The organism is Roseicyclus sediminis, from assembly GCF_025515305.1.
In the GTDB taxonomy this organism is placed as follows: domain Bacteria; phylum Pseudomonadota; class Alphaproteobacteria; order Rhodobacterales; family Rhodobacteraceae; genus Roseibacterium; species Roseibacterium sediminis.
On sequence record NZ_JAOPHT010000020.1, the window covers coordinates 1 to 53,990 of the forward strand.

General features: G+C 67.4%; 59 protein-coding genes and 1 tRNA gene (1 of these 60 running past the window's edge). 27 read left to right on the forward strand and 33 right to left on the reverse strand.

Annotated features, from left to right (window positions below; all coding sequences use genetic code 11):
• The coding region (locus tag N8I71_RS18230; protein WP_262879459.1) for a hypothetical protein at positions 1 to 213 on the forward strand (213 nt) is incomplete at its 5' end.
• On the opposite strand, the gene N8I71_RS18235 is transcribed toward N8I71_RS18230, so the two are convergent.
• The 3 genes from N8I71_RS18235 to N8I71_RS18250 are packed head-to-tail and all read right to left on the reverse strand — an operon-like array spanning position 195 to position 2,590.
• Positions 195 to 1,451, reverse strand: a complete 1,257-nt coding sequence (locus tag N8I71_RS18235; RefSeq protein ID WP_262879460.1) for an MFS transporter — start codon at positions 1,449 to 1,451, stop codon at positions 195 to 197. The genes N8I71_RS18230 and N8I71_RS18235 overlap by 19 nt on opposite strands.
• Before the next feature lie 21 nt (positions 1,452 to 1,472).
• Complete coding sequence (locus N8I71_RS20595) at positions 1,473 to 2,036, reverse strand: YidH family protein (protein ID WP_316249266.1); 564 nt, start codon at positions 2,034 to 2,036, stop codon at positions 1,473 to 1,475.
• Positions 2,033 to 2,590 (reverse strand): HdeD family acid-resistance protein, encoded by a 558-nt coding sequence (locus N8I71_RS18250; protein WP_262879461.1) that lies wholly within the window; start codon positions 2,588 to 2,590, stop codon positions 2,033 to 2,035. Before N8I71_RS18250 ends, N8I71_RS20595 begins: the two co-directional genes overlap by 4 nt.
• Before the next feature lie 156 nt (positions 2,591 to 2,746).
• Between N8I71_RS18250 and N8I71_RS18255 the strand changes: the two genes are divergently transcribed.
• The 3 genes from N8I71_RS18255 to N8I71_RS18265 all read left to right on the forward strand — a co-directional run bounded on the left by N8I71_RS18255 (position 2,747) and on the right by N8I71_RS18265 (position 5,510).
• A complete protein-coding gene (locus N8I71_RS18255; RefSeq protein ID WP_262879462.1) occupies positions 2,747 to 3,424 on the forward strand; it encodes a response regulator transcription factor in 678 nt (225 codons plus the stop codon).
• A complete protein-coding gene (locus tag N8I71_RS18260) occupies positions 3,411 to 4,790 on the forward strand; it encodes a sensor histidine kinase (RefSeq protein WP_262879463.1) in 1,380 nt (459 codons plus the stop codon). Before N8I71_RS18255 ends, N8I71_RS18260 begins: the two co-directional genes overlap by 14 nt.
• 75 nt (positions 4,791 to 4,865) lie before the next feature.
• Complete coding sequence (locus N8I71_RS18265) at positions 4,866 to 5,510, forward strand: YfdX family protein (protein ID WP_262879464.1); 645 nt, start codon at positions 4,866 to 4,868, stop codon at positions 5,508 to 5,510.
• Positions 5,511 to 5,769: 259 nt separating this feature from the next.
• On the opposite strand, the gene N8I71_RS18270 is transcribed toward N8I71_RS18265, so the two are convergent.
• The 14 genes from N8I71_RS18270 to N8I71_RS18335 form a co-directional block, all read right to left on the reverse strand.
• Positions 5,770 to 7,290 carry a DHA2 family efflux MFS transporter permease subunit gene (locus N8I71_RS18270; RefSeq protein ID WP_262879465.1) on the reverse strand — a complete coding sequence of 507 codons (1,521 nt, stop codon included), beginning with the start codon at positions 7,288 to 7,290 and terminating at the stop codon, positions 5,770 to 5,772.
• A gap of 17 nt (positions 7,291 to 7,307) precedes the next feature.
• Entirely contained in the window at positions 7,308 to 8,312 is a 1,005-nt protein-coding gene (locus N8I71_RS18275; RefSeq protein WP_262879466.1) for an HlyD family secretion protein, read from the reverse strand.
• A 188-nt stretch (positions 8,313 to 8,500) separates the two neighbouring features.
• Positions 8,501 to 9,001, reverse strand: a complete 501-nt coding sequence (locus tag N8I71_RS18280; RefSeq protein WP_262879467.1) for a DUF1269 domain-containing protein — start codon at positions 8,999 to 9,001, stop codon at positions 8,501 to 8,503.
• 51 nt (positions 9,002 to 9,052) lie between these two features.
• Positions 9,053 to 9,310, reverse strand: coding sequence for a 3-ketoacyl-ACP reductase (locus N8I71_RS18285; protein ID WP_262879468.1), 258 nt, complete (start codon positions 9,308 to 9,310; stop codon positions 9,053 to 9,055).
• A gap of 176 nt (positions 9,311 to 9,486) precedes the next feature.
• Positions 9,487 to 10,098 carry a cytochrome b/b6 domain-containing protein gene (locus N8I71_RS18290; RefSeq protein WP_262879469.1) on the reverse strand — a complete coding sequence of 204 codons (612 nt, stop codon included), beginning with the start codon at positions 10,096 to 10,098 and terminating at the stop codon, positions 9,487 to 9,489.
• 100 nt (positions 10,099 to 10,198) lie between these two features.
• Positions 10,199 to 10,867, reverse strand: coding sequence for a DUF1344 domain-containing protein (locus tag N8I71_RS18295; protein WP_262879470.1), 669 nt, complete (start codon positions 10,865 to 10,867; stop codon positions 10,199 to 10,201).
• A 290-nt stretch (positions 10,868 to 11,157) separates the two neighbouring features.
• The gene (locus N8I71_RS18300; protein WP_262879471.1) at positions 11,158 to 12,057 is read right to left on the reverse strand and encodes a DMT family transporter; all 900 of its coding nucleotides are present in this window, start codon (positions 12,055 to 12,057) and stop codon (positions 11,158 to 11,160) included.
• A 74-nt stretch (positions 12,058 to 12,131) separates the two neighbouring features.
• Positions 12,132 to 12,629, reverse strand: coding sequence for an AAA family ATPase (locus N8I71_RS18305; protein ID WP_262879472.1), 498 nt, complete (start codon positions 12,627 to 12,629; stop codon positions 12,132 to 12,134).
• A gap of 22 nt (positions 12,630 to 12,651) precedes the next feature.
• The gene (locus tag N8I71_RS18310) at positions 12,652 to 12,801 is read right to left on the reverse strand and encodes a hypothetical protein (RefSeq protein ID WP_262879473.1); all 150 of its coding nucleotides are present in this window, start codon (positions 12,799 to 12,801) and stop codon (positions 12,652 to 12,654) included.
• An 11-nt stretch (positions 12,802 to 12,812) separates the two neighbouring features.
• Positions 12,813 to 13,451 carry a DsbA family oxidoreductase gene (locus N8I71_RS18315; RefSeq protein ID WP_262879474.1) on the reverse strand — a complete coding sequence of 213 codons (639 nt, stop codon included), beginning with the start codon at positions 13,449 to 13,451 and terminating at the stop codon, positions 12,813 to 12,815.
• On the reverse strand, positions 13,451 to 14,074 hold the full coding sequence (gene wrbA, locus N8I71_RS18320; RefSeq protein ID WP_262879475.1) for an NAD(P)H:quinone oxidoreductase: 624 nt from the start codon (positions 14,072 to 14,074) through the stop codon (positions 13,451 to 13,453). The genes N8I71_RS18315 and wrbA overlap by 1 nt, the downstream gene beginning before the upstream one ends.
• 106 nt (positions 14,075 to 14,180) lie before the next feature.
• On the reverse strand, positions 14,181 to 15,068 hold the full coding sequence (locus N8I71_RS18325; protein ID WP_262879476.1) for a LysR family transcriptional regulator: 888 nt from the start codon (positions 15,066 to 15,068) through the stop codon (positions 14,181 to 14,183).
• 242 nt (positions 15,069 to 15,310) lie between these two features.
• Entirely contained in the window at positions 15,311 to 15,571 is a 261-nt protein-coding gene (locus tag N8I71_RS18330; protein WP_262879477.1) for a hypothetical protein, read from the reverse strand.
• A gap of 280 nt (positions 15,572 to 15,851) precedes the next feature.
• Complete coding sequence (locus tag N8I71_RS18335) at positions 15,852 to 16,607, reverse strand: VPLPA-CTERM sorting domain-containing protein (protein WP_262879478.1); 756 nt, start codon at positions 16,605 to 16,607, stop codon at positions 15,852 to 15,854.
• A gap of 335 nt (positions 16,608 to 16,942) precedes the next feature.
• Here N8I71_RS18335 and N8I71_RS18340 point away from each other — a divergent pair, with 335 nt between their 5' ends.
• The 9 genes from N8I71_RS18340 to N8I71_RS18380 all read left to right on the forward strand — a co-directional run bounded on the left by N8I71_RS18340 (position 16,943) and on the right by N8I71_RS18380 (position 26,911).
• Positions 16,943 to 17,761 (forward strand): LytTR family DNA-binding domain-containing protein, encoded by an 819-nt coding sequence (locus N8I71_RS18340; protein ID WP_262879479.1) that lies wholly within the window; start codon positions 16,943 to 16,945, stop codon positions 17,759 to 17,761.
• Between the two features lie 394 nt (positions 17,762 to 18,155).
• Entirely contained in the window at positions 18,156 to 19,064 is a 909-nt protein-coding gene (locus N8I71_RS18345) for a LysR family transcriptional regulator (protein ID WP_262879480.1), read from the forward strand.
• A gap of 102 nt (positions 19,065 to 19,166) precedes the next feature.
• The gene (locus N8I71_RS18350; protein WP_262879481.1) at positions 19,167 to 20,330 is read left to right on the forward strand and encodes an ABC transporter substrate-binding protein; all 1,164 of its coding nucleotides are present in this window, start codon (positions 19,167 to 19,169) and stop codon (positions 20,328 to 20,330) included.
• A gap of 58 nt (positions 20,331 to 20,388) precedes the next feature.
• Positions 20,389 to 21,381, forward strand: coding sequence for an ABC transporter ATP-binding protein (locus N8I71_RS18355; RefSeq protein ID WP_262879482.1), 993 nt, complete (start codon positions 20,389 to 20,391; stop codon positions 21,379 to 21,381).
• A complete protein-coding gene (locus tag N8I71_RS18360) occupies positions 21,374 to 22,300 on the forward strand; it encodes an ABC transporter permease (RefSeq protein WP_262879483.1) in 927 nt (308 codons plus the stop codon). Before N8I71_RS18355 ends, N8I71_RS18360 begins: the two co-directional genes overlap by 8 nt.
• Positions 22,290 to 23,096, forward strand: coding sequence for an ABC transporter permease (locus tag N8I71_RS18365; protein ID WP_262879484.1), 807 nt, complete (start codon positions 22,290 to 22,292; stop codon positions 23,094 to 23,096). Before N8I71_RS18360 ends, N8I71_RS18365 begins: the two co-directional genes overlap by 11 nt.
• 93 nt (positions 23,097 to 23,189) lie before the next feature.
• A complete protein-coding gene (locus N8I71_RS18370) occupies positions 23,190 to 24,614 on the forward strand; it encodes a gamma-aminobutyraldehyde dehydrogenase (protein WP_262879485.1) in 1,425 nt (474 codons plus the stop codon).
• Between the two features lie 420 nt (positions 24,615 to 25,034).
• Positions 25,035 to 26,093, forward strand: a complete 1,059-nt coding sequence (locus N8I71_RS18375; RefSeq protein ID WP_262879486.1) for a flavin monoamine oxidase family protein — start codon at positions 25,035 to 25,037, stop codon at positions 26,091 to 26,093.
• Positions 26,094 to 26,299: 206 nt separating this feature from the next.
• Positions 26,300 to 26,911: an HdeD family acid-resistance protein gene (locus N8I71_RS18380; RefSeq protein WP_262879487.1), complete on the forward strand. Its 612-nt coding sequence runs from the start codon at positions 26,300 to 26,302 to the stop codon at positions 26,909 to 26,911.
• A gap of 304 nt (positions 26,912 to 27,215) precedes the next feature.
• On the opposite strand, the gene N8I71_RS18385 is transcribed toward N8I71_RS18380, so the two are convergent.
• Genes N8I71_RS18385 through N8I71_RS18395 form a run of 3 tightly spaced genes read right to left on the reverse strand, consistent with a single transcriptional unit; the run spans position 27,216 to position 29,756 of the window.
• A complete protein-coding gene (locus N8I71_RS18385) occupies positions 27,216 to 27,605 on the reverse strand; it encodes a VOC family protein (RefSeq protein WP_262879488.1) in 390 nt (129 codons plus the stop codon).
• The gene (locus tag N8I71_RS18390; RefSeq protein WP_262879489.1) at positions 27,605 to 28,927 is read right to left on the reverse strand and encodes an NAD(P)H-dependent oxidoreductase; all 1,323 of its coding nucleotides are present in this window, start codon (positions 28,925 to 28,927) and stop codon (positions 27,605 to 27,607) included. Before N8I71_RS18390 ends, N8I71_RS18385 begins: the two co-directional genes overlap by 1 nt.
• A 16-nt stretch (positions 28,928 to 28,943) precedes the next feature.
• Positions 28,944 to 29,756 (reverse strand): class II aldolase/adducin family protein, encoded by an 813-nt coding sequence (locus tag N8I71_RS18395; RefSeq protein ID WP_262879490.1) that lies wholly within the window; start codon positions 29,754 to 29,756, stop codon positions 28,944 to 28,946.
• A gap of 140 nt (positions 29,757 to 29,896) precedes the next feature.
• Between N8I71_RS18395 and N8I71_RS18400 the strand changes: the two genes are divergently transcribed.
• From N8I71_RS18400 to N8I71_RS18430, 7 genes are all read left to right on the forward strand, one after another.
• The gene (locus N8I71_RS18400; RefSeq protein ID WP_262879491.1) at positions 29,897 to 30,808 is read left to right on the forward strand and encodes a LysR family transcriptional regulator; all 912 of its coding nucleotides are present in this window, start codon (positions 29,897 to 29,899) and stop codon (positions 30,806 to 30,808) included.
• A gap of 65 nt (positions 30,809 to 30,873) precedes the next feature.
• A complete protein-coding gene (locus tag N8I71_RS18405; RefSeq protein WP_262879492.1) occupies positions 30,874 to 31,575 on the forward strand; it encodes a GntR family transcriptional regulator in 702 nt (233 codons plus the stop codon).
• Positions 31,572 to 33,128, forward strand: coding sequence for a class I adenylate-forming enzyme family protein (locus N8I71_RS18410; protein ID WP_262879493.1), 1,557 nt, complete (start codon positions 31,572 to 31,574; stop codon positions 33,126 to 33,128). The genes N8I71_RS18405 and N8I71_RS18410 overlap by 4 nt, the downstream gene beginning before the upstream one ends.
• A gap of 33 nt (positions 33,129 to 33,161) precedes the next feature.
• Positions 33,162 to 34,892, forward strand: coding sequence for a thiamine pyrophosphate-binding protein (locus N8I71_RS18415; protein WP_262879494.1), 1,731 nt, complete (start codon positions 33,162 to 33,164; stop codon positions 34,890 to 34,892).
• Entirely contained in the window at positions 34,892 to 35,638 is a 747-nt protein-coding gene (locus N8I71_RS18420; RefSeq protein ID WP_262879521.1) for an SDR family NAD(P)-dependent oxidoreductase, read from the forward strand. The genes N8I71_RS18415 and N8I71_RS18420 overlap by 1 nt, the downstream gene beginning before the upstream one ends.
• An 8-nt stretch (positions 35,639 to 35,646) precedes the next feature.
• Positions 35,647 to 36,852 (forward strand): acyl-CoA dehydrogenase family protein, encoded by a 1,206-nt coding sequence (locus N8I71_RS18425; RefSeq protein ID WP_262879495.1) that lies wholly within the window; start codon positions 35,647 to 35,649, stop codon positions 36,850 to 36,852.
• The gene (locus N8I71_RS18430) at positions 36,849 to 37,889 is read left to right on the forward strand and encodes a phosphotransferase family protein (RefSeq protein ID WP_262879496.1); all 1,041 of its coding nucleotides are present in this window, start codon (positions 36,849 to 36,851) and stop codon (positions 37,887 to 37,889) included. Before N8I71_RS18425 ends, N8I71_RS18430 begins: the two co-directional genes overlap by 4 nt.
• A 606-nt stretch (positions 37,890 to 38,495) precedes the next feature.
• On the opposite strand, the gene N8I71_RS18435 is transcribed toward N8I71_RS18430, so the two are convergent.
• From N8I71_RS18435 to ychF, 3 genes are all read right to left on the reverse strand, one after another.
• A tRNA-Ser gene (locus N8I71_RS18435) sits at positions 38,496 to 38,585 on the reverse strand.
• 83 nt (positions 38,586 to 38,668) lie between these two features.
• A complete protein-coding gene (locus N8I71_RS18440) occupies positions 38,669 to 39,031 on the reverse strand; it encodes a hypothetical protein (RefSeq protein ID WP_262879497.1) in 363 nt (120 codons plus the stop codon).
• 79 nt (positions 39,032 to 39,110) lie between these two features.
• Positions 39,111 to 40,208: a redox-regulated ATPase YchF gene (gene ychF, locus N8I71_RS18445; protein WP_262879498.1), complete on the reverse strand. Its 1,098-nt coding sequence runs from the start codon at positions 40,206 to 40,208 to the stop codon at positions 39,111 to 39,113.
• A gap of 104 nt (positions 40,209 to 40,312) precedes the next feature.
• Between ychF and N8I71_RS18450 the strand changes: the two genes are divergently transcribed.
• Together N8I71_RS18450 and trpA are read left to right on the forward strand one after the other, a co-directional pair.
• Positions 40,313 to 40,732: a VOC family protein gene (locus N8I71_RS18450; protein ID WP_262879499.1), complete on the forward strand. Its 420-nt coding sequence runs from the start codon at positions 40,313 to 40,315 to the stop codon at positions 40,730 to 40,732.
• Between the two features lie 90 nt (positions 40,733 to 40,822).
• Positions 40,823 to 41,614 (forward strand): tryptophan synthase subunit alpha, encoded by a 792-nt coding sequence (gene trpA, locus N8I71_RS18455; RefSeq protein ID WP_262879500.1) that lies wholly within the window; start codon positions 40,823 to 40,825, stop codon positions 41,612 to 41,614.
• A gap of 10 nt (positions 41,615 to 41,624) precedes the next feature.
• Here trpA and N8I71_RS18460 read toward each other — a convergent pair whose 3' ends face one another.
• Positions 41,625 to 42,083 (reverse strand): MarR family winged helix-turn-helix transcriptional regulator, encoded by a 459-nt coding sequence (locus tag N8I71_RS18460; protein WP_262879501.1) that lies wholly within the window; start codon positions 42,081 to 42,083, stop codon positions 41,625 to 41,627.
• Positions 42,064 to 43,212 carry an Acg family FMN-binding oxidoreductase gene (locus N8I71_RS18465; protein WP_262879502.1) on the reverse strand — a complete coding sequence of 383 codons (1,149 nt, stop codon included), beginning with the start codon at positions 43,210 to 43,212 and terminating at the stop codon, positions 42,064 to 42,066. Before N8I71_RS18465 ends, N8I71_RS18460 begins: the two co-directional genes overlap by 20 nt.
• A gap of 139 nt (positions 43,213 to 43,351) precedes the next feature.
• Between N8I71_RS18465 and N8I71_RS18470 the strand changes: the two genes are divergently transcribed.
• Entirely contained in the window at positions 43,352 to 44,515 is a 1,164-nt protein-coding gene (locus tag N8I71_RS18470) for an alpha-hydroxy acid oxidase (protein WP_262879503.1), read from the forward strand.
• 6 nt (positions 44,516 to 44,521) lie between these two features.
• Here N8I71_RS18470 and N8I71_RS18475 read toward each other — a convergent pair whose 3' ends face one another.
• On the reverse strand, positions 44,522 to 45,670 hold the full coding sequence (locus N8I71_RS18475) for an MFS transporter (RefSeq protein WP_262879504.1): 1,149 nt from the start codon (positions 45,668 to 45,670) through the stop codon (positions 44,522 to 44,524).
• A 165-nt stretch (positions 45,671 to 45,835) separates the two neighbouring features.
• Between N8I71_RS18475 and N8I71_RS18480 the strand changes: the two genes are divergently transcribed.
• A complete protein-coding gene (locus N8I71_RS18480) occupies positions 45,836 to 46,459 on the forward strand; it encodes a 50S ribosomal protein L25/general stress protein Ctc (RefSeq protein ID WP_262879505.1) in 624 nt (207 codons plus the stop codon).
• A 90-nt stretch (positions 46,460 to 46,549) separates the two neighbouring features.
• Here the strand turns inward: N8I71_RS18480 and N8I71_RS18485 are convergent, their stop codons facing one another.
• Both N8I71_RS18485 and N8I71_RS18490 read right to left on the reverse strand, forming a co-directional pair.
• Positions 46,550 to 47,239, reverse strand: a complete 690-nt coding sequence (locus N8I71_RS18485) for an FkbM family methyltransferase (RefSeq protein ID WP_262879506.1) — start codon at positions 47,237 to 47,239, stop codon at positions 46,550 to 46,552.
• Positions 47,236 to 48,303 carry a zinc-binding dehydrogenase gene (locus tag N8I71_RS18490; RefSeq protein WP_262879507.1) on the reverse strand — a complete coding sequence of 356 codons (1,068 nt, stop codon included), beginning with the start codon at positions 48,301 to 48,303 and terminating at the stop codon, positions 47,236 to 47,238. Before N8I71_RS18490 ends, N8I71_RS18485 begins: the two co-directional genes overlap by 4 nt.
• 78 nt (positions 48,304 to 48,381) lie before the next feature.
• Between N8I71_RS18490 and pth the strand changes: the two genes are divergently transcribed.
• The 3 genes from pth to N8I71_RS18505 all read left to right on the forward strand — a co-directional run bounded on the left by pth (position 48,382) and on the right by N8I71_RS18505 (position 50,557).
• Positions 48,382 to 49,056 carry an aminoacyl-tRNA hydrolase gene (gene pth / locus N8I71_RS18495; RefSeq protein WP_262879508.1) on the forward strand — a complete coding sequence of 225 codons (675 nt, stop codon included), beginning with the start codon at positions 48,382 to 48,384 and terminating at the stop codon, positions 49,054 to 49,056.
• Positions 49,053 to 50,102: a DUF2332 domain-containing protein gene (locus N8I71_RS18500; RefSeq protein ID WP_262879509.1), complete on the forward strand. Its 1,050-nt coding sequence runs from the start codon at positions 49,053 to 49,055 to the stop codon at positions 50,100 to 50,102. The genes pth and N8I71_RS18500 overlap by 4 nt, the downstream gene beginning before the upstream one ends.
• Before the next feature lie 83 nt (positions 50,103 to 50,185).
• Positions 50,186 to 50,557 carry a DUF2237 family protein gene (locus N8I71_RS18505; RefSeq protein ID WP_262879510.1) on the forward strand — a complete coding sequence of 124 codons (372 nt, stop codon included), beginning with the start codon at positions 50,186 to 50,188 and terminating at the stop codon, positions 50,555 to 50,557.
• Here the strand turns inward: N8I71_RS18505 and N8I71_RS18510 are convergent.
• The 5 genes from N8I71_RS18510 to N8I71_RS18530 form a co-directional block, all read right to left on the reverse strand.
• Positions 50,536 to 51,081 (reverse strand): helix-turn-helix transcriptional regulator, encoded by a 546-nt coding sequence (locus N8I71_RS18510; protein ID WP_262879511.1) that lies wholly within the window; start codon positions 51,079 to 51,081, stop codon positions 50,536 to 50,538. The two genes, N8I71_RS18505 and N8I71_RS18510, sit on opposite strands and share 22 nt — an antisense overlap.
• 33 nt (positions 51,082 to 51,114) lie before the next feature.
• Entirely contained in the window at positions 51,115 to 51,543 is a 429-nt protein-coding gene (locus tag N8I71_RS18515; protein ID WP_262879512.1) for a PepSY domain-containing protein, read from the reverse strand.
• An 88-nt stretch (positions 51,544 to 51,631) separates the two neighbouring features.
• Complete coding sequence (locus N8I71_RS18520; protein ID WP_262879513.1) at positions 51,632 to 52,126, reverse strand: PepSY domain-containing protein; 495 nt, start codon at positions 52,124 to 52,126, stop codon at positions 51,632 to 51,634.
• A gap of 177 nt (positions 52,127 to 52,303) precedes the next feature.
• Complete coding sequence (trpB, locus tag N8I71_RS18525) at positions 52,304 to 53,524, reverse strand: tryptophan synthase subunit beta (RefSeq protein WP_262879514.1); 1,221 nt, start codon at positions 53,522 to 53,524, stop codon at positions 52,304 to 52,306.
• A 116-nt stretch (positions 53,525 to 53,640) separates the two neighbouring features.
• Positions 53,641 to 53,990: the 3' portion of a phosphoribosylanthranilate isomerase gene (locus tag N8I71_RS18530; protein WP_262879515.1), read on the reverse strand. 301 nt of this gene lie beyond the right edge of the window; the window shows 350 of its 651 coding nt (coding positions 302-651); its start codon lies beyond the right edge, outside the window — the gene reads right to left on this strand; it ends in the stop codon at positions 53,641 to 53,643.

The window sequence follows — 53,990 nt, forward strand, 5'->3', positions numbered from 1 at the left end:
CGGGCGGCGGGCCCCGGCGCGGACGCCGCCGCGCGCCGCTTCCCGGCTGTCGACCGCGAGATTGGGCGCGTCGAGGCGGCGCTGTTCGGACCGGGGGGCGCCACACCCGATCTCGCGGCCCTTCTCGGGGCCATCGAGGCGGCCGACGCCGCCCTGGTCCGGCCCGACAGGCGCGAGGGCGCTCTGCCGCCCCTTTACCCCGCGTCCGCCTGACCGCCCCCGGCCCCGGCGCGGCCCCGCCCGCCCCGGCCGGGCAGGCGCCAGAGGCCAAGGAGCGCCAGCGACGCGAAGGCCGCCCCGCCGAGGAAAGTGAAAGAAGGGCCGACCCCGTCCCAGAGTGCGCCCGCGATCACGCTGGAGCACAAGAGCGCCGCGCCGGTGACGAGGTTGAACACGCCGAAGGCCGTCCCGCGCAGTTCGGCGGGAACCGCCTCGGCCACCAGCGTGGACAGAAGCCCCTGCGTGAACCCCATGTGGAGCCCCCAGAGGAGAACCCCAGCCGCGACTCCCGCCAGCCCGCCGCTGAAGGCGAGGAAAAGATCGGCGAGGATCAGGAAGACCAGTCCGATGGCCATGAGGCCAGTGCGGCCCACCCGGTCGGAGACGATCCCGACAGGCCAGACCGACCCGGCATAAACGGCGTTCATGCCGACCAGCACCAGCGGCGCCAGCGCGATGGGAAGGCCCGCGTCCCCGGCCCGCAGGATCAGGAAAGCCTCGCTGAACCGCGCCAGCGTGAACACCGCCGCGACGGCGACGACCCACCAGAACCCGGCGCCCAGGAGCCGGAGCTCCTCCCGCGACAACGGGTTGCGGACGCGGCGCAAGCCTGCCGGGCGCACCGGTTCCCGCACGGCGAAGAGGATCAGCGCGAAGGCGAGGAAGGCGGGCAGGACCGCGACCCAGAAGACGCTCTGGAAATCGTTCGCGAAGAGCCACATCAGGCCGATCGCGGCGAGCGGCCCGAGGAACGCGCCCACGGTGTCGAGCGACTGGCGCAGCCCGAAGGCCGCCCCGCGCAGCTCCGCGGGCGCGAGGTCGGCCACCAGCGCGTCGCGCGGCGCACCGCGGATGCCCTTGCCCACGCGGTCGACGAAGCGCGCCGCGACCAGCCAGCCGATGGAGGGCGCGAGCGGGAAGACGGGTTTCGTGATCGCGGCCAGGCCGTAGCCCAGGGCGGCAAGCTCCTTGCGCCGCCCGATCCGGTCGGACAGCGCCCCGGAAAAGACTTTGGTGATGGAGGCCGTCGCCTCGGCGATCCCCTCGATCACCCCGACGGCGAGCGCGGTCGCGCCGAGACCCACTGTCAGGTAGACCGGCAGAAGCGCGTGGATCATCTCAGAGGAGATGTCCATCAGCATCGAAACGAACCCCAGCACCCAGATGGCCGCCGGCAGGCGCGGACGTCCCGCCCCCGTGCTGTTCACGCCTGGTTCGGGCTGCTCTGGCACGCGATCCCCCTGCCCCACCGTTCAGCCGACATGCAACGCGAAGACGCCGATGAGGCCGAAGAGCGCGAGGATGAGCAACAACAGCAGAGCGTCGGCCGAGACCGCGTCATCCTCCACCGTTTCGGAGGCGTTGATGCGGGCGCGAATGGTCCGCATCCGGGTGAAGGCGAGGCCGATCACCAGCGCCCCCGCTGCCAGCAGGGCCGGTTCGGTCCATGCGGCGCCGGACCTGTCCCCGATCCGCGCGGCGGCAATGCCAAAACCCTCGATGGCGATCACCGTCCGCACCCAGGCGAGGAACGTGCGCTCGTTCGCCGAATGGTCCGCGTAGCGTTCGATCATGTCCGCGCTCCCCTCGTTATCAGGCCCTTCATGCCCCGAAACCAGCCGATCGGCGTCGATGAAGGCGCGGGCGACACCGGGGCCGCGCGCGCAGGCGACATCGTTGGGCGTCCAGACCGGGCGGAACTTTCCCTTGAAGATCCGGAGCCCTTCGAAGTGATAGACGTGCTCGTGATGTTCGTAAACGAACCCGCCGAGACGCTGCCGGGGCGAGGCCTGCGCGGACGACGCCGTCGTCGTCATCGGACCTCGGTCCGGATCGTGCCGCGCACCGCCAAAAGCGCCGCCCCGGTCGTGAGGAAGTTCATTCCGAGCATCAGGCCGAGAAGCCAGGTCGCCGTGCCCGGCCAGCCGATGAGCAAGATCAGTCCGACGGCTAGTGCCGCCACGCCGCTGGCCACCATCCAGCCCCAGCCCGAGGCCTCGGGACTGAGCCTGAGGCCGAAGAGGATCGAGAACACGCCCTCGATCAGGAATCCGGCGACGACGAGGAGCGTCATCGCCTCGATGCCGAGGCGGGGGAAGACGAGGAACACGACGCCGAGGCCCGCGACGAGACCGAAGCCGGAGGCGGCGAGCTTCCATTCGGGATAGGCGCGCAGCGACAGCGACATCCACAGGCCGAGCCCACCCCAGAACAGCATCGCCAGGCCCACGAGCACCGTCGCCGCCAGCGTCGCCGCCGCCGGGGCGAGGATGGACAGAACCCCGAGAAGGATGAACCCGCCCGCGAGCCAACCGAGGCTCGAGCGGATGCCGAAGCCGGGATGTGCCGCCGCCGGGGACCAGGGTGTCATGGCGATCTATCCTTTGCGTTCCGCATTTGACATGATCGCGAAGGTGGACGCCCTGTGCCAAGCCAGCCTTGGGCAAAGCTTACACATTCGTAAGTGGCGCAGGTCGATCCGGCGTGCAATTGACGGGGTGTCACTTTCGGACGAGCGGATGTCCTTGTGAAGATCATGCTGGCAGAAGACGACCGCAAGTTGGCGGATTACGTCCGGTCGGGCCTCGAGGAGGAGGGCCACAGCGTCGAGCATTTCACCGACGGGCGCGACGCGCTCACCTACTGCCTCTACAGCCCCTGCGACCTCGCGATCGTCGACCGGATGATGCCGGGCATGGACGGCCTCTCGGTGGTCAAGGCGCTGCGTGCGTCCGGTTCGGAGATCCCGGTGATCTTCCTCACGGGCCTCGGAGACGTCGATCACCGCGTCGAGGGACTTTCGGCCGGCGGCGACGACTACCTGGCCAAACCGTTCCACTTCTCCGAATTGAAGGCGAGGATCGCCGCGGTGACCCGGCGGAGATCGAACCGGGCCGAGGTGACGAAGCTGACGGTGCACGATCTCGACCTCGACCTCCTGACCCGAACGGCGCACCGGCAGGGACGGACCATTGAGCTGCAGACGAAGGAGTACCAGCTGCTCGAGGCGCTGATGCGCAATGCGGGCCGGGTGATGACCCGGACCATGCTGCTTGAACAGATCTGGAATTTCACGTTCGATCCCAACACGACCGTACTCGAAACCCATATGAGCCGGCTTCGCGCCAAGATCGACAAGCCCTTCGACGTGCCCCTCATCCACACGATCCGCAACACCGGCTACTCGATCCATGGACCGCGCTGACGTTCTTTCGGGCGCGGCGTTCAAGGCGGTGCTGCGGGCGGCGCTGGTGTTCGTGCTCGTGCTGGCCGCGATGACGGTTTTCAGCATCCGCCTCATCGACAAGGCCATGACCGAGCAGGTCCGCGCCCGTGTCGTGGAGATGGAGCGCTCGATCAGCGGCATCAGCGACGATCAGACGCCGTCAAACATCGCCGAGCTTGTCGCCCAGGTAACGCGCGGCTCGGCCGGTCAGACGCTGGCCTACGCCGTTTTCGACGCGAGCGGTTTGCGGCTGGCCGGGAACACCAGCATCCGGCCCGAGCATGGCACCTGGGTCGAGGTGCCCTACACGCTCGAACTGCCCGCCCACCTCGGGGACGATGCCACCGAGCGTGTCTTCCTGATGCACGCCGTGACAATCAACGGCATGACGCTCGTGGTCGGCCGAAGCACCGAGCACATCGTCGCGGCCAAGCGCGAGGCCCTGCGCGGCTTCGCGCTGACCGGATTCGTGGTCGTCCTTGCGACCCTCGGCATCGGCTACGCGCTCAGCAGCCGGAGCCAGCGGGCACTCGAAGACATGGAAGCCGTGCTCGACCGGGTATCCCGCGGCGAGACAACCGCCCGCATCGCCGCCGCGGGCGGCAATGACCAGATCGACCGCATCGCGCGGCGGATGAACGAACACCTCGACCAGCTCGACGCCCTGTTCCAGCAGACCCGGCGGACCTCGGCCTCGGTGGCGCACGATCTGCGCAGGCCGCTCGCGCGGGCGACGATCGGCATGGAACGGGCGCTGGCGCGCGCCGAGGCCGGAGAGGATGCCAGCACGGAGATCGGGAAAGCGCTCGCCGACCTGTCGCACCTGCAATCCGTGATCGCCTCGATCCTGCGCATCGCACGGATCGAAAGCGGTGACGTCGCGGAGATGCAGCCACTGGACCTCCGCGACGTCCTGGACGAGGTCGCCGAGACCTTCGTGCCGGTGGCGGAGGATGCCGGACAGCGCCTCGTCTATGGCCGCGCGGACGGGCCGCTGAGCGTGATGGGCGATGCCGAGATGCTTGCCCAACTCGTCGTTAACCTCGTGCAGAACGCGATCACGCATGCGGGCGCCGGTGCGACGATCACGCTGGCCGGGCGGGACGTCCCGGAGGGCATCGAGATTGCCGTGTCCGACACCGGCCAAGGCATCCCCGCCGAGATGCGCGCGAAGGTGCTCGAGCCGTTCTTTCAGGCCGATGCGGCACGCACCGGCGAAGGCAGCGGCCTCGGCCTGCCGCTGGTGAAGGCCATCGCTGACCGGCACGGCGGGACGCTGAGTTTGGAAGACGCCGCACCTGGCCTGCGCGTGCGGGCGGTTCTTCCCCGGCTTACAGCTTCGTAAATCGCGCGACAGGGCCGCAACGGTGTTGTGACGGATGATGCCCCATCACGTTCCACAATGTTGGAGGCCACTCCCATGAAACGTTTCGCAAAACCGCTCCTTCTGACGACGGCAATCGTCGTGGCGATGTCGCCCGGGCTCAGGGCCCTCGCGGCCACGACGGACAACGCCCCGCTCGGCTATACCGTGCAGGACGAGATGCTGCGCACCTCTCCCGAGGCGCTTGCCACGGTCGCGCATGTGCAGGCCGCGCGCCTCGCCCTCATGAACGAGGACTACGAGGCCGCGCGCACGCATGTCTCCGACGCCATCGCGGCCCTCGATGCGGAGGAAATCCGGTTCCAGGACCTGATGCTGCCCGACACCGCGGCGGCATCGGACGACCCGGTCTACCTGCCCTACACGGTCGCCGTCGTCGCCATCGACAGGGAAGGCCTGTCGCGTGTCAACGAGCTCGCGCTGCAGCGGGCCTACGGTGCGCCCGAGTCCGCGGAACCGGGCGACACCCTGCTGGTGCCGCATCTCGAACATCTGGCCATCGCCGTGACGGCGTCGCTTCTGCCGGCTGACGAGAGCATGACGCACCTGGTGGAGGCCCGGCAGCACCTCGACGCCGGCGAATATGCCGAGGCCAACAGATCGCTCCTGTCGCTGGAACGGTCGATCATTTTCCGGAGCTACGAACTGGACGCGCTGCCGGCGCAATATGACATCCAGTAATCCTTTTCCGTCGGCCGACGGGTAAGGCCGCGCGATGACCGGACGCCGCCGCAACGGCACGGCGGCGTCCGTGCCCTCGAAGGCCCGTTGATACCGTCCGCGGGGGCGGTCGCCGCGGACGGCACTCTCACGAACCGGCGCGGCCAGAACCCCGCCCGAACATCGCCCGGCGCATTCTTCGAAACCTCGCGCAGCTGGGTGTCCGGCCTCGATTTGAGACGCGGAGCAACGGACATGCGGGCAATCCCGGGGGGCGGAGCTAATGCGCCATCGCGGGCGGCCCGGCGCCCCGGGGCGGTGATTTCATGGCGAGGGCCAGAGGGATCATCGCCCACGCCGCGATCCCCGAAAGCAGGAAGGCGTCCTGGAAGGCAAGCATTGTCGCCTGCCGCATCACCTCGGCGGAGACATAAGCGGCGGCCTCGGCGCTCGTCGGCGCAAGCCCGAGCGGCGCGAGCCAGTCCGACAAGCTGCGGTCGAAGGGTGTCAGGCCGCCGGCCAGCGTGGCGTAGTGGAAGCGCGTGCGCTGCACCACCTGCCAGCCGATGATCGCGACGCCGATCGAGGATCCGATCGAGCGGGTCACGCCGTAGAGGCCCGACGCCTCGTCCTGCTTCGCCGGCGTCACGTTCTGGAACGCAAGCGTCGACAGCGGCACGAAGACGAGGCCCATGCCGAGGCCCGAAACCACGCCGGGCCAGGCGAGGTCCCAGAACCCCGCGTCGAGGTTGACCTGCGCCAGCAGCACGTTGCCGCCACCGGTCAGCAGGAAGCCCACGACCATCAGGAGGCGCGGGTCGATGCGCTTGGACAGGATGGCGCCGGTGATGACCATCGAGAAACCGGCCGCCACGCCCCTCGGCATGAAGAGGAGCCCCGCGTCCACGATCGGATACCCGAGAAGTCCCTGCACAAAGAGCGGCAGGATGGCGATTGCGCCGAACATCGACACCCCGAAACCCATGATCGCGACGTTCGCGGCGGCGAAGCTGCGGTCGCGCAGGATGTCAAAGTCGATGATGTTCTCCCGCAGGCTCCACCCGCGCCAGACGAAGACCACGCCCATCACGAGTGAAGTCAGCGCCGTCAGCTGGATGAGGTGGGAGGCGAACCATTCCCGGCTTTCCCCTAGGTCGAGCGTCATCTGAAGCGCGCCGATGGCCGTGACCATGAGGCCGAGACCGATCCAGTCCACGCGCACCTCGCGCAGGTCCTCCTTGGGCAACTCGCCCATCATCATCGCCAGCGCGAAGGCGGCGATGGGCAGGTTCACGTAGAACACCGCCCGCCACGAAAAATGCTCGGTCAGAAGCGCGCCGATGGTCGGGCCCAGCACCGGGGCGACGACGACGCCAAGGCCGAAGAGCGCCATGGCCTGACCCCGGTTGTTCTTCGAGAAGGCGGAGAACAGGATCGACTGCGACAGCGGGATCAGGAATGCGCCGAAGAAGCCCTGCCCGAGGCGGCAGGCCACCATCATCTCGATCGATGTCGACAGCCCGCCCAGCATGGAAAAGGCGGCGAAGCCCGTGATCGCCGTTGTGATCAGCCGCCGTCGGCCGAAGCGTCGCGACAGGAGCCCCGTCAGCGGCATGACCGCGACCGAGGCCACGATATAGCTCGTCACGATCCAGACCGTCTGGTCGCTGGTGATCCCGAAGGCCGCCTTGATGTGCGGCAGGGCGACGTTGACGATGGTGCTGTCGAGCACCTCCAGCACCGCTGTCAGGACGACGGCCAGAACAACCGTCCAGCGCACCTCCGGGGCGGCCTCCGGCACAATGTCCGACGTCGCGCTCACCGGCCGCCCGCGTCGAGAGCGGTGGTATCGACCCGCGCGGTCACGCTGGCGCCCACGCGGAGCCGAAAGGCCGGGTCCTCGGGCGGGGTCAGCGCGATGCGGACCGGAAAGCGCTGGGTGACCTTGACCCAGTTGCCGCTCGCGTTCTGAGGCGGCAGGAGCGAGAAGACCGCGCCCGAGCCCGCACCGATGACCGCCACCTCACCCGCGAGGTCGAGGCCGGGATACATGTCGACGGCAATCCGCACCGGCTGGCCCGGGCGGATGCGGTCGAGGTCGGTCTCGCGGAAGTTGGCGTCAACCCACCAGTCGCCGTCCTCGACCAGCGAGAACAGCGGCTGACCGGGCGCGACCACGTCGCCGGGGCGCAGGGAGAGGTTCGCCACCCAGCCCGCGACGGGCGCCGTTATGGTAGCATGGTCGAGCGCAAGCTCGGCCTGTGTCAGCGCCGCCGCGGCCGCCCGCACCGCGGCATTGTCGGCGCCGGGCTCACCCGAGCGTTCACGCGCGGCGGCCAGCGCCGCCTCGGCTTGCGCCACGCGGGCCAGGGCCTGGTCGCGCGCCGATTGCGCGGTGTCGAGCGCGGCCTGCGCCATGTCGCCCCGTTCGAAGAGCTGCCGGACACGGGCGAGCCCCGCCTCGGCATCGGCCAGCCCGGCGCGCGCGGCGTCCACATCGGCCGAGGCTGCCGCGACATTGGACCCCGCGGCGCCGGCCGATTGCCGGGCAAGATCGAGCTGCGCCGCGGCCGCATCAACCGCCGCTCGCAGGGCCCGGTCATCAAGCGCGACCATGACCGCCCCGGCCTCGACCCGGTCGCCCTCTGCCACACGCACCTCGGTGACGCGGGCCGCCACCAGCGGCGAGATCGTCAGGATGTTCGCCTGCACATAGGCGTCTTCGGTCGAGGGATAGACGCTCTGGCGGTGCCAGTACCATGCAAGTCCCGCAGCCGCCGCGGCGAGTACGGCGACGAGGAGCAGGGGTTTGAGAAATCTCATCTTGTCGTCTTTTCGTCAGTGCATCGGTGGAACCGACAGTATCGGTAGCAATTCGGAAAGTCCGATCAGATTCAGCCGGGCCGCGACAATGACGCCGCCGAGCCGCGAACCGATCAGGTTCGAGATACCTGCCGCAGGCGCGACCGGCGGAGCGGGGCCGATCCAGCATGATGGTGCAAGTCCCCCTTTCACCCCGCGGCGTGGCCCTGCGCCGCCAGGAAAGCCGCGCGCAACTTGTCCTCGTCGGCGTGCCTCGGCTTTCTGCGCGGGAGCCCGCCGTGCCCGGCCAGGGGCTCGACGATCCGGCCGGAACCGACGCTGCGCGCGAGAATGAAAGGGGCGGCACGACCCGGCGACACGACCTGCGCCCCTTCCTTCGCGAAATCGTCGCGGATGCCGAAATCGCCGAGCGCGCCCGTGATGAAACCCGCCGTCGCCCCTGCGGCAAGCCCAGGCAGCGGATGCAGGAACAAAACCCCGATCAGCAGCCCCCAGAACGACCCCGCGGCGGACCCCACGACCCAGGGTTTCACCAACCCGTTCAGGCGGATGCGACCATGCTGATCCGCGGTGGCGACGACGGCATCGCCGATGTCGGCGTATTCGTCCCGCGACACCTGGAAGAGGTCGGCACGGGCGGCCTCCGCCGGGTCGACATTGTCGCAGCCAATGAGGCGAAGTTCGGGCATGTCAGAGGTCTCCGGACGGGGGAACCGCGAACGCGTCGAAGGCGCGGATCGTCAGGTTCCCGCGTCCAGCGCGTCGAACCATTCGCGGATGCTTCGTTCCAGCGCGCCGACGCACCTCCCATGGGCCTCGGCGTCGGCGATCTCGTCAGCGACCTCGGCGCGCAGCATCTCGTAGCGGCGCTCGATGTCATCGGCGCTCAACGCCTGGTCGGGGTGGAAGAGGTGGTGCTTCGCCTCCAGCCGGGCCTTCATCGCGTCGATGAGGTGCCCCAGCCGGTCCAGGCGCTCCCGGTCCTGTGTGTCGCTCATGTGTGTCTCCTTTCGCGGTCCGCCCCCAGGGCGGGGAAACATCAAATCAAGGGGGCCGGCCACGGACGGTGCATCCGCTACCGGTTCCCGAGCCTGCCCGAACGGGTGAAATGGCCAGCGCGCGGCGCTGGAGTGCGGGTCTCGGCGATCGGCGGGATAAAGCTCTGCCCCGGAGGTCATTCGGACAACTCGACGGTCAGGGGTTTGCGTCTGAACGACCACATCTCGCCGAGCCTCAGGCCGCCGGTGAAATGATGCACGAGAGCCAGGCCGGCATGACCGAACAGGTATGCCCAGACCACATTGCCGAGCAGGCAGTGGACATCCATCAACACCGCGAGAACGCCGCTCTCCGCGTAGCCCACCTGTGGCGCGACAAGGTACATCGTACCGCTGAGCGCCATGTAGCTTACGAGGAGCAGGCCAAGCCCGTGCACCGCAGCCGAAAGCGAGCCCTCGGGCTCGTAGGGCGGCAGTCGCAGCCGGCGCAGGGCCCGCCAGTGGGCGACGATATCGGCGCGCAGTGCGGCCAGCCGAACGCCGGAAACCCAGGGAAACAGACGCCCCGCATCGGTGCCGGCGATGCGCAGGATGACCACGGCCCAGAAAACCAATGCGAGGGCGAGCGCCAGGGCGCCGACGGTTTCGTGCATCTCGAAGGCGAGGTTCGCCGGGCGGTCCGCGCGCGGCACCTGCATGAACAGGCTGGAGCCGACCTGCAGGATGACGGCGGCGGCAAGGGCGCCATGGGCGAGCCGCGTGCCGAGGCCATGGGGAGGAGTCTTCATGCTTTTTTTCTCCTGAGGGGCAGACTTTGATGACAGCGCCGGGACGCGCTGCCGGGCCGGGCGGGTGCGGGAGGTCGCCCTCCCGCACCCGGGTCGGCGGTCACATGGCGGCCATCGGGCTGATGTGTTCGATCATGCGGCCCGCGCCGTTGGGTTGCAGGATCAGGGCGACCTGGTCGCCCGCACGGAAGCCGCCGAGGATCGCGCCGGCCTTGGCCGTCGCGTCAACATGGTAGACCGCACCGCCCGCAAGCGTGACGGTCCCGGCGCCCATGTCGATGCTCTCGATCACGCCGGTGACCTCTTCGGAAGCCGTGCCACCGATCGCACGTCCGAGATGCCGGCCCTGCTGTACGTCATAGGCGATGCGCACCATGTCGCCGGGACGGAAGCTCTCCATCGCGATGTTGGTCATTCCGTCGTCCGGGAAAGTGTAGGTCCTTCCGCCGGCCAGGGTGACGGTACGGGCCGCGGCGTTGATCGCCTCGACCCTCCCCACGTCATGGAAGACGCTGGTTGAGCCGATGGCCTCGCCTCTGCGCATGCTGCCGGCCTGCGACCACTCGATATGGACGCTGTCGCCCGGCACGAATGCCGAGAGCCAGTTTGCGAACTCGCTGTCCCGGAAGTCATATGCGCTGCCGTCGCGGAGCGTGACGACATGGTTGCCCTGGTCGATCGTGAGGATTCGGCCAATGGCTGTATCGGCATTGGCGCCGCCTGCCGCGAGGACTGCGAACAGCGGCACGAAGAGGAGTTTCCGTTTCATTTCAAAGGTTCCTTGTGGCTTGTTGGCTTGTGCGCCGTCCCGCCCCGATCCGGGACCGGGGACCGCGCTGCCACGTCCACACCTTCCTGCGATCAGCTGACCCCGGCATGGCCATGCATTTACAATTCCGTAAGGCCGCAGCGGACGTCGTGTCCCCGAGGGCGATCAACGCCCCCCGAGACCAATCACGATGATGACAAGGTAGAGCAACCCGGCAAGCCGCGCCTTGCGCGCGAGGTCATGGGTCCATGTCCGCGGTGTCATTCGGAAACGCCTTTCTGGAATGGCGATCAGGCGGTCCTGGCCGGGCTCGCGACCCTGTGCACAGTGGCGAGTTCGGCGGCAGGGCGGTTCGCCCGCTGCCCTGCCCAGACGGATCCGAGGACGACGGCGGCCCCGAGGCTTTGCAGAGGCGACAGGGCCTGTCCGAGCACTGCCCAGCCAAGCAGCACGGCGGTCACGGGGCTCATCATGCCGAGCATCGAGACGGCGCCTGGCTCGATCCGTGCAATACCCCGGAACCAGACCACGTAGCTGGCTGCAGCGCCGATAACGCCGAGCCATACCAGCCCGGCAAGGTTTGTCGCCGTCAGCGGCGGCAGCGCGGGTTCCATGATAAGAGCCAGCGGCAAGAGGATCAAACCTCCGGCCGTCAGCTGCCAGGCAGTGAAGCTGAGGGCCGAGACAGGCGGCTGCCATTTCCGGCTGAGGACCGTCCCCGCCGCCATGGACGCAGCGCCGCCCAATCCGGCGGCGATACCCACGGGGTCCAGTGCGGCGTCGGGTCCGATCAGCAGCAGCGCCACGCCCAGAACGCCGGTCGCGGCCGCGGCGACCGCGCCCGCCCGGATCGGCGTGCCGAGCCAACCGCGCGCCATCAGGATCACCATCATCGCCTGGAGCGAGCCCAGCGTGGCCGCGACCCCGCCGGGAAGCCTGTAGGCGGCCACGAACAGGAGTGCCCAGAACAGCGCGAAGTTTAGACCGCCGAGCAGGAAGGTGCGCCCGAGCCAGGCACGCGGGGGCAGGCACCGCGTGAGGGCAAGCAACAGCAGCCCGGCCGGCAAGGCGCGCAGCGCCGCCATCGTGATTGGGTAGCCCGCGGGCAGCGCCTCTGTCGTGACGAGATAGGTGCTGCCCCAGACCGCCGGGGCGAGCGCGGTGAGAACGATATCGGTGGTGCGTGACATGGCCTGTCTCGTTTTGGGAGGATGGGAGAAGGAAGGCGCGCATTGCGGGCCCGGCATCGGCGGGTCAGGCCGCGTCAGCCGCTGGCCTCATGCCTGACGACGTTGAAGCCCTCGTCCCGTGTCGGTGCTACGAAGTGACTTGAGAACTGGCGAAACTGCGCCTCTGTCACTGCGAATGGGTGGTCGCCCTGGCTGTTGCGTGCGCGCAGCCTTGCGAGGCAGACCTCGTCCGGCGCGTCCAGCTGATGAAGCTGATCCGCGGCAGTCGTATTTGCCAGGATGCCGCGCATCCACCGCCGCTGTTCGACGGTGTTCGCCGGAAAATCGAGGACGATCGACGCTCCCGCGTTCAACACGGCGGCGACATGGGGTGCCATGATCCGCCGCAGTTTGGAGGAACACCGGACATAGTCGGGCAAGGATACCAGCTCGTCGGCGAAGAGCGCGTTCAGCCAGTCGTCCTCGGCGATCAGGACGGTCCCGGGCGCGCTGGCAAGGCTGGCCGCGAGTGTCGATTTTCCCGCGGCAATCTTTCCGCACAACATGTGAAGGGTCGGCGCCGTGTCGAGCATGATGGACCTCGGATGCTTTGGCTCACCAGAGCGGGTGGATGGGCAAACGCGGGCGGTCCGGCCAGGGATCGAGGCCGATGTCGCGCATCAGGTGCGGGGACAGGTCGCGGGGCACGCCGCGCGGAATGCGGTGGCGGTGCCGGGCACCTGTGCGGAGGAACGGGAGGGTCATGGCGTTTCCTTTCAGGCGACGAGGCGGAGGGCGGCGCGCAGCTGCGCGGCCAGATCCTCGCGCGGTCCGTTGACGAGGCGGGCGCCGGTCTCGCGGACGATGAGGGTCGGGATGGAACGGACCTGGAGCGTGCGGGCGTGTTGCCGGTCGGCCTCGACGGCGCGCAGGGTGGCGGGATCGTCGAAGGCCTCGGCGAAGGCCGCGGCCTCGAAGCCCAGTTCCCGCGCGGCGTGCAGCACGACCTGCGCGTCCGCGATGTTCCGCGCCTCCGTCAGATGCGCCTGCTGCAGGCGGTCGAACATGTCCCAGTGGGCGGCCTGCCCGCCGAGCCGCTCCGCAGCCTTGCAGCCCAGCGCGGCGGTCATGCCGTGGGGGTAGTCGAAGGGCGCTACCCGCATGGCGTCGATGTCGACCCGTTCGGGCCGGTCGCTGACCTGCCGGCAAACGGCCCAGTGGCCCAGGATGGTCTCGCGGGCGTCCTCGGGCGTGCCCCAGCGGTCGGCCATCTCCGCTGGGCTGGCCTGCAGCACGAAGGTGCGGTGCCGGATGTCGAGGTCGAACTCCGCCGCCAGATCGCGCATCCGCGACGAGATGTTGAAGCACCAGCAGCAGACGACGTCGTGGAAGAAGTCGATGGTGAGGGAGGCCATCACGCGGCCTCCTCTTGCAGCGACGCGCCGGCCAGCCGCGCGGCGATCCGCGCCACATGCGCGCCCTGGAACCGCGCGCCGGCGAGGTCGGTCTCGGTCGGCGCGCGGGATCCGTCGGCGCCGGCGATCGTGCCCGCGCCATAGGGTGCGCCGCCGACGATGCCCTCGGCGGTCGTCTGGCCGGCAAAGGTGTACGGCATTCCGGCAATGAGCATCCCGAAGTGCTGGAGCGGGATCTGGGTGGACAGCAGCGTTGCCTCGTGGCCACCATGCTGCGAACCGGTCGAGGCGAAGACGGCGGCGACCTTGCCGACCAGCGCATTCCGCGCCCAGAGGCCCCCTGCCTGGTCGAGGAAGGACTTCATCTGCCCGGCCATCATGCCGAAGAGCGTGGGCGTGCCGAAGATGATCGCGTCGTAGTCTTCCAGGTTGACCGGGGACGCGACGGGCGTGTCGTCGGCAAGGAAGCCGGCCTTCTGACGGATTTCCTCGGGCACGGTTTCGGGCACGCGCCGCAGGTCGACGTGGGTGCCGGGGACGCTGCGGGCGCCTTCGGCCTCGGCCTCGGCAAGCGCGCGGACATGGCCATAGCTGGAATAGTAGAGAACGAGAACGCGGGTCATGGGATCCTCTCGGGGCTTTGGTTTCCTTGCCTGAGAGGATGGGGGATGCGGCGCCGGCGAATAACCGGCCCACTGTCACTTCATTCTTTACGTGGGTTGAAGAATGTCAGGGCTGAAGGGCGGCGCGCAGGTGGTCGAGAAAGGCAGTCACCTTTGCGTCCATGCCCAACCGCGAGGCCGTCACAGCGAAGATTTCCGGCGCTGGAAGCTCCCAGTCGGGCAGAACCCGGACAAGCGCCCCCCGCGCCTCGGCCTCGTTCGAGACGAAGTCCGGCAGGGTGCCGATGCCTTGTCCTGCGATAAGCAGGTCGCGCAGCACGAGACTGTTGCCGACGCGCACGGTCGTATCGAGGTCGATAGTCGTGCTGCCCAAGGGACCGTGCAGCGCCCAGGAGGCCAGGTGATCCGCGAGCAGGAAGCCGATGACCTTGTGTTTGGAGATGTCCTCGGGGCTTTGCGGGACACCCGCACGCGCCAGGTACGCGGGAGCTGCAAACACCCGTTGCCGCATGGTGCCGATCTTGCTGGCGACCAGAGCCGAGTCCGGCATCGCGGCCCGGATACGGATCGAGACGTCGAACCCGCCCTCGACCATGTCCACGACGCGATCGTCCATAGAAAGCGTCAGGCGAAGATCGGGATAGGCTTCAAGAAACCCCGGCAACATCGGCGCGATGACCGTTTGCCCGAAGGAACTCGATGCGTTGACCTTCAGGTGTCCCCGCACCGCGCCGGCGCCGTCGCGGATGCGCGTCTCGACCTGCGCCACCGCGTCGAGGATTCCCGCCGCTTCGTCATAATAGAGCCGCCCGGCATCGGTCAGCGACATAGAGCGCGTCGTGCGCGTGAGCAGGGTGGTCCCGAGGCTTTGCTCGAGCAGCTTGATCTCGCGGCTCAGCAGCGCAGGCGACACACCGAGATCGTCGGCCGCAGCGGCAAAGCTGCCGCGTTCGACGATGCGGCGGAAGGCTTGCATGACAGAGAGCTTGTCCATTCTTCTGGTTCGCCCCTCGTGGGACCGGTCCTTGTGCGCCTCGAGCGCCTCAAACCTAGCACAGGCACGAGACGGTGCGAACGGATGGTCGACCTGGACCCGGCGCGCGACGACGTCCGCGACTACCGTATGGACCGGATCAGCCGACCCGAAGTCTTCGACGGCGCGGCATTCCGATCGGGGAATGTCCGGGTTTCGTGCAGGATCAGACGCTCCAACGCGCCCTCAGGCCTTTCCAGGTATCAGGTCCAGGCAATGGCGGTTCCGATCACGACAAGGCCGATACCTACCAGTTCTCGTCGTGAATAGGTTTCATCGAAGTGGAGAAGAGACAGAGCCCCGAGAAAGACCACTTCGGCCCCCAGAATGCCGACATATATCAGTCCGAGCCGCTCCTGCCTGAGTGCGAAGACCTCGAACGCCCCCGCAGTAAGCAGGGCGGCTGCGATGATTAGTGCAAGCCCCACGCTTGGCAGCTCGGCCCATGACTTCATCGCAACCATCGCTATACAATAGAAAAAGGCCGATATCAGGGCGAGTAACGCTACGGATTGAAACATCTCGATGCTTCCGGGAACTGGAGATCCAGGGAAGAGGCGCCAAAAGGGCGATCATGGCGCCTCTGAGTTTTGGAATTCGGTTGTCGCAGGAGACCAGCGTGAACGCCGGCAGACGTCGATCTGAATGTGTGGCCCCAATCCCTTTCGACGAAGCCGGCCGTCAGGTCGCCCCCCGCCCTGTCCGCAGATTTTCGTCTCAGGTCGCATGGGGACCGCAGTGTGACTATTGAGAATGGGTTGCGCCGGCGTACGGTGGCTGAAGGCCTCGGCGGCGCATGGCCGCAAGCCCGCCGAGGGCCGCCAGCAGCAGCCATGCGGCTGCGGGCAGCGGTACGGGACTGATGTCGGGGGAAACCGCGGTGTAGCCGTCGATGCGGCCCCAGACCGTCAGTTGTTGGTAACGCGAGGTGGCGGCACCCGCCACATTGTAGTCGGGGTTGAGGACGTCAATTGCGATGTACGTCCGGTCGGCCTCGGCAAAGCCCGCCTCGGTCATCGGATCGAGCGTCAGGCCCAAGCCATCGAGCAGCAAGAGCCCGAAATCGTCGAAACCGAACTGTGCGGTCTGGGCCGAAAACCCACCCAGCGTTCCGGTTAGCCGCGCCGAGACGCCGACGCGGTCGAAGGCTGCCGCCTCGGTGTAACCGAAGCCCCCGCGCTGTATGGGATTCGTCGCATCCCATGTCAGCGCAAGGCCATCGACCGTGCCGGAAAAGGCCGTGACCACGCCTGAATAGGACGCGCTCGTTGACCCCGTCGCCGCGAATGCCAACGCGTCCGTATCCACCGTCGCCGACAGGAGGATCGGGGCACCCACGTCGAGGCCAAGCGCGGCATTGGCCGAGTTCGGCACCGCGCCCGATCCGAATGGTGACGAGGCCGTGACCGTGCCCGTCACCGTGATGTTCAGTGTCGCCGCGCCGGCGGCCCCTGCGAGCGCGGCGAAGGCCGCGGCCAGAAGTGTCTTCAAAATCGTCATCTCGCCAACCTCTACTTGTCTGAAGCGCCCGTGCCCGTCGTCTCCCACAAGACGCCATTGCCGCCCTCGGGCGCAGGGGTCGCCGTGGCGGTCCGACTGTCCGTCAGAGTGCCGGAAATGGTGAATCCCGAGGTGCCGATTTGCTTCCCTCGGCCGCGGCAACTGCCGCGGCGATGCGGAATTGTCCTGTCATGTGGGGGTCCCAATTCGGAAATTCGGTGCCTATGCCAGGCCGAGGATTCCCGCAAACGCTCCGCACGCCATGATTTCTTCGTGCGGCGTCATGGTTTTTTCTGGAATTGATCGAGTTGACGTTTGGCGCTACGCGAAATGGCATGAACCTGCACCTCACACGCAAGACTGTCGTGATCTTTGTGCTGGTCGTACTGGGTGTCGTCATCGGTCCCTTCGGGACCTATACCGAACTCGAGTTCGGCGAGCGGATCGTCTATTGGACGGTCGCGATCCTTGGTGTCGGCTTTTTCATGAGTCTCGCGATGTATCTCGCGTTGACCCATCCCGACCTCGACCGTTACGGCTGGCATCCCCGCCTTGCGGCGGCAGCGGTGCTCGCGGGTCTGCCGGGCAGCGTGGTGATTGTCGTACTCGAAGGCCTCTTCCGGAACATCGAACCGACCATCACCTTCGGCGGTACGATCTGGACGTTCGTAACCGCCGTCGGGTTCGTGGTTGGCGTGATCGAGTACCGTCCCTCAGACCTGCGCCGCCAGAGCCCCATCACAATGGCCCCTGCGACTGTGCAGACGGGAGAGCGCCCCTTGCCGGGCGAGACTTTCTTGCGGCGCCTTCAGCCGCGGGTGGGCCGCTCGCTGGTTTCCCTGTCGATCCGCGACCACTACCTCGACGTCGTGACACGGGAGGGGCGCGAAACGCTTCTCATGCGCATGAGCGACGCGGAGGCCGAACTGATCGACTACCCCGGGATGCGGGTCCATCGCTCGCACTGGGTCGCCCTTGATGCCGTCGAACGGCTGGAACGGACAGGAAACCGCTGGACCGTCCATCTCGTTGGCGGAGTTGCACTTCCGGTAAGCCGCGATCTCGGTCCAAAGCTGCGCCAAGCGCTCGAAAGCCGGTCAGGGCCGTTCGAAGGAGGGACACCTCCCAGTCCCGAACTGGTCGCCGGCCCGTGACCATGTGACGGCTGCATCGGTAGCGTTCGCTCTTGCACCGCCACGTCTTGCCGCAGGCCGACGGAGTCCATTTGGGAGCCTTCCTTCATCCGGTCGTCGACGCGATGCTGCATCCTGGATGAACAAAGGAGAGGTGGTCCGCCTCGCGCTGGCTGCCGTCGATCGCTGCGGTGGCGCTGAAGGTCTCCTGCCGCCGAGAACGGCCGTAGACATTGGCGCTGCCGACCGACGGGTATGCGGGCATTCCGGACATCAGGCTGCGAACTGGTGCTCCTTCGTGCCTCAACCGCAGCCTGCATCCGTTGTCCCGGCACGCTTCCGGCGATGACGTAGAACTGGAATTCCGACGGATCGCCGCCTAAGAGTCAGGGCGAAGTCGTCAAGGCGCCGTTCATTGTCGTTCACCCTCAAGCAGGTCCGCTATTTCGTCGGCGTCGCCGAGTTCGGCTCCGTCACGAGGGCTTCAAGGGAACTGGCCATCTCGCAAAGCGCCATCACCGAGGCGATCAAGGACCTCGAGCAGAGGCTCGGCGTGAAGCTCTTCGAGCGACGAAGCCGCGGCCTCGAGACCACCTACCAGGGCCACGTGTTCCTGCGTCACGCCAAGGCCATTCTCGCGGAGGTCTCCAACGCGGAGACGATTTTCGATTCAACGCCGTTGCCGAAGGGCGCGCGGCTGAATGTCGGCGTCACATCGCTCACCGCCGGCTACGTGCTGTCGGACATTCTCGCGCGGTTCCGCCGCGCCTGCCCCGGTGTCGAGGTGAACGCGGTCGAGGACACGGGCGAGTATCTGGAACACCTGATCGTGGGCGGGGAACTCGACGTTGCCGTGATGGTCGTGTCGAACCTCAGGAACCACGACGCGCTCCACAGCGAGATCCTCGCCGTCTCGCCGTTCCGCCTCTGGCTGCCGATCGGGCATCGGCTGAGCGAGGTGGAAAGCATTTCGCTGGAGGACCTGAGAGACGAGCCGCAGATCCTGCTCGACGTGGACGAGATGCAGGCCGAGACATTGCGCCTGACCTCCGCCTACCGGGCGAACCTCAAGATCGCCTTCCGCACCCGGTCGGTGGAGGCCGTGCGCTCGCTCGTGGCGTCGGGCGCGGGCGTGGCGCTCCTGCCGGACCTCGTCTATCGACCCTGGTCGCTTGAGGGCGACCGGATCGAAAGTCGCGACGTCTCGGGCAAGCTGCCGGTGGTCCAGGTCGGTTTCGTCTGGCGGCGCGGGGCGGGCATGACGGAGACGACGCGGGCCTTCCTGTCGGTCGCGCAGAGCTATCACAGTCCGCGACTGAGGTGATTTCGGTTTTACCGAAATCACGGTCCTGAAATTTGAATTTGTGGGAAGCGGCCCTCTGGCGAATGCTCGCAAGCAGGCGCTCAAGACCAACAGGGGGGTCCCATGAAGGACATTCTGAAATCTACGACGGCCTTTTGTGCGGCCGCAATCCTCGTCGCCCAGCCGCTCGCCGCGCAGATGACCGAGATCGGCGAACCGGAGGGCGAACTGCGCATCGTGGCCTGGCCGGGCTATATCGAGCGCGGCGAGACCATGGCCGAGTTCGACTGGGTCACCGGCTTCGAGGAGGCGACGGGCTGCATGGTGCGCGTGCAGACGGCGAACACCTCGGACGAGATGGTGGCGCTGATGAACGAGGGCGGCTTCGACCTCGTGACCGCCTCGGGCGACGCCTCGCTCCGCCTCGTGGCGGGGCAGCGGGTGCAGCCGATCAACACCGACCTGATCCCGAGCTGGGACACCGTGGACCCGCGGCTGCAGAACGCGCCGTGGTACGTGGTCGACGGCGTCCATTACGGCGTGCCCTACATGTGGGGTCCGAACGTGCTGATGTACAACACGGAGGTCTTCGGAGACTCGCCGCCAACCAGCTGGTCGGTCGTGTTCGAGGAACAGACCCTGCCCGACGGGCAGTCGAACGTCGGGCGCGTGCAGGCCTACGATGGGCCGATCCACGTCGCGGACGCCGCGATGTACCTGATGTATCACCAGCCCGAGCTCGGCATCACCTCGCCCTACGAGCTGAACGCCGACCAGTATGCCGCGGCGCTCGACCTCCTGCGGCAGCAGCGGCAGCTCGTCAGCCGCTACTGGCACGACGCCTTCATCCAGATCGACGACTTCAAGAACGAGGGCATGGCGGCCTCGGGCTCCTGGCCGTTCCAGGTCAACCTGCTCCAGGCCGACGGGACGCCCATCGCCAGCGTGATCCCGGAGGAAGGCGCGACCGGCTGGGCCGATACCACGATGATGCATGTGGACGCGCCAAACCCGAACTGCGCGTATCTCTGGATGGAGCACACGCTGAGCTCGAACCTGATGTCCGACCTCTCGGTCTGGTTCGGCGCGAACCCCGCGGTTCCGGCGGCCTGCACCGACGGGCGGGGCATGCAGACCGCCGAGGGCTGCACGGTGAACGGCATGGACGACTTCGAGCGTATCCGGTTCTGGACCACGCCGGTGACGAACTGCGAAAGCCAGAACGGCGAGTGCGTGCCCTACTACCGCTGGGTCTCGGACTACATCGGGGTAATTGGTGGACGGTAACCCCGTCCCCGCGAACGGCACCCGCCCCGCTCGGGCGGGTGCCGGCGAAAGGCGATCCATGGCACCGGCGATCAGTTTCGAGGGCGTGACCCGCCAGTTCGGCCAAGTGCGCGCCGTCGACGACCTGACCCTCGATATCGCCGAGGGCGAATTCTTCGCCATGCTGGGGCCGTCGGGCTCGGGCAAGACGACCTCGCTCCGTCTCGTCGCGGGGTTCGAGCGTCCGACCAAGGGGCATGTGCGCATCTTCGGGCAGGACGCGACCGCCACGCCGCCCTATCGCCGCCCGGTCAACACCGTGTTCCAGGATTACGCGCTGTTCCCGCACCTGAACGTGCGCGACAACGTCGCCTTCGGCCTGCGCGTGGCCGGCGTCCCGAAGCCCGCGCGCCACCGCGCCGCGGAAGCGGCGCTGGAGATGGTGAAGCTGCCGGGATACGCCGACCGCAAGCCATCCGAACTGTCGGGCGGGCAGCGGCAGCGCGTGGCGCTGGCGCGCGCACTGGTGAACCAGCCCAAGGTCCTGCTGCTGGACGAGCCGCTCGGCGCGCTCGACCTCAAGCTGCGGGAGCAGATGCAGGAGGAGTTGAAGACGCTTCAACGCAGCCTCGGCATCACCTTCGTCTTCGTGACCCACGACCAGGGCGAGGCCCTGTCGATGGCCGACCGCGTCGCAGTCTTCAACGAGGGGCGCATCCAGCAGGTCGGCACGCCGGTGGAGGTCTACGATCGTCCCGCCACCCCTTTCGTCGCCGACTTCGTCGGGTCCTCCAACGTCCTGCCCGCGGCACTGGTCGCCCGCCTGACCGGTCAACATCACCCCGCCTCGCTGCGGCCCGAGCGCATCCGCATCGGCGCCACCGGCCTGGCCGCCACGGTCGCCGGGGCGTCGTTCCTCGGCGCGGCCACGCGGCTCTTCGTGGAGGCGGACGGGGCACGGATGTCCGTCCTTCTGCCCAAGGGCGCCCATGTGCCCGACACCGGCGCGACGGTGCATCTGGACTGGGACGAAGGCGCGCTGCACATGATGACGGGGGTGCAGGATGGCTGAGGCAGCGATGGGGCCGGTCGCGCAGGTCTCCGACGCCCTTTGGCGGCGCCCGCGCGTTCTGTTGCTGCTCCTGCTACTTCCGCCGCTCCTTTGGCTCGGGATCGTCTATCTCGGCTCGCTTTTCGCGCTATTGGCGCAGAGCTTCTTCTCGATCGATGAGTTCTCGGGCCTCATCAATTACGAATTCACGCTCAGGACCTATGGCGAGCTGTTCCGCGCGGCGAACCTCGACATCATCCTGCGGACGCTGGCGATGGCGACCTCGGTCACCATCGCCGCCGCCATCGTCGCCTTCCCCATCGCCTACTACGCCGCCCGCTACGCGCGGGGCCGGTGGAAGGCGCTGTTCTACCTCGGGATCATGCTGCCCTTGTGGTCGAGCTACCTCGTCAAGGTCTATGCGTGGAAGCTGATCCTGGCGCGCGAGGGCATTCTCAACTGGCTGTTCGAGACGCTGCATCTGGACTGGCTGCTCGCGGCCTACCTGTCGATCCCGGTCCTTGGCGGGAACTCGCTCTCGGTCAGCTGGACGGGCACCTTCCTCGTCTTCCTCTATGTCTGGCTCCCGTTCATGATCCTGCCGATCCAGGCGGCGCTGGAGCGTATCCCGCCCTCGCTGCTGGAGGCCGCAGGCGACCTCGGGGCCGACCGGGGCCAGACGCTGCGCTACGTCATCCTCCCGCTCGCGCTTCCGGGGATCGTGGCGGGGTCGATCTTCACCTTCTCGCTCACGCTCGGCGACTACATCGTGCCCCAGATCATCGGCACCTCGGCGCGGATGATCGGGCAGGCCGTCTACCAGTTCCAGGGCACGGCGGGGAACATCCCGCTCGCCGCCGCCTTCGCCGTGGTGCCCATCGTCATCATGGGCATCTACCTGACCGTCGCGCGCCGCATGGGGGCCTTCAATGCGCTCTGACCGTGCCAGCCTCGGCCTGAAGATCGCGGCCGTCGCGGGGCTGTTGTTCCTGCACCTGCCGATCCTCCTGATCTTCGTCTACGCCTTCACGACCGAGGACACGAGCTACCAATGGCCGCCGCCGGGGCTGACGCTGCAATGGTTCGGCGTGACGTGGAACCGCCCCGACGTGTGGGAGGCGCTGTCGCTCTCGCTCCGCGTCGCGGCGATCTCGACGGCCATCGCGCTGGTGCTCGGCACGCTCTGCGCCGCCGCCGTCGCGCGGTCCCGTTTCTTCGGGCGCGAGACGATCTCGCTTCTGGTGATCCTGCCCATCGCGCTGCCCGGCGTCATCACGGGCATCTCGCTGCGCTCGGCCTTCAACCTCGCGGAGATCCCGTTCAGCTTCTGGACCATCGTGGCGGGCCACGCGACCTTCTGCGTGGTCGTCGTCTACAACAACGCCGTGGCCCGGTTCCGGCGCACGAGCGGCAGCCTGATCGAGGCGTCGATGGACCTTGGCGCCAACTACTTCCAGACATTCCGGCTGGTGATCCTGCCCAACATCGCCACGGCGCTGCTGGCGGGCGGAATGCTCGCCTTCGCGCTCAGCTTCGACGAGGTGATCGTGACGACCTTCACCTCCGGCCAGCAGCAGACGCTGCCGATCTGGATGCTCGAGGAACTGGTGCGCCCGCGCCAGCGGCCTGTGACGAACGTCGTCGCCATGGTCGTGGTTCTGGTGACCGCCGTGCCGATCCTCATCGCCTATTACCTGACCCGCGGCACGGACACGGTTGCGGGGCAAGGGAAATGACATGCGCGCAGGCCGCGAAGCGGTAGCGCAAGGGAAAGACATCATCCGCTCAAGCAGCGAAGCGGTAGCGCAAGGGAAGGAAGGGAGACCAGGATGGACACGCAAATGCTGATCGGCGCGAAGTTCGAGGCCGGAACCGAGACCGAGGAGAAGGTCCTGAACCCGCGCACCGGCGAGACGATCCTCGCGATGCCCGAAGCGAACCCCGACCAGATCGACCGCGCCGTGGCCGCCGCCCGCGCGGCCTTCCCCGCATGGTCGAAGACCACCCCCGCCGAGCGCAGCGCCAAGCTCCTCGCTATCGCGGATGCCATCGAGGCGAACCTCGAGACCCTCGCGGCGCTCGAGGCGCTGAACTGCGGCAAGCCCATCGAGGGCGTGAAGAACGACGAGATCCCCGCGGTGGCAGACTGCTTCCGCTTTTTCGCGGGCGCGGTGCGCAACATGCACGGACCTGTCGCGGGCAGCTACATGGCGGGCCACACCAGCATGATCCGGCGCGATCCCATCGGCGTCGTGGCTTCCATCGCGCCCTGGAACTACCCGATCATGATGATGGCCTGGAAACTCGCCCCCGCGCTCGCTGGCGGCAATACCGTCGTGATGAAGCCCTCCGAGCAGACCCCGCTGACGGCACTCGCCTTCGCACGCATCCTTTCGGCCATTCTTCCCGAGGGCGTCGTCAACGTGATCGTCGGGCAGGGCGGCTCGGTCGGCAACACGCTGATCAACCACCCGGGCGTCGACATGGTGTCGCTCACTGGCGACATCGCGACGGGCAAGAAGGTCCTCGTCGCCGCCTCCAAGACGGTGAAGCGCACGCATCTGGAGCTTGGCGGCAAGGCGCCGGTCCTCGTCTATGGTGACGCCGATCTCGAACGGGTCGTGGATGGGCTCAAGGCCTTCGGCTACTACAACGCGGGTCAGGATTGCACCGCCGCCTGCCGCGTCTACGCACATGCCTCGATCTACGACAATTTCGTTGCCGACCTGACCGCCGCGGCCGCGAGCATCGTCTACGACAACCCAGACGACAGCTTGAACGAGATCCCGCCCCTCATCTCGCCGCGCCAGCGCGACCGGGTGGCGAGTTTCGTGGCGCGCGCCGCCGAGCACAAGCACATCGAGATCACCACCGGCGGCTCGGTCGGCGACGGGACCGGCTTCTATTTCCGTCCCACCGTGGTGGCGGGCGCGCACCAGGCCGACGAGATCGTCCAGCGTGAGGTCTTCGGTCCCGTTGTGTCCGTCACCCGCTTCACCGACGACGACGACGTGGTCGGCTGGGCCAACGACAGCAACTATGGACTGGCAAGCTCCGTCTGGACCCGCGATGTCGGTCGCGCGATGGAGGTCTCGGCGGCCCTGCAGTATGGCTGCACCTGGGTGAACACGCATTTCATGCTGGTCAACGAGATGCCGCATGGCGGCCTGAAGCAGTCGGGCTACGGCAAGGACATGTCCATGTACGCGCTCGAAGACTACACGGCAGTTCGACACGTCATGATCGCGCATTAGGCCCCGCAACCGCTGCGGACTGCTTCGCGGGCTCGACGCACCTTCGCAACGCAGCGATCGGATGTGCCTGCGGCAACAAGGCGGCCGCAGGTTCCGTTCTCGACTTTCCGAAGCCGCCATGCGCGCCAAGACACCTGACCGACCAAGGGGCGGATCGTGGCGCCCTTGCTGAACGTCAGCTGCCACGGGGAGAAGCGATTGGCGCGAGCCTGTCGCGCGGGCGGGAACGCGGACCAAGCCCGATTTCGCGGCGATTGCACGACTGGCCGGCATTCGGCAGGCAACCCGGAACGACGGGGAACCAGCTTTAGGCTTTTGCGCCAGCGGGCTTCCACTCTTGCGCCAATTGTAGTGACCGTCTCAATGCTGCATTCGTGGCTGGATCGCTTTCGCCCTTGGTCTTGACCTGTGAGGTAAACGTTGGACGTCGTCGTCATCGGAGCAGGTTTGTCAGGCCTTACAACTGCAGCGCTTCTTCGAGAAGCGGGCGCCGATGTCCAATTGGTCGAAGCGGGCCCGCAGGTCGGAGGCCGCATTCGCGCTTTTCGCGGTCCGGGAAACACGAGCGTCCTTGGCGACTTGGGGCCAACTTGGGTCTGGCCGAAGTATCAACCGGTTGTAGCGAGATGGGTCGCGTCCCTTGGGCTGGAGACGTTCGAGCAGTTCAACGAAGGTGACGCGGTCATCCAGGGATACGCGCCGACGGCGCTTCGGCAGCCGCTACCCGGACAGGATGGCATGGTCCGGATCGTCGGCGGCCCATCTGCCATCGTTGACCGGCTTGCCGAACGAATTGATCCCGCGACCCTGCGCACGTCGACGCCTGTAACGGGCCTTTTTGAGGACGGGTCGCAGGGTGTCATTGTTCGGCTTGGCTCGGGCGAAGTCATCACTGCAAGGCGCGTGGTTCTCTCAATACCGCTGCGAGTTGCCGCGACGACTCTGCAGATGCCCTGGGCAACCCGCGAACTGGCGGATCTTTTGCGGCGTACTCCAACCTGGATGAGTACGCACGCCAAGGCCGTCGCTCTCTATGACCGACCCTTCTGGCGGCAGGCAGGCCTGTCGGGGCGGATTGCCAGCCGCGCGGGGCCGCTCCTTGAAGCGCATGACCATTCGGGCAAGGATGGTTTTCCCGCTGCAATCTTCGGGTTTGTCGGGTGGCCGCCAAATGTCCGGCAGAGGGAGCCAGACGGCCTGAAACGGGCCATTCTGGATCAGCTGTCCGAGTGTCTTGGGCCATCTGCCGCCAACCCGGACGACTTGATCGTGCAGGACTGGGCGACCAATCCACATATCGTCACTGACCTTGATATCTCGGAGCCCGCTGATCATCCCGGCATCGGTCCTGCCGTTCTCAGACAGCCTCACCTCGACGGTCGAATCCGGTTCGCGGTTTCCGAGGCATCAGAGGTGAGCCCCGGTCTTATCGAGGGCGCGCTGGCGGCCGGTGAGAGGGCTGCGAGAGAGCTCATCTGAATCGTGCGGGACATGCGATCCTGCTCCCCACGCGACACGTGACCAGATGTTCACACTCCAATCGGTGCACGCATGCGGGGAGAAAAAACCGCACTCAGGGCATCGCAACAGGCATAGGGGCTGGCTGGCCCACCGGCGCAAGCGGGGGAAAGATTGATGCTCCTGATTTGTCCAGCTAGTCTGCGGCGATCCCGAGGGGCCTGGCCATGGAAGATCCCGAAACCCCACATGTCGAAATTGTCGACGATGATCGCCTCGAAGTCCGCGAGGCAATCAGCGACAGGCTGGGCAAGCTTTGGTGGGCGTTCTTGCTCCGTGGGGTTCTAGCTGCCGCTTTGGGCATCGCAGCGCTGTTTTGGCCGACCGGAAGCATTGCGCTTTTGCTGCAGCTTGTGGGTATCCTTCTCATCCTTGATGGTGGCCTGACGCTGTTTGGGTTCGGCCGGCGCGGTCCTGCAGGTGGTCTCGGCATTGGTGCGATCGTAATCGGGCTGGTCTTGCTGATTTGGCCTGAAGGCACGGCGCGATTTGCCTTCTTCCTTCTCGGGGCCTTTGCCGTCGCGACCGGACTTGGGTCGCTTTCGACATGGCGGCGCATGCCGGAGTGGGACCCGGAGCGCGGGACCGCACGCAATGCGGGACTGGTGGCATTGCTCGTCGGCTTGATCCTGATCTTTTGGCCAGGCTCGGGGTTGGTCGCGCTCAGTTGGGCGATCGCATTTGTGGCGCTCGCAGCAGCTGCCGTCATGTTTTGGCTGGCCGCACGGTTCAGGACCGCGAACCAAACCCTCAAACCTCGCGTGATCAATCCGCGTTGATCGGAGGACGGGGCAGCCGGGCGCCGTCAGACCTGCAGCGGCCTTTTCGGTGCGCCACGTGCCCAGATGATGCAAAGCAATGCGCAAAAGGGCTCTTTGCCGGCGACCGCAGCGATCGCGCTCAACGTCCTCTGCTGCCGAAAGCGGCCGTAGGCACAAGGACTACCGACCGTCGGCTTGGCGGACTTTCCAGACCTTCGCGGCTTACCCGGTTTCTGCGGTGCCTGCAAAGGCACCCTCGAAGGGCGGCGGCAACGGATACCACGGCTCAGTGTGTTCGATAGAGGCAAGGGTTGCCGGTCGTTCAGCCTTGCTCCTGATAGGAAATGAACTCCAGAAGCGAGTTGTCTGGATCGCGGAAATAGACGCTTCGCCCGAGGCCTCGCGCCCCCGGTCGTTCGACCGGGCCGAGTTCCATCTCCACCCCGCAGCGGGCCAGATGCTCGATGGCGCCCTCGATCGGCCCGTGCCACTCGAAACAGAGGTCGCTTCCGCCGGGCATCACGGGCAGTCCCGCGCGCGGAAATCCGATCTGGTCCGGGCCGTGGGTGTTGAGTTGGACGTGGCCAAAGCGGAACACGTAGCCGATGCCGTAGGGAACGATCTCGGCCTCAAGGACGTCGCGGTAGAAGGCCATGGAGCGCTCCCAGTCGCCGACATGGATAACGCAGTGGTCGAAACTGATCCGGGCCATCAGCCGCCCTCCGTAGCCGGCGAGACGGCCGCGGCGATCATGTCCTCACGCAGGCGCACGGCCTGACGGCTCGCGTCGAGGTCCACGTCGTCCATCGACAGCGCCCGTCCCGCCGGCACCGAGCGGCGGAGCCGGACCCCGTGTGCCAGCCCGATCGGCAGGAGCCGCTCTCGCGCGCTGCGCGCGGCGGGGGCGAGACGACCGTAGACGGTGAAACCGCCTTCGCCGTCCAGCGTTTCGCCCGCGGCGAGGTCGCGCTTGGCCACGGCGGCCACGTCGCCGCACCAGCCCCGCGTCGTGCCGGTCGGCTCTCCGCGCAGGGCGGCGCTGAGGATCGAGATGGACAATTCCATGCCGATCATGTGGAACGGCTTGTACATGGCGGCGTACCGCCCGGTTTGGTCCGTCGGCAGGCCATATTGCCTGAAACAGGCGGCGGCATAGTCGTTCGGCGCTTTCAGGACCACATAGACGCCCCAGCGCAGGTCACGGAAGACGGGCCGCCCGTCCCGCTCGAGCGAGGAGACGACCTCGACCATGCCGTCGTGCTCGAGGCACCCGCCGATGTCGCGCGGTCGCAGCACATGGGCGAGATCGTCGACGCCGCAGGGCGGGAAGCCGAGCCCCTCGGACGGGACGTCGACGCCGCAGGCATTGGCGATCGCGGCCATCTCGAGCGCCGATTTCGTACCGTCCAGGAAGGAGTTGAACATTTGCGGGTTCATGCCCGCATCCGCGGCCTGCGCGGCGGTGAGCCCGTAGTGCTGCCAGACGTCGTCAGGTGTGACCTGGTGGTATTCCGGCAGATACTTTGTGCCCTTGCCCGCTGCCGCGACCGTGAAGCCTGCCGCGCGCGCCCAGTCCACCATCTCGGCCACGAGGGCGGGCTGGTCGCCATAGGCCATGGAGTAGACGACCCCCTGCGCGCGCGCCTTGGCCGCCAGCACGGGTCCGGCGAGGACATCGGCCTCGACATTGACCATGACGACGTGCAACCCCGCCTCGATCGCGGCGAGCGCGTGGGCGATGCCCGCCTCGGGATGGCCCGTCGCCTCCACCATGACCTCGATGCCCTCGCCAAGCGCGCCCGTCACGTCGTCGGTGAAGCGCGTCGAAGCGATCCGCGCCTCGTCCCAGCCGACCTCGCGGCAAGCGGCCCGCGCCTTGGCCGGATCGAGATCCGCGATCACGGCGACGTCTAGGCCCGCGATGGTCGGCACCTGCGACAGGAACATCGACCCGAACTTGCCGGCTCCGACCAGGGCGACGCGGACGGGGCGGCCCGCCTCCGCGCGCGCGGCTGCAAGCGTGGTGAGGTTCATGCTGTCACGCCCGCGCTCAGTCGAACATGTCGGGCTGGTCCTCGACAAGCTGGTTCCAGATCGTCTGGAAATGCAGCCAGCCGATATATTCGCTGCCCACGTGCTCGCGGCTGTAGCGCGCCCGCTCGGACGGAATGCGGATCGGCTCTACGCCGGAAGCTGCGATGGCAAGCTGCTGCTGGCAGCAGCGCTCGAGCGCAATGAACCAGAAAGCGGCGCTCTCGATGGAATGGCGCGACGCGGTCAGCAGGCCGTGGTTCTGGTGAAGCGCGGCCTTCACGCCCTTGAACGCCTTCGCCACGTCGCTGCCGGCGTGGTTCTCGACGGCCACGGCGCCGCCCTGCTCGCCGATCACCACATGATCCTCGAAGAAGGCGCAGGCGTCCTGCGTGATCGGGTCGATGGGGCGGCCCGTGGCGCACCATGCCGTGCCGTAGGTCGTGTGAGCGTGGCACATTGCGATGATGTCGGGATGCTCTTCGTGCACGTTGGCGTGCAGGATGAAGCCGGCGCGATTTACGGCGTGGCTGCCTTCGATCACCTTGCCGTCGTGATCGACGAGGATCAGGTTCGACATCTTCACCTTATCGAAGTGCACGCACATCGGGTTCGTCCAGTAGAGCTCGGGCCGCTCCGGGTCGCGCACCGTCAGGTGGCCGGCAAATCCGTAATCGAAACCCTGTTGCGCGAAAGCGCGGCAGGCGGCCACCAGGCGTTCCTTGCGATGGCGCCGCTCCTCCTCGACCGAGGCGAATTCGGGGATCTCCGGAAAGATCAGCTCTTCCTGCTCCGGCTGGTAGATCGAGACCCGGTTACCTAGATCGAGCATGGCGAGACCCTCCGCTTGCACCATTGCATCCGGGCGCGCCCTTCGCGGGCCGCCGTCACGATCACCTATCTTGAGAATTGGGCCTCAGCCGTGCAATGAAATGGATGTAATAACTGTTATCACGCAAGAAGGGGTGCGTGATGAAGGACGACCGTCTTCTGGAGATGCGCGTGTTCCGCGCCGTGGTCGAGAGCGGAGGGTTTTCCTCGGCCGCCAACATGCTGGGCGCGAGCCAGCCCTTCGTGAGCCAGACGATCCGCCGGCTTGAGGCGCGGCTGGGGGCGACACTCCTGCATCGCACCACGCGCGGGCAACGCCTGACCCCCGAGGGCGAGCGGTTCCTCTTCGCCGCGCGGACAGCCATACGCGCGATCGAGGAGGCGGAGGCGCTCTGGCAGCGGGAGGAGGCGCAGATCGAGGGGCAGCTTCGTGTCTCGGCGCCCATCGCCTTCGGTCTCGATCGGCTGTCTCCCCTCGTTCCCGACTTCCTGTCACGGCACCCGAACCTGTCGTTGGACCTGCGCCTGACGGATGACCACGAGAACCTGATCGCGGACGGCATCGACGTGGCGGTCCGCATGGGACGGCTGAGCGATTCGGGCCTGATACATCGGCGGCTCTGCCGCCTGCGCAGGATCGTGGTCACCGCTCCTGGCCTCGTCGAGCGTCACGGCATGCCCGAGACGCTCGAGGATCTCTCGCGCATGCCCTGTGTGGCTTGGGACAGCAGCCGCGAGCACCTGAACCGCTGGCGTTTCGAACGCGACGGCGCGCACGTGACCTTCCACGCCCGGAGTCGGTTCCGAAGCAACCAGGGCATGTCGCTCTTCGCGATGTGTCTCGCGGGCGTCGGGGTGATGCGCGTCGCCGAGCATCTCGCCCGGCCGGCGATCCACCAGGGGCGGCTGATCCAGCTTCTCGACCATCTCGCGCCGGCCGACGACACCGCGATCCATGCCGTATTCCTGCCCGAGCGCGACGTGGTTCCGCGCATCCGCACGCTTGTCGATTTCCTTGCCGCAGCCTTCCAAGCGCCGGATTGGGAAGACTGAAAGTGGTGCTTGATCTTTTTAGACGTAAGACATATTGAATTCTGAATTCAGAACTCGGAATGCAGATGAAGCCGCTCAAGTCCAACCCCAACCTCGCAGATCAGGTCTACGATGCCCTCGTCGACGAGATCTGCGGCGGCATGCTGCCTGCCGGCGCCCATCTCGTGCAAGAGCAGCTCGCTGAGCGCCTCGGTGTCTCGCGGCAGCCGGTGCAGCAGGCCATGGCGCGGCTCAAGGCGGACGGCATCGTGGAAGAGATCGGGCGCCGTGGCCTATGGGTCGCACCGCTCGACCCGGATCTCATGCGCCATCACTACGACATCCGCGCGGTGCTCGACGGGCTGGCGGCGCGTCTTGCGGCGGAACGAGTGCGTGCAGGCGCCGGAGGCACATTCCGGAGGCGCGCCGACGACATCCTTGCTGCCGGCACCCAAGCCGTCCAGACCGGCGACACCGCCGGGCAGGTGCGGCAGGACCGTGCACTTCATGCGCTCGTCTACGAGACATCGGGCAACCCGCTCTTGGCGCGGACGGCCGAACCGCATTGGCGGTTCCTGCAACGCGCGATGGGCGAGGTGCTTCGCCGGGCGACGCTGCCGAAGGAAATCTGGCGTCAGCACGCCGAGATCGCGGAAGCCATCGCGGCGGGAGAACCTGACCGCGCGGAGCGTCTCATGACCGAACACGACCTCGCCGCGGCGCGCACGCTCCAGGCGGCGCTCGCAGCCAGCATGGACGCGGATGCGCGCAAGGGAGCCTCGGCATGACGAAGATGCTGACCGTTGGGGAAATGCTGGGTGCGCAGGCCCGCCTCCAGCCTGATCGGATCGGGGCTCGCGACCTCGAGCGGGCGCTGACCTTCCGGGAGTGGAATGCGCGCGCCTGCCGCCTCGCGAATGCGCTGCTCGGGCTCGGCCTCACGAAGGGTGACCGAGTCGCCGTCTTCGCCTACAACCGCTTGGAGTGGGCGGAGATCTACGCCGCCGTCGCCAAGTCCGGTTTGATCGCCGTTCCGGTCAACTTCCGCCTGACAGCGCCCGAAGCCCGGTTCATCTGTGCCGATAGCGGCGTGCGCGCGGTAATCGCGGAGGCCGCGCTCGCGCCGCTCGCCGACGCCTTCCGCGACGACCTCGGGATCGGCGACGAGCGTCACATCCTGATCGGCGGGGACGCGGCGCCCGGCTGGCGGAGCTACGAGGACCTGATCGCCTCTGGCGCGGGGGGCGAGCCCGACGTCCACGTGACGCCCGACGATCCGTGGTGCCTGATGTACACTTCAGGCACCACGGGCAACCCCAAGGGCGCGATCCGGTCGCACCGGGGCATGGGGATGCTCGCGCTCATGACCGAGGTGGAGCTGGCGCTGAAGCGGCGGGACAATGCGCTCCTTGTCATGCCGATGTGCCACGCGAACTCGCTCAACTTCTTCACCTCCTTCCTCGGCATCGGGGCCTGCGTCACGATCTTCTCGCGGCCGAGCTTCGACGCCGCGCTCTGCCTGCGAACGATCGGCGAGATGGGGATCACCTTCACCTCGCTCGTTCCCACGCATTACATGATGCTCCTTGATGTGCCCGAGACCGAGCGTGCGGGCGATTTCGGGTCGGTCGAGAAGCTTATGGTCTCGTCCGCGCCCGCGAGAGTGGAGACGAAGCGCGCCATCATGGAGATGTTCCCGAACTCCGGCCTCTACGAGCTCTATGGTTCGACCGAAGCGGGATGGGTGACGTTCCTTCATCCCGACGAGCAGTTCGACCACCTCGGCACCGTCGGCCGCGAGGTCGTGGGCTCCGCCCCGATCCGACTTCTCGACGACGAGGGGCGCGAGGTGCCGGACGGGCAGCCGGGGGAACTCTACTCCTGCGGACCCTACGCCTTCGACGGCTACTGGAACCTTCCCGAGAAAACGGCGGAAGCCTTCCGCGGCCCCTACCTCTCCGTCGGGGACATGGCCATCCGGGACGAGCACGGATTCATCCGGCTGATCGACCGCAAGAAGAACATGATCATCTCAGGCGGAGAGAACGTCTATCCCACCGAGGTGGAGGCCGTCCTCGCCCAGCATCCCGACATTAAGGACGTGGCCGTTGTTGGCTGCCCGGACGAGAAATGGGGCGAGCGCGTCGCCGCCGCCGTCGTGCTCCGCAAAGGCGCAGAGGTCTCAGCCGATGATCTCATTGCTTGGTCGAAGGACCGTCTCGCCGGCTACAAGCGTCCGCGCGAAATCCTGTTCCTTGGCCCCGACGAGATGCCGCGCAACGCGACGGGCAAAATCCTTCACCGCGTCCTCAGGGACATGATGGCCGCGCACGTCGCCTGACGCCTGCGCCGAAGCACGAAAAGGAGACGGCGCATGATCGACCGGCAGGACCTCAACAGCGACCCCGAAAGTGTCGCCGCCTGGATCGCGACGCTGCTCGAAGCGCGCGGCGTCGGGCGCGTCTTCGGGCTTCAGGGCGGTCACATCCAACCCATCTGGGATCACCTCGCCCGGCGCGGCATCGCGATCGTGGATGTGCGTGATGAAGGCGCTGCTGTTCACATGGCGCACGCCCATGCGGAACTGACGGGCGAACTCGGCGTCGCGATGGCCACCGCCGGACCCGGCGTCACGAATTGCGTGACCGGCATCGCGAACGCCTCGCTCGCGCGGGTGCCGGTGCTTCTGATCGGCGGTTGCACCTCGCGGCCGCAGGCGAACATGGGTCCACTCCAGGACATCCCGCATGTCGACATCATGCGGCCCGTCACGCGCTACAGCCGCACGGCGCGCGTGGCCGAGCAGGTCATTCGCGAGCTCGACGAGGCCATCGCGCGCGCCACGGGCGACATGGGCGAGCCCGGCCCCGCGTACATCGAGGTGCCTACCGACGTCCTGCGTTCGCGCGTCGGTCCGTCGCTGATCCCCGAGGACTGGATCGCGCCCAAACCCGCCCGCCGCATGGCGCCCGACCCCGAGGACATCGCCGCCGCAGCATCAGCGATCCGGGCGGCGAAGCGCCCGCTCGTCGTCAGCGGACGCGGCGCCCGAGGCGCCGGACGCTCTGTCGCGGCGTTTCTCGACGCGGTGGACGCGCTTTATCTCGATACGCAGGAGAGCCGAGGGCTCGTGCCAGCCGACCACCCCGCGGTCGTCGGAGCCGTGCGTGCGGCGGCCATGGCGCAGGCCGATCTCGTCGTGACGCTGGGGCGAAAGCTCGACTACCAGCTCGGCTTCGGCTCCCCGGCGGTCTTTCCCCAAGCGCGGTTCCTGCGCATCTCGGACACGACGGGCGAGCTGATCGATAACCGGCGCGGCGCCGAAATCATGGCGCCCGTTGGCGCCACGCTCGATGCTCTCACGGAGGCGCTCGGCAACGACGCCGGCGCGCGGGACATGGACTGGGTCTCGGGGCTGCGGGACAAGCATCACGCGCGCATCGCGAAGGGCGCGGATACGCCGGCGCCGAAGACTGGCGGTGATGGTAAGATCCACCCGCTCGCGATCTTCGAGGCACTTCGTGAGGTGGCCGATCCCGACCACATCGGCATCGCGGACGGCGGCGACCTCCTGAGTTTCGCGCGGATCGGCCTGGCCTCGACGACTTACATGGACGCGGGCGCCTTCGGCTGCCTCGGCGTGGGCGTGCCCTTCGCGGTGGCGGCTGCGCTCGCCTTTCCGCAGCGGCAAGTGATTTCGGTCAACGGGGACGGTGCCTACGGAATCAACGCGATGGAGATCGACACGGCCGTGCGGCACGGGGCGAAGGCGGTCTTCATCGTGTCGAACAATGCCGCGTGGAACATCGAGCGCTACGATCAGGAGGTGAACTACGGCGGCCGCGTGGTCGGCACGATGCTTCGTCATTCCGACTATGCCGGCATGGCACGAGCGCTCGGGGCCAATGGCGAGCGGGTGGAGGACCCGGCCGATCTGGCCGCCGCCATCCGGCGCGGGCTAGAGAACGCGCCCGCCGTGATCGACGTCGTGACCTCGCAGGACGCCGTGTCGTCGGACGCGCAGAAGGGCCTCGGCTTCGTGCCCGACTACCAGCCACTGACCGCTTGGGACGACGCGGAGCGCAAGCGGCGCGAGACGGCGTGATGCGGATCGCGCTGGAAGGCAAGCGCGCCCTCGTCACTGGCGCGTCGGGCGGCCTCGGCCTCCACTTCGCGCAGGTTCTGGCGGAGGCCGGGGCGGAGGTCACGCTCGCCGCGCGCCGGGCCGATATGGTGGAGGCAGAGGCAGAGGGACTGCGCCGGGCCGGGAATTTGGCCGACGCGAGCGCGCTCGACGTCACCTCCGGGGAAAGCATCGCCGACTTCTTCGCGCGCCGCCCGGCCTTCGACATCCTTGTGAACAACGCGGGCATCTCAGGCGAGGGCGCCGCGCTGGACATGGAGACCGACGCCTTCCGCGGTGTCGTCGACACGAACCTCACCGGCGTCTTCGCGGTGGCGCAGGCGGCCGGGCGCGGGATGCGCAAGGCGGGCGGCGGGAGCATCGTGAACATCGCCTCGATCCTCGGGCTGCGCGTCGCTGGCCATGTCGCAGCTTACGCGGCTTCGAAGGCGGCGGTCGTGCAGCTGACCAAGGCGCTTGCGCTCGAATGGGCGCGCCATGGCATCCGGGTCAACGCGCTTTGCCCAGGCTACATCGAGACGCCAATCAACGAAGCCTTCTTTGCAACGGAGGCCGGTAAGGCGCTGGTCCGGCGCATCCCGCAGCGGCGGCTCGGGCGTCTCGCGGACCTCGACGGACCGCTCCTGCTGCTCGCATCGGATCATTCCGCCTACATGACCGGCGCGGTCGTCGCGGTCGACGGCGGGCACCTCGTTTCAGGATTGTGAGACAGACCATGGATTTCTCCATCTCTCCCGAACTCGCCGATCTACGCGACCGGATCGAGGCTTTCGTCGCGGCGGATATCCTGCCCCTCGAGGCGGACCACGCGAACTGGGACGCGCATGACAACATCGCCGAAGCGCCGCTCGCCGCCCTCCGCGCGAAGGCACGCGCCGAGGGGCTCTGGTGCCCGCAGCTCTCGCCCGCGAACGGCGGGCTCGGCCTCGGCAAGATGGGCATGGCCGTCACATACGAGGCGATGAACCGCTCGATCTTCGGGCCGGTCGTCTTCAACGCTGCCGCCCCCGACGACGGCAACATGATGGTGCTCGAGGCGCTCGGCACCGAGGCGCAGAAGGCGCGCTGGCTCGCCCCAATCGCCGCGGGCGAGGTGCGCTCTGCCTTCGCCATGACCGAGCCGCACCCGGGCGGCGGCTCCGACCCCGGCATGATGCGCACGACGGCGACGCGCGAGGGCGACGACTACGTCATCCGCGGCCACAAGTGGTTCATCACCGGCGCAGGCGAGGCGGCGCATTTCATCCTCGTCGCCCGTACCTCCGACGATCCGCGGCGGGGCCTGACCGCCTTTCTCCACCACCGCGACGATCCGGGCTGGCGGATTGTGCGGCGCATCGGGATCATGGGCCCGGAGGAACATGGCGGGCATTGCGAGATCGTCTACGAGGGCCTGCGCATCCCGGCGGAAAACGTGCTGCTGGAGGAGGGGCGCGGCCTCAAGGTCACGCAGACGCGGCTCGGGCCCGCACGGCTGACGCATTGCATGCGCTGGCTGGGGCTTGCGAAGCGCTGCATGGAGATCGCGCGGGACTACGCGGAGCGTCGTGAGGGGTTCGGCATCCGCCTCGCCAACCGGGAGAGCGTGCAGGTGATGCTGGGCGATCTCGCCATGCAGATCGAGGTGGGCCGCCTCCTCGTGATGAAGGCTGCGTGGGAAATCGATCGTGGTGGCTTCGCGCAGAAGGAGGTGTCGATGGCCAAGATCCATGTGGCGAACCTCCTTCACAAGGCGGCGGACACGGCGGTCCAGATAAACGGCGCGCGCGGCTACTCGACGGACACGGTGCTGGAGTGGATTTACCGCTACGCCCGCCAGGCGCGGCTGGTGGACGGGGCGGACGAGGTCCACAAGATGATCCTGAACCGCCATCTCTCCGAGCAGGGTGCGGAATTCTACCGCTGGGCGACCGCACCATGACAGCGCAGGTGGAGGGACGCCTCGACTTCGACGCGGACGCGCTCGGGACGTTCCTCCGCGCCCGTCTCGGGCCCGACGGGGGGCGCTACGCGCTGACCCGGATCGGCGGCGGGCAGTCGAACCCGACCTACTTCCTAGACTGGGGCGACCGCCGGCTGGTCCTGCGAAAGCAGCCCTCAGGCGAGATCCTGCGCGGCGCCCACGCGGTCGACCGGGAGTACCGTGTGATGGTGGCCCTGCATCCGACAGGTGTTCCGGTGCCCCGCCCGGTTCTCTTCCACGACGACCCGGACATCCTCGGCACTCCCTTCTACCTGATGGAACGAGTCGAGGGCCGCATATTCAACGACACCGCGCTCGCCGACCTGCCGCTCGCGGAGCGGCGGGGGATCTGGATGGCGGTCGCCGACACGCTCGCCTCCCTCCACCGCATCCGGCCCGACGCGGTAGGCCTCGGCGATTACGGCAGGCCAGGCAGCTACTTCGAGCGGCAGATCGCCCGATGGGACAGGCAGTACCGCGCTTCGCCCTCGGGGCCGGTGCCGGAGATCGAGGCGCTGCACGCCTGGCTCGTCGCGCAGATGCCGGAGGACGACGGGCTCGTGGCGCTCTGCCATGGGGACTTCCGGCTGGGGAACGTGATGTTCCACCCGACCGAGCCGCGCGTCGTCGCCATACTGGACTGGGAGCTTTCGACCCTGGGCCATCCGCTCGCAGATCTCGGCTTCTGCGTGATGCCGTGGCATACCGCGCCCGACGAATATGGCGGCCTCCTCGGGCACGACCTCGGCGCGGCGGGGCTGCCGACGAAAGCGGAGGTCGTCGCGCGCTACCGGGCGGGCGTACCCTTTGACGCGACGCTCCGGCCTTTCCACGAGGCCTTCGCGCTCTACCGCTTCGCCGTCATCTTCGTCGGCATCTCGGACAGAGCACGCGCGGGAACGGCGAGCGATCCCGACGCCGCGTCTCTCGCGCCCCTTGCCAGGCGGTTTGCGATCCGCGCCATGGAATTGACAGAACGCGCGGCGCATTTCTGAAGTTCGAAATCAAAGGCTCTTGAAGTCGCTACACGACGTCGAGCATCCGTCGCCTGTTCACCGATCAAAGATCTGCCGTGGGCCGTTCTTGACGATAGGAGCCTGGCTGCGCGCGCGAAATCGGCTTTGCACGCGGCGCCCGCTTCGGGCTCGAGGCGGTCATGTGACTCGAATGCTCAGATGTCTGCTTCCTGGCGCTTCGCCGTCCATGGGGCGGCGGGCTTTGAGGGTCTGACGGCGGCACGTTCTTCACGGACACGACGCATCATGTCATGAAGTAACATTTTCATACCTGGGGCGCCCCGCCGTGTCGAAGCAACATCAAGATCAGCCCAACAACGACGAGCGGTGCAAATGCCCTGTTGTCCGGGGTTGGCAAGTCTGTCGGGTTCACGGTGCGCACGGCGGTTACGCCGCTGGGCCGACCCATCCGCAGTGGAAGCATGGCAGCAGGACAAACGAGGTTGCGCAGGCGCGGGCCCTGAAGCGGCTGATCGAGAATTTGTTTCCTGGTGACAGAACGGCCCCTCAAGGACAATTTTTTGAGGGTTCTTTGATTGGTGGGTATCGAAAAATTCAAAAATATCAAATTAAGGCAATATTAGATGGCGGAGACGAAGGGATTCGAACCCTCGAGACGGTTTCCCGCCTACTCCCTTAGCAGGGGAGCGCCTTCGACCACTCGGCCACGTCTCCGCCGACCCGTCTAGCGACCAGCCCGCGAAGGGGCAAGGGGGGAATGGCGCTATGGGTTGGGGGAAAACCGAGGTTTGGGCTCGTCAGTCCGGGGCTTCGCCGAACCCGCCATCGGCGAGGATCACCTGCGCGGCCCAGTCGGTGATGCGCGGCACGTCGCCCGGCCCACGCACCACCGCGAACTCGGGACCGCCGTTGATCGCGATCAGCGTTTCGATCACGCCGGCGAAGGCATTGGCGGTGGCCGTCCCCCATCGACCGTCGAGAGGCCCGTCATAGCGCCCGATCTCGCGAAGCACGATCTGCGCCTGAACTAGCCGGGCCGGACCATAGAGCGCGTAATAGTCCTCGATCTGTTCGAGAGAGGAGGTCACCGCCCAGTTGTCCTGTGCCGGTGAAGGAGTGGCGAGCATCGCGCCCGTCAGCGCGGCGGCCAGGATACGCATGTGATCTCTCCTCCTCATCGAAGACGCGAGTTCAGCAGGCGCCGTCGCGGCCGGTCTAGCCCGATCGGACGGTCCCGCCTTACGCGTTGAACAGGAAGTGCAGGACGTCGCCGTCCTTCACCTCGTAGCCTTTCCCCTCGACCCGCATCTTGCCCGCATCCTTCGCCCCCTGCTCGCCGCCGAGGGTCACGAAATCGTCGTAGGCGATGGTCTCGGCCCGGATGAAGCCGCGCTCGAAATCGCCGTGGATGACGCCCGCGGCCTGCGGCGCGAGCGTGCCCTTGCGGATCGTCCAGGCGCGCGCCTCCTTGGGGCCGACGGTGAAGTAGGTTTCCAGCCGCAACAGCTCGTAGCCCGCGCGGATCAGGCGATCGAGGCCCGCCTCCTCCAGCCCCAGCTCGGACAGGAACATCCCGGCCTCCTCGGGGTCGAGCTGCGCGATCTCCTCCTCGATCTTTGCGGAGATGACCACGTGCGCGGCGCCCTGCGCCTCCGCCATACGGGCCACCTTCTCGCTCAGCGCGTTGCCTGTCGCGGCCTCGTCCTCGGCCACGTTGCAGACGTACAGGACGGGTTTCGACGTCAGAAGCTGGAGCATCTTCCAGGCCTTGGCGTCCTCGGCGTCGATCTCGGCGAGACGCGCGGGCTTGCCGTCCTCCAGAAGCGCCTTGGCGACCTGCATCAGGCGCTCCTGCTGCACTGCCTCCTTGTCACCGCCACGGACCTTGCGGACGATGTTCTGGAGCCGCTTCTCGATCGACTCCAGATCGGCCAGCATCAGTTCGGTCTCGATGGTCTCGGCATCTGCCAGCGGGTCGACGCGTCCCTCCACATGGGTCACGTCGCCATCCTCGAAGCAGCGCAGCACATGGGCGATGGCGTCGGTTTCGCGAATATTGGCCAGGAACTGGTTGCCGAGGCCCTCGCCCTGCGACGCGCCCTTCACGAGGCCCGCGATGTCCACGAAGGTCATCCGCGCGGGGATGATCTGCTTGGACTTCGCGATGGCGGCGAGCTTGTCCAGCCGCGCATCGGGAACCGCGACCTCGCCCACGTTGGGCTCGATGGTGCAGAAGGGGAAATTCGCCGCCTGCGCCGCCGCCGTGCGAGTCAGCGCATTGAAGAGCGTCGACTTGCCCACATTCGGAAGCCCGACGATGCCGACCTTGAAGCCCATGGTGATACCCCTTGCAGAAATCCGCCGCCTTCTACGGCGGGCGGACGCGCGGGGCAACTGCAACCGTGCTAGCATGGCACATCGAAACAGGGAGGACAGACGCGATGCACGCCACCCCTTACGTCTTTTTCGACGGGACCTGCGCCGAGGCGATGGCGTTCTACGCCGAGACGTTGAAGGCCGATCCACCGATCATCATGCGGATGGCCGACATGCCGCCCGAGGACCAGGCGAACATGGAAGGACTGTCAGCGGACGCGGTGATGAACGCGATGCTCAAGAAGGGCGACTTCGAGCTGATGGCCTCCGACGGCGCGCCCTGGGAGAGCGTGGGCATGGCGGGTTGCTCGATCCACCTCGCGCTCGACAGCGTGGCCGAGGCCCATCGCGTCTTCGAGGCCTTCGCAGAGGGCGGAGAGGTCAGGATGCCGATGGGCGCGACCTTCTGGACGCCCGCCTTCGGCACGGTGACCGACCGGTTCGGGATACGCTGGATGGTCTCGGTCGAGGACGGGGTTGCCTGACGCGGCGGAGTTGCCGGCTGGTCCGGGCCCCATTGATTTCCCGCGTCACTTGGCCCAAACCCGGCCGGACGATTTTTCGAGGGGCGGGACATGACGCGGATCGACGACACCTTCGCGCGGCTGAAGGCCGAAGGGAAGAAGGCCTTCGTGGCCTATGTCATGGCGGGCGATCCGGACTACGAGACCTCGCTCGAGATCGTGAAGGCCCTGCCCGGAGCAGGTGTCGACATCATCGAGCTTGGCATGCCCTTCACCGACCCGATGGCGGACGGCCCGACCATCCAGCTGGCGGGCCAGCGCGCGCTCGACGGCGGACAGACACTGGAAAAGACGCTGCAGATCGCGCGCGAGCTGCGGAAGGACAACGACACGACCCCGATCGTGATGATGGGTTACTACAACCCGATCTATTCGCGTGGCGTGGACCGGTTCCTTGTCGACGCGAAGGCCGCCGGGATCGACGGGCTGATCGTGGTGGACCTGCCGCCCGAGGAGGATGACGAGCTCTGCATCCCGGCGCAGAAGGCCGGGCTGAACTTCATCCGGCTCGCGACCCCCACGACCGACGACAAGCGGCTGCCGAAAGTCCTGCAGAACACGTCGGGCTTCGTCTACTACGTCTCCATCACGGGCATCACCGGCGCGGCCGAGGCTCAGGCCGCCGATGTCGGCCCCGAGGTTGCGCGGATCAAGTCGCAGACGGACCTTCCCGTGATCGTGGGCTTCGGGATCAAGACCCCCGAGACGGCCGAGGCCATCGCCTCGGTCGCGGACGGTTGCGTCGTCGGCTCCGCCATCGTGGCCGAGATCGCGGCCGGACGCCCCGTTGAGGAGGTCGCGGCCTACGTGAAGGGACTTGCGGACGGGGCGCATCGCGCCTGATCGCGCCGCGTCACTGCGCGTCTCGAACGCCGTCGAGGTATTGGCGGATCTCGGCCAGGCGCGACACGAGGCTGTCCACACCTTTCATCACGGGTTCCCGCGCCATCCTGGCCATGTCCGGTGACAGTCGCTCGATCGCATCCTCCCGAAAGGCCCGCCCCTCGGCAGTGATCCACACGCGCTTGGACCGCTTGTCGTCGGGGTTGGGCCGCATGTCGATCCAGCCGCGCTTTTCCAGAAGCGCGAGGGTGTGGCTCAGCGTCGTCTTGGGAACCTGAAAGGCCGTCGCCAGCTCCAGCGGCGTGCGCCCGTCACCCACCCGCACGAGGTGATTCAGAACCGCGAAATGGGAGACGAGCACCCCTTTCGGCAGCCGCGCCTCGAACATGGCGCGGCTGAGCTGTTCGATGATCCCGATCTCGTTGAAGAGCGCGAAGATCAAGCGCGGATCACCCGGTTCCTCCGACAATCTTTGCCTCCAGCGGCCAGCGCGGCGTGGCCAGAATTTCGGGCCCGTAGCCCACACGCGCCCACATTTGCACGGTTCCGCCTTCGGGGGCCAGACGGCGGTGGATCTCGTCGTAGAGCTCGGACATCTCGGGGTATTCCTGCAAGGCCTGGCTCAGGGGCTGCATGCCGATGCCGAGTTCGGTCGCGGCAAGGTTGATCCGGACCCAGTCCATCCCGGCGCGGATCTGGTCGAGGCGCGTGTTGGTCGGCGTCACCTGCCAGATATGACCCATCGCGGTCTGCATGTTCTCGACGAAGGCCGCGTCCGCGGATCGCGCGACAAGGCCTTCGGGGTCCAAGCTCGCCTCGCGGGTGAAAAGGCCGAATACGCGAAGGGTCTCGAACATCGGTCCCATGAACTCCAGCCCGTCGGGGTTGGCGTTGACCTCCCGGTGGCCGATGCGGAACAGCTCGACCGACTCCCGCAGCGTCCTTTCGGTCGCGAACTCGATGCGGATGGCGTCGGTCGACAGGTCGCGCATTTCCTGCACGAGACCGGGTTCGGTGGCGTGACCCATCCCGAAATGCCGTGTCGCGGCCGCGATCCGGTCCAGCGCATCGGCCGGCACCGGGCGGCTCGTATCGTAGGGCTCCTTCAGCGAGCGTCGGCTTGGGACGAAGGCAAAGAGCGGGTCCGGCGCGGCATCGGTGGGCGAGAAACGGCAGACGGCGACGGGCCGGGCGTCGACGCGGAGCGGGTCGGAACCTTCGGGGAAGAGGTCGGAGGTCATCTCCAGCCCGTCGGCCAGCGCCGCCATGCGCAGGACCTCGAGGAAACAGCCAAGCCCGATGACGATCTGGCGGCTGAATGGGTCGGTCTGCGGCAGCAGTCGGTCGGTGTCGACGAAGAGCGTGACCTGATCGCGCACCGAGAGGTCCACTTTCCACGGCTGCAGGTTGTGGGGGTTCGGTGCGAGGATCGCCCAGCTCAGCGCGCGCATGCGCGGGTCGGCGTACTGCCCTGCCATGTCCCAGGGACGCATGGCGTCGCGGGGCAGTCGGGTGACGTCATAACCGACCGCCACCGTAGCGGCGAGGACGGCGCCACCCCCGATCAGGACGAGGGTCTTGCGGCGGGAAAGGGTCATTTCGAGTTCCTGTTTAATACGATATCGCATCATATAGTGCGATATCGTATTAACTGCAAGCCGCATTCGCCGCATGGACGGCAGCTTGGGAATGACGCTAGGAAAATCAGGGAATTCGGCAGCGCGCACTGGAGGGACGATGCCCGTCATCACCAATATCGAGGACCTGCACCGCATCTACCGCCGCCGGGTGCCGAAGATGTTCTACGACTACGCGGAATCGGGCAGCTGGACCGAGCAGACCTTCCGCGAGAACGTTTCGGACTTCGCCGACATCCGCCTGCGCCAGCGCATCGCCGTCGACATGGCAGGCCGCTCGACCAGGGCGAAGATGGTGGGCCAGGACTATGCCATGCCCGTCGCGCTCGCCCCCGTGGGGCTTTGCGGGATGCAGTCCGCCGATGGCGAGATAAAGGCCGCGCGCGCCGCCGAGAAGTTCGGCGTGCCCTTCACGCTGTCGACCATGTCGATCTGTTCCATCGAGGACGTGGCCAGCCACACCGCCAAGCCCTTCTGGTTCCAAGTCTACACGCTCAAGGACGACGACTTCATGAAACGGCTCTTCGCGCGGGCGAAGGACGCCAAGTGTTCGGCACTCGTCATCACGGTCGACCTGCAGATCATGGGTCAGCGGCACAAGGACGTGAAGAACGGCCTTTCGGCACCGCCCAAGTTCACGCTGGCCTCCATGGCCAACCTCGCCACCAAGATCCCGTGGGGCCTGGAGATGCTTCAGACCAAGCGGCGCTTCTTCGGCAACATCGTGGGCCATGCCAAGGGCGTTTCCGACCCGGGCTCGCTTGCCAGTTGGACGGCCGAGGCCTTCGACCCCTCGCTCAACTGGGAGCGCATCCGCGAGTTCCGCAGCTGGTGGGACGGGCCGGTGATCCTGAAGGGCATCCTCGACGAGGAGGACGCGAAACAGGCCCTCGCCGTCGGAGCGGACGCCATCATCGTGTCGAACCATGGCGGGCGGCAACTGGACGGGGCGCTTTCGTCCATCCGGATGCTGCCGCGCATCATGGACGCGGTGGGCGACAAGATCGAGGTGCATCTCGACAGCGGCATCCGCTCGGGCCAGGACGTGCTGAAGGCGCTGGCGCTGGGGGCGAAGGGCACGATGATCGGGCGGGCCTTCGTCTACGGGCTCGGGGCGATGGGACAGGCCGGTGTGACCAAGGCGCTCGAGGTCATCCACAAGGAACTCGACACGACCATGGCGCTTTGCGGGGAACGTGACGTGGCGAACCTCGGGCGGCACAACCTTCTGTTGCCGCCGGACTTCGACACGCGCTGGACCTGAGGCCGCTCAGGCCGGGCCGGGCGCCCAGCGGCTGCGCAGGAGAAACGCGAGGAGCGGCGCGACGAGGGCCGTTCCCCCCACGACCGCGAAGGCCACGCGGAGCCCGTAGGCGTCCGAAAGCTGCCCCATGAGGACCGGGGCCAGAAGGAACGCCCCGAAGCCGATCACGTTGACCCGGGCCACCGCCGCCGTTCGGCGCGAGGGCGGCACGATGCGCCCCACGAGCGCGAGTGCCATCGGCCCCACGACCGACATGCCAAGGCCCATCAGCCCGAAGCCCAGATAGGCGACCCAGGGCGCGGGGGCGACGGCCGCGAGCATCGCCCCGACGCAGGCCATGACCGACCCGCCCGAAATGATGGACAGGTCCGACAGCCGCCCCGCCGCGACCTGCCCCGCGAAACGCCCGGCGGCCATGGTCAGCCCCAGGATCGCCGGACCGAAGGCGCCCTCCGCCGCGCCGCCCTGAAGCGTGCGCTCGACATGCAGGGCCGACCAGCTCTCGACCACGGCCTCGACGAAAAAGGCGACGAGCACGATGCCGCCACACAGGGCGACCGCGCCCCCTGGAAGGCCAACCGGGCGCGGTCCGGCCTCGGAGGTCGCGGCGGGGGCCATCCGCATCCTGAGCGTTGCCGCCAGGATGAGAAGCGCGATCGCCGTGAAGACGGCGGCAGGGGACATCCCCGCCTCGCGTGCGGCCCCCGTGGCCACGGCGCTTGCCGCGTATGCCACGGAGAACATCGCGTGGTTGGCATTCATGAGGGGCGCGCGATGATGCGCCTCGAGTTCCGAGACGCGCGCGTTCGAGACGATATCGAGCGTCCCCGCGCAGACCCCCACGAGAACCATCGCCGCGAAGAAGGCCGCAGGTGTCACGGCGAACCCGGTCGCCACCATCGACAGCGCGGTTGCGATCGCGGCGGCCGGCATCGAAAAGGCCGCGAGCCGGCGGTCGAAGGCGGGCGCCAGCCACAAGGTGAGCGCAAGTCCGATCGGGCTGCCGAGCAGGAGCAGCCCGAAGAGCGCGTCGTCGGCCCCGATCCGCGCCTTGAGCACCGGCAGGAAGGCCGCGAAGCTGCCGAAGACGAGGCCCATCGCAACGAAGCCGAGGACCGGACGTCGGGAGGTGTGGAGGGCTGAGAGAACCGGCATCCGCGGCCTCTGCCACGGGCCGTGCGCCCGCACAAGCGGGGCTGCGCACGGACCCTCGGCCAGTGGCGACAAACGGCTTTTCTTTCCCGCCGTTCTCGCCTATACGCGCGGCTTCATCGGGCCCGACACCCTTGGAGGCGGCCCTTTCAGACATGGAGAATTGCAATGGCTGGTGAGATTCCAGATCTTATCGCCGAGGCACGCGCGGGGACAGGCAAGGGGGCCGCCCGCCAAGCTCGCCGCGAAGGCAAGGTGCCCGGTATCGTCTATGGCGGCGGGGCAGACCCGCTCCCCATCCAGATCCCCTTCAACGCGCTTCTGAAGCGTCTGAAGCAGGGCCGTTTCCTCTCGACGCTGTTCAACCTCAAGATCGACGGCCACGAGGACGTTCGCGTGATCTGCCGCGGCGTGCAGCGCGACGTGATCAAGGACCTGCCGACGCATGTGGACCTGATGCGCCTGCGCCGGACCTCGAAGGTGAACCTCTTCATCCACGTCGAGTTCGTGAACCACGAGAAGGCCCCGGGCCTGAAGCGTGGCGGCGTGCTGACGGTGGTGCGTCCCGAGGTAGAACTCGTGGTGACCGCGGGCGACATTCCCGATCACATCACCGTGGACCTCGAAGGCCGCAACATCGGCGACGTGATCCACATCTCGGACGTCCAGCTGCCTGAAGGGGCAAAACCGACGATCGATCGGGACTTCGTGATCGCCAACATCACGGCGCCCTCGGGCCTCGTCAGCGCGGACAATGCCGCGAGCGACGAAGAGGGACAAGGCGAGGACTGATCCCTCGCCCCTGCCCTCCGGGGCGGATCGGATTACAGGCAAGGCCGCCCTGCACCCGCAGCGGCGGCCTTTCCGTTTCGGCGCGCCGCCTCAGCCTTCGCCGTCTGCCCAAACCCGGCGGAACCCCAGGACCTTGCCGCGGGAGGCGGCGGGATCGTAGGTCATCGACATCGCCGACATCGCGTCGACGATCCTCTTGACCGCGCGCGGCGGATAACGCCGGGGATGCAGTTCGATCACGCAAAACCGCAAGGGGCAGCGCCATGGCCGATCGAAGAGCTGCGCCTCCGCTCCCTCGATATCGATCAGCACGACATGCGGACGATGGGCGCGCAGGAGGTCGTGAAAGCCGACCAGCGGAACCTCGACGTTCCTTGCGCCCTTAGCACCGAGACGAGAGGCCTGCATCTCGTCGGCCACGTGGAACGGCGCGGTCGCACCCTCGTCGGCCCGCGGGACCACCGCGCCATGCAGCACCGTCGCACCCTGGGCGCCGTTGCGCGCAAGCGTGTCCTCGATCACCGGGATCAAGGCCGGGTTCGCCTCGACCGCGAGGATGTTCTCGGGCGCGGTGCCTTTTGCGCAGACCGCGGTGACAAAGCCGAGCCCGGCACCGAGTTCCAGGACCCGGAACCCCTCCCGGACGCAAAGGGAGGCCGCGCGCGCCTCATCCGCCTCGTAGCTTCCGTCGTCGAGCTTCCGGGCAAGGGCCGGTGTCGCCATCTCTGCCGGCACATGAAGGTCAATCCCCTTGATCCGTGCCGACAGCCCCCCGCTCAAGGCGCGCCCCCTTCTTGCGCGGTGGTCGTCCCGAGGTCCTCGGCGCCGGTGGAGATCAGGATCTTGCCCGCGCTCATCGCCCGCGTGTAGGCCGCGACCGCCTCCGCGCCTTCGGCGAGATCATGGACACCGGCCACACGGCTTTCGGCGAACCCGCCCCGCAACGCCTGCGTGACCTGCCGCGAGATCAGCAGTCGCTCCGGCAGGTTCCGCGACATCAGCCATTGCGACAACCAGAAGCCACGAACGGTCAGGCCCTTGAAGATCAGCGTGCCGGGGTGGAGCGCCACCGGTTCGCGCGCAAGCCCGCCATAGACCAGGATCTCGCCGCCCCGGCCCAGCGCTTCGGCCAGCCGGAAGGTCAGTTTCCCGCCGACCGCGTCGAACGCCATGCGGCACCGAAGCTCCCGGCAGAGGGCGGCGAGCGCCTCGTCGAAATCGGGCGCGTCGGTCGACAGGACGTGGCGCGCGCCCTCGGCCCGCAGCGCCTCGGCCTGGTCGGCACGGCGCACGACGTCGATGATCTTCAGCCCCTCGGTCCGGGCGCGTGCGCGGATCATCCGGCCCAGCGCCCCGCCCGCCGCGGTGGACACGGCCGACCAGTGCCCACCCTTGCGCGCGGTTTTCACCAGCGCAACGGCAGTCAGCGGGTTGACGAAACTCATGGCTGCCGGGCCGAGCGGCATCTCCTTGGCCACCGCCACGCAGCGCATGGCCTGGGTCACGGCATACTCCGCCCAAAGCCCCTGCCTGTCCGCGATGCAGGACACCGCGCGCCCCTGCAGCATCCGCCCGTAGATCCCGCCGCCCGAGGCCACGACCCGCCCCGACCCCTCGAGCCCGGGGACCAGGGGAAAGGGCCAACCGATCCCGTATTCGCCGGCTATGGTCGAGAGGTCGGAGGGGTTGATCGGCGAGGCCGCGATCCGCACCAGGACTTCCCCGTGCCCCGGACGCGGCACAGGGCGTTCCTCCACGCGCGGTGCGGCCCCGGCCTTTTCGACGACAAGGGCACGCATGGTCTTCGGGATCTCTGTCATCGCGGGGCTCTCCAGCCGGGCCATGGCCTACCCTGACACGCGTGGCGAAGCCTTGGCAAATGCCGCGCGGGCTGGCATCACCTCGGCCACGGAGGATGCGCCATGAAACTCTGGGTCGGCCTCGGAAATCCGGGCCCCAAATACGCGGGCAACCGGCACAACATCGGCTGGATGGCGGTGGAACGGATCGCAGCCGATCACGGCTTCGCCCCATGGCGCGCGAAGTTCCAGGGCGCGTTCTGCGAAGGCACGCTCGGCGGGGAAAAGGTACTCCTGCTCAAGCCCGAGACCTTCATGAATCTTTCCGGCCAGTCCGTGGGCGAGGCGATGCGCTTCTACAAGCTGACGCCCGCCGACGTCACCGTCTTCCACGACGAGCTGGACCTCGCGCCCGGCAAGGTGCGCCTGAAGGAGGGTGGCGGACATGCGGGGCATAACGGGCTGCGCTCGATCCACCAGCATATCGGCGAGGCCTACGCGCGCGTGCGCCTCGGGATCGGCCACCCCGGCCACAAGGACCGCGTCGCGAGCTATGTCCTGTCCGATTTCGCCAAGGCCGAGCAGGAATGGCTCGACGATGTGCTGCGCGGTATCTCTGACGGTGCGCCGGACCTCGCGGCGGGGGACGGGCCGAAGTTCCTGAACGCCATCGCCCGGCGCACGGCCCCCGCGCGGCCCGCGAAGGCAGCTGCCACCAAACCGGAGGCGAAACCCGAAGCCAAGGCCGAGCCCGACGCGCGGAGCGCACTCCAGAAACTCGTGGACCGTTTCCGTTGACCGGGGCCGAGCCTCGCGTCCGGGGCGCCTTCCGCAGCCAGGGGATAAGTTGCGCATCACTCGGATCGCCGTTCATGGGACGGCTGATGCCGCTTGTCGCCGAGCGTCTGACCCCAGACACCGCGCCCGGCTCGCGCATCCTTGCGTGGGAGGGCGATGTCGGCCCTGCAGGACAGTCCCTGCCGCTGCGCCTTGCGGGCGCGCTGCACGCGCTGGTGCTCGACGGGGCGGATGCTCCGCTTGCCGCCGCCTATCCGCCCAACGCGGTCGATGACGATACGCTCTGGCAGGCCGTCCATGGCGCGCTCGAACGGCACCCGGAGCGGATCATGGCCTGGCTCGACCGCGCGCCCCAGACCAACGAGGTGCGCCGTTCGTCGATCCTGCTGCCGGCGATCTGGTGGCTCCTGTCGCAAACTGGCGACAGGCCGGTCGTACTGAGCGAACTCGGTGCGAGCGCGGGGCTGAACCTGTCGCTCGACCGCTTCGCCCTCGACCTGCCCGAAGGAACGGCCGGCGCGGCGGAAAGTCCGGTCCACCTGAGGCCCGAGTGGCGCGGCGCGCCGCCGCCTGCCCCCCTGCCCCTCCATGTCGTGGAACGCGCGGGCGTCGACATGCATCCGCTCGACCCCGGCGATCCGGGCGACGCGCTCCGCCTGCTGTCCTTCCTGTGGCCCGACCAGCCCGAGCGCATGGCGCTTACGCGTGGGGCGATCACGCTGGCCTCGGTGCGCCCCGATGCCGGTGACGCGGCCCCCTGGCTTGCGGCGCGCCTTGGCACGCTTCGTCCCGGTCGCCTGCATGTCGTCTACACGACCGTGGCCTGGCAGTACTTCCCATCCGAAACCCAGAACGCCTGCACGGCCGCGCTGGAGGCCGCGGGCGCCAGGGCCGGGCGGGACTCGCCGCTTGCACATCTGTCGTTCGAGGCGGACGGACAGCGCGATGGCGGGGCCGTCACCGTCCGGCTATGGCCCGACAGCCCCGAACGAAAATTACTTGCTCGTGCGGATTTCCATGGTCGCTGGGTCGATTGGCGCGGTTAGCATTTGCACTGCGCCACACTGCTGCTAGCGTGGCACCGGGTGAGAGTATCGTGCGACAGGGGAGTTTGTGCATGCCATTCGAGATGAGTGCGTCTGTCAATGTTCTTGGGCAGACGCTTCAAAGCTGTTCGCGCGATCCGATGACGGGTTTCTTCCGGAACGGAAGCTGCGATACCTGCGAAGAGGATCGGGGCATACACACGGTCTGTGCCGTGATGACGGCCGAATTCCTTGCCTACTCGAAATACGTGGGCAACGATCTGTCGACGCCAAGGCCGGAATTCTCGTTCCCGGGTCTGCAGGCGGGCGACCGCTGGTGCCTCTGCGCCACGCGCTTTCTGCAGGCGCATGAAGAAGGGGTCGCCCCACGTGTCAACCTCTCCGCGACGCACGAACGAACGCTCGACGTGGTGCCGCTCGAGGTGCTGCAGAGCTACGCGGTCGAAGACCGCTGAGCCGCGTCATCGCCCGGGGCCCTGGAGGCGCCGGGCAGCGCGGCTTCGTCCATGAGGTCGTCCACGAACAGCGACAGTAGCTGCGGTCGGCCCGAAACGCCGGCCTTGCGATAGATGGCGTTGGTCTGAGCCTTGACCGTTCCCTGCGACGTCTGCCTGAGTTCGGCGATTTCCGCGAGAGACAGACCTTTCAGGGCAAAGAGCGCCACGTCACGTTCCGCCGGCGTAAGCCCCCAGTCGTCGAAGCGTTCGTCCACCAGGTCCATGAAGGCGCCGGAGGCGGCGCGCAACGCCTGCTCGGCGGCCCGGGTCCGCCGCAACGACGCCCGCAGGAGCAGCGCGCCCAGCGCCACCCCGAGGATGAGACCGACCGCGGCGGAAAGCTCCATGACCTCGCGGTAAGCCCATGGGATCGGTCCGAAGGGCACGCCGAGAACACTGAGCACGATGTCGGACACGAAGAAGAAGCCGCACAGCGACTGAACGACCAGGATGGCCACGAACACCCAAGGGTGCTTCAGCATGCGACCGACCCGAAAACGGTTCGCGGCGTGACCTCAATCGTCATCGTCGTCATCGTCGTCCCCGCCGCCGCCGCCGCTTCCGCTGTTGCCGCTGCTCCCGCTGTTGTCATCGTCGTCGTCGTCGTCGTCGTCGTCGTCACTATCGTCATCGTCGTCGTCACCATCATCGTCGTCACCGGGCGACGGACCGATGCTGGGATCGCCGCTGCTGTCTTCGGAATAGTCGCGCAGGATCGACCCGTTGCGGGGGTCGAGCACGATCTCACGCATGAGATCGCCACGCCGGGCGATCACCCGCACCCGGCCGAGCAACGTGCGGCGCGCGGAGACGATCGTGAACCCTTGCGCTTCGAGCTGGCGGATCACCGACCGGGTGGCGCGATCATCCTGCGCGAACGCGGGTGTCGCGGCCAGGACCGCAGCGCCGGCGGTCAGGAGGAATTTGCGTCGGGTCTGTCTCATCTCGGTCAGCCTTTCACGCCGAACCCCGCCGGTTTCAGCACCGGCGGGGACAGGCCGTCAGAGCGAACGGCGCACGCGGCAGGGCAACTCAGTCGTCGTCGCCGTCGTCATCATCGTCGCCGCTGTCATCGTGGTCGTCATTGCCGTGGTCGTCGTCGTGGTCATCGTCGTGGTCATCGTCGTCGTGATCGTCGTGATCGTCATCATCGCGGCTGTCGTCATCGTCGTCATCATAGCCGCGGTCGTCGTCGTAATCGTCATCGTCTTCGTCATCGTCGTCGCGGCCGGTGAAGTCCCGGTTACGGTCCCGGATGCGGAAGCCGGTCCGATTCATATCGTCGGCGCTGGCGCGATCCACCTCGGAGTCGATGATGCGGCCGGTGTCGGCGTCGTAGATGACCTCGATCGTCTGGCCGTCCCGCGTGGCCTCGACCTTGATCTGCGTGAGGCCGCGATCGATCTCGATATAGTCGAACTGCTCCGCCTGGTATTCCTCGAGCAGCCTTTCGGCCATGTCCTGGGCAAGCGCGGGTCCGCTCGCGAAAAGGCCGGCCGCGGTGCCGAGCATGAGAAGCTTTTTCATTCTTGGGTCTCCCCTGGAACTGCCGGACGGCCCCATGCCGCCCGTGACAGGGCGGAAAGGAGCGCACGCGGCGCCGCGGATAAACCGACTATGGGTTTAAACGGGGGGGCGTAAACCCGCGGTCCAGCGGGATAAACCGAAGGTATAGGCGAAAGGGCCGGCAAACCGGCCCCTGCCTCACATTTCCCAGCCGAGCGCGCGCGCGACGGTGAAGATATCCTTGTCGCCGCGTCCGCACATGTTCATCACGATCAGGTGGTCGGCGGGCAGATCGGGGGCGATCTTGGCGACATGGGCCAGCGCGTGGGACGGTTCCAGCGCCGGAATGATGCCCTCGGTCTCGCAGGAAAGCTGGAAGGCCTCGAGCGCCTCGGCATCGGTGATCGAGACGTATTCGGCCCGCCCGATGTCATGCAGCCAGGCGTGTTCCGGCCCGATGCCGGGATAGTCGAGGCCCGCGGAGATCGAGTGTCCTTCGAGGATCTGCCCATCCTCGTCCTGCAGGAGGTAGGTCCGGTTCCCGTGCAGCACGCCGGGCCGACCGCCGGTCAGCGAGGCGCAATGCTCCATCTTCTCGTTGACGCCCTTGCCGCCGGCTTCCACGCCGATGATCCCGACCTCCTTGTCGTCGAGGAAGGGATAGAACAGGCCCATCGCATTCGACCCGCCGCCGATCGCGGCGATGATCGTGTCGGGCAGGCGGCCCTCGGCCTCCATGATCTGTTCCCGCGTTTCCTTGCCGATGATCGACTGGAAGTCGCGGACCATCGCCGGGTAGGGATGCGGGCCCGCCACCGTGCCGATGCAGTAGAAGGTGTCGCGCACGTTCGTGACCCAGTCCCGCAGCGCATCGTTCATCGCATCCTTCAGCGTGCCGCGGCCGCTCGTCACCGGCACGACCTCGGCGCCCAGAAGCTTCATCCGGAACACGTTCGGTGCCTGCCGCTCCACGTCGGTCGCGCCCATGTAGACGATGCACTTGAGCCCGAACTTCGCGCAGACGGTCGCGGTCGCCACGCCGTGCTGGCCCGCGCCCGTCTCGGCGATGATCCGCGTCTTGCCCATGCGGCGGGCGAGGATGATCTGGCCCAGCACGTTGTTGATCTTGTGCGCGCCGGTGTGGTTCAGCTCGTCGCGCTTGAAGTAGATCTTGGCACCGCCCAGCCGCTCGGTCAGGCGCTCGGCGAAGTAGAGCGGCGAAGGGCGGCCGACATAGTGCTTCCAGAGGAAGTCCATCTCGTCCCAGAAGCTCTTGTCCGTCTTGGCGTGCTCGTACTGCGCCTCGAGCTCGAGGATCAGCGGCATGAGCGTCTCGGAGACGAACCGCCCGCCGAAATCGCCGAAACGGCCCTTCTCGTCGGGGCCGGTCATGAAGCTGTTCAGGATATCGTCGGGCATGGGCCTCGCCTCCGCTGGTGCGCCGGAAGGGGTAGCGCGGCGGTCGTGACGGGGCAAGGGCAAGGCGTTTCGAAAGGCCGTGCGACACGCGATTTCGAAATCGCGTTCGGCCTTGCTCAGGCGGCCGTCGCCGACAACGCGCTCGCGAACGCCGCCATCCGGCCGCTGTCCTTCACCCCCGGTGCGCTTTCCACGCCGGAACTCACATCGACCTGCCGGGCCCCGGTTAGCCGCACCGCTTCGGCCACGTTTCCGGGCGTCAGGCCGCCCGCGAGCATCCACGGTTTCGTCCAGTACTTTCGCCCGGCCAGCAGCCGCCAGTCGAAGGCAAGGCCGTTGCCGCCCGGAAGATCGGCGCCCTTCGGCGGCTTCGCATCGATCAGGAGCTGGTCGGCCACGGCGGAGTAGAGGTCGATCGCCGCGAGGTCGTCGGGTCCTGCGATCCCCACCGCCTTCATCACCGGCA

What these genes read in the sequence shown, in the direction of transcription:
- N8I71_RS18280 (WP_262879467.1), bottom strand. Translation starts at nt 9,001, where the DNA reads ATGCCCGAACTTCGCCTCATTGGCTGCGACAATGTCGACCCGGCGGAG.
- ychF (WP_262879498.1), bottom strand. Translation starts at nt 40,208, where the DNA reads ATGGGCTTCAAGGTCGGCATCGTCGGGCTTCCGAATGTGGGCAAGTCG.
- N8I71_RS18370 (WP_262879485.1), top strand. Translation starts at nt 23,190, where the DNA reads ATGGACACGCAAATGCTGATCGGCGCGAAGTTCGAGGCCGGAACCGAG.
- N8I71_RS18430 (WP_262879496.1), top strand. Translation starts at nt 36,849, where the DNA reads ATGACAGCGCAGGTGGAGGGACGCCTCGACTTCGACGCGGACGCGCTC.
- N8I71_RS18470 (WP_262879503.1), top strand. Translation starts at nt 43,352, where the DNA reads ATGCCCGTCATCACCAATATCGAGGACCTGCACCGCATCTACCGCCGC.
- N8I71_RS18360 (WP_262879483.1), top strand. Translation starts at nt 21,374, where the DNA reads ATGGCTGAGGCAGCGATGGGGCCGGTCGCGCAGGTCTCCGACGCCCTT.
- N8I71_RS18340 (WP_262879479.1), top strand. Translation starts at nt 16,943, where the DNA reads ATGAACCTGCACCTCACACGCAAGACTGTCGTGATCTTTGTGCTGGTC.
- N8I71_RS18315 (WP_262879474.1), bottom strand. Translation starts at nt 13,451, where the DNA reads ATGGCCTCCCTCACCATCGACTTCTTCCACGACGTCGTCTGCTGCTGG.
- N8I71_RS18285 (WP_262879468.1), bottom strand. Translation starts at nt 9,310, where the DNA reads ATGAGCGACACACAGGACCGGGAGCGCCTGGACCGGCTGGGGCACCTC.
- N8I71_RS18265 (WP_262879464.1), top strand. Translation starts at nt 4,866, where the DNA reads ATGAAACGTTTCGCAAAACCGCTCCTTCTGACGACGGCAATCGTCGTG.
- N8I71_RS18465 (WP_262879502.1), bottom strand. Translation starts at nt 43,212, where the DNA reads ATGACCCTTTCCCGCCGCAAGACCCTCGTCCTGATCGGGGGTGGCGCC.
- N8I71_RS18505 (WP_262879510.1), top strand. Translation starts at nt 50,186, where the DNA reads ATGAGTGCGTCTGTCAATGTTCTTGGGCAGACGCTTCAAAGCTGTTCG.
- N8I71_RS18325 (WP_262879476.1), bottom strand. Translation starts at nt 15,068, where the DNA reads ATGGACAAGCTCTCTGTCATGCAAGCCTTCCGCCGCATCGTCGAACGC.
- N8I71_RS20595 (WP_316249266.1), bottom strand. Translation starts at nt 2,036, where the DNA reads ATGACGACGACGGCGTCGTCCGCGCAGGCCTCGCCCCGGCAGCGTCTC.
- N8I71_RS18335 (WP_262879478.1), bottom strand. Translation starts at nt 16,607, where the DNA reads ATGACGATTTTGAAGACACTTCTGGCCGCGGCCTTCGCCGCGCTCGCA.
- N8I71_RS18300 (WP_262879471.1), bottom strand. Translation starts at nt 12,057, where the DNA reads ATGTCACGCACCACCGATATCGTTCTCACCGCGCTCGCCCCGGCGGTC.
- N8I71_RS18450 (WP_262879499.1), top strand. Translation starts at nt 40,313, where the DNA reads ATGCACGCCACCCCTTACGTCTTTTTCGACGGGACCTGCGCCGAGGCG.
- N8I71_RS18350 (WP_262879481.1), top strand. Translation starts at nt 19,167, where the DNA reads ATGAAGGACATTCTGAAATCTACGACGGCCTTTTGTGCGGCCGCAATC.
- N8I71_RS18385 (WP_262879488.1), bottom strand. Translation starts at nt 27,605, where the DNA reads ATGGCCCGGATCAGTTTCGACCACTGCGTTATCCATGTCGGCGACTGG.
- N8I71_RS18440 (WP_262879497.1), bottom strand. Translation starts at nt 39,031, where the DNA reads ATGCGTATCCTGGCCGCCGCGCTGACGGGCGCGATGCTCGCCACTCCT.
- pth (WP_262879508.1), top strand. Translation starts at nt 48,382, where the DNA reads ATGAAACTCTGGGTCGGCCTCGGAAATCCGGGCCCCAAATACGCGGGC.
- N8I71_RS18355 (WP_262879482.1), top strand. Translation starts at nt 20,389, where the DNA reads ATGGCACCGGCGATCAGTTTCGAGGGCGTGACCCGCCAGTTCGGCCAA.
- N8I71_RS18480 (WP_262879505.1), top strand. Translation starts at nt 45,836, where the DNA reads ATGGCTGGTGAGATTCCAGATCTTATCGCCGAGGCACGCGCGGGGACA.
- N8I71_RS18250 (WP_262879461.1), bottom strand. Translation starts at nt 2,590, where the DNA reads ATGACACCCTGGTCCCCGGCGGCGGCACATCCCGGCTTCGGCATCCGC.
- N8I71_RS18410 (WP_262879493.1), top strand. Translation starts at nt 31,572, where the DNA reads ATGACGAAGATGCTGACCGTTGGGGAAATGCTGGGTGCGCAGGCCCGC.
- N8I71_RS18425 (WP_262879495.1), top strand. Translation starts at nt 35,647, where the DNA reads ATGGATTTCTCCATCTCTCCCGAACTCGCCGATCTACGCGACCGGATC.
- N8I71_RS18295 (WP_262879470.1), bottom strand. Translation starts at nt 10,867, where the DNA reads ATGAAACGGAAACTCCTCTTCGTGCCGCTGTTCGCAGTCCTCGCGGCA.
- N8I71_RS18310 (WP_262879473.1), bottom strand. Translation starts at nt 12,801, where the DNA reads ATGACCCTCCCGTTCCTCCGCACAGGTGCCCGGCACCGCCACCGCATT.
- N8I71_RS18305 (WP_262879472.1), bottom strand. Translation starts at nt 12,629, where the DNA reads ATGCTCGACACGGCGCCGACCCTTCACATGTTGTGCGGAAAGATTGCC.
- N8I71_RS18400 (WP_262879491.1), top strand. Translation starts at nt 29,897, where the DNA reads ATGAAGGACGACCGTCTTCTGGAGATGCGCGTGTTCCGCGCCGTGGTC.
- N8I71_RS18490 (WP_262879507.1), bottom strand. Translation starts at nt 48,303, where the DNA reads ATGGCCCGGCTGGAGAGCCCCGCGATGACAGAGATCCCGAAGACCATG.
- N8I71_RS18415 (WP_262879494.1), top strand. Translation starts at nt 33,162, where the DNA reads ATGATCGACCGGCAGGACCTCAACAGCGACCCCGAAAGTGTCGCCGCC.
- N8I71_RS18475 (WP_262879504.1), bottom strand. Translation starts at nt 45,670, where the DNA reads ATGCCGGTTCTCTCAGCCCTCCACACCTCCCGACGTCCGGTCCTCGGC.
- N8I71_RS18520 (WP_262879513.1), bottom strand. Translation starts at nt 52,126, where the DNA reads ATGAAAAAGCTTCTCATGCTCGGCACCGCGGCCGGCCTTTTCGCGAGC.
- N8I71_RS18510 (WP_262879511.1), bottom strand. Translation starts at nt 51,081, where the DNA reads ATGCTGAAGCACCCTTGGGTGTTCGTGGCCATCCTGGTCGTTCAGTCG.
- N8I71_RS18290 (WP_262879469.1), bottom strand. Translation starts at nt 10,098, where the DNA reads ATGAAGACTCCTCCCCATGGCCTCGGCACGCGGCTCGCCCATGGCGCC.
- N8I71_RS18260 (WP_262879463.1), top strand. Translation starts at nt 3,411, where the DNA reads ATGGACCGCGCTGACGTTCTTTCGGGCGCGGCGTTCAAGGCGGTGCTG.
- N8I71_RS18275 (WP_262879466.1), bottom strand. Translation starts at nt 8,312, where the DNA reads ATGAGATTTCTCAAACCCCTGCTCCTCGTCGCCGTACTCGCCGCGGCG.
- wrbA (WP_262879475.1), bottom strand. Translation starts at nt 14,074, where the DNA reads ATGACCCGCGTTCTCGTTCTCTACTATTCCAGCTATGGCCATGTCCGC.
- trpB (WP_262879514.1), bottom strand. Translation starts at nt 53,524, where the DNA reads ATGCCCGACGATATCCTGAACAGCTTCATGACCGGCCCCGACGAGAAG.
- N8I71_RS18390 (WP_262879489.1), bottom strand. Translation starts at nt 28,927, where the DNA reads ATGAACCTCACCACGCTTGCAGCCGCGCGCGCGGAGGCGGGCCGCCCC.
- N8I71_RS18405 (WP_262879492.1), top strand. Translation starts at nt 30,874, where the DNA reads ATGAAGCCGCTCAAGTCCAACCCCAACCTCGCAGATCAGGTCTACGAT.
- trpA (WP_262879500.1), top strand. Translation starts at nt 40,823, where the DNA reads ATGACGCGGATCGACGACACCTTCGCGCGGCTGAAGGCCGAAGGGAAG.
- N8I71_RS18365 (WP_262879484.1), top strand. Translation starts at nt 22,290, where the DNA reads ATGCGCTCTGACCGTGCCAGCCTCGGCCTGAAGATCGCGGCCGTCGCG.
- N8I71_RS18420 (WP_262879521.1), top strand. Translation starts at nt 34,892, where the DNA reads ATGCGGATCGCGCTGGAAGGCAAGCGCGCCCTCGTCACTGGCGCGTCG.
- N8I71_RS18380 (WP_262879487.1), top strand. Translation starts at nt 26,300, where the DNA reads ATGGAAGATCCCGAAACCCCACATGTCGAAATTGTCGACGATGATCGC.
- N8I71_RS18515 (WP_262879512.1), bottom strand. Translation starts at nt 51,543, where the DNA reads ATGAGACAGACCCGACGCAAATTCCTCCTGACCGCCGGCGCTGCGGTC.
- N8I71_RS18395 (WP_262879490.1), bottom strand. Translation starts at nt 29,756, where the DNA reads ATGCTCGATCTAGGTAACCGGGTCTCGATCTACCAGCCGGAGCAGGAA.
- N8I71_RS18330 (WP_262879477.1), bottom strand. Translation starts at nt 15,571, where the DNA reads ATGGTTGCGATGAAGTCATGGGCCGAGCTGCCAAGCGTGGGGCTTGCA.